Annotated in this window: 50 protein-coding genes and 1 rRNA gene (2 of these 51 running past the window's edge); 25 read left to right on the top strand and 26 right to left on the bottom strand. The window is 70.5% G+C overall.

Annotation, left to right across the window (positions count from 1 at the left end):
- Window positions 1–178, top strand: partial view of a tRNA1(Val) (adenine(37)-N6)-methyltransferase gene (locus tag WME89_RS13655; RefSeq protein WP_438009616.1) — the 3' portion only. It extends 761 nt beyond the left edge of the window; only the last 178 of its 939 coding nucleotides appear in the window; its start codon lies off the left edge, out of view; its stop codon occupies window positions 176–178.
- Between the two features lie 103 nt (window positions 179–281).
- The gene (locus WME89_RS13650; RefSeq protein ID WP_438009615.1) at window positions 282–1,133 is read left to right on the top strand and encodes a PhzF family phenazine biosynthesis protein; all 852 of its coding nucleotides are present in this window, start codon (window positions 282–284) and stop codon (window positions 1,131–1,133) included.
- A gap of 112 nt (window positions 1,134–1,245) precedes the next feature.
- On the opposite strand, the gene WME89_RS13645 is transcribed toward WME89_RS13650, so the two are convergent.
- Complete coding sequence (locus WME89_RS13645; protein ID WP_438011930.1) at window positions 1,246–1,980, bottom strand: SDR family oxidoreductase; 735 nt, start codon at window positions 1,978–1,980, stop codon at window positions 1,246–1,248.
- 322 nt (window positions 1,981–2,302) lie between these two features.
- Window positions 2,303–3,037, bottom strand: coding sequence for a hypothetical protein (locus WME89_RS13640; RefSeq protein ID WP_438009614.1), 735 nt, complete (start codon window positions 3,035–3,037; stop codon window positions 2,303–2,305).
- 72 nt (window positions 3,038–3,109) lie between these two features.
- Between WME89_RS13640 and WME89_RS13635 the strand changes: the two genes are divergently transcribed.
- The 4 genes from WME89_RS13635 (at window position 3,110) to WME89_RS13620 (ending at window position 7,846) form a co-directional block, all read left to right on the top strand.
- Window positions 3,110–3,547, top strand: coding sequence for a nucleotide triphosphate diphosphatase NUDT15 (locus tag WME89_RS13635; RefSeq protein WP_438009613.1), 438 nt, complete (start codon window positions 3,110–3,112; stop codon window positions 3,545–3,547).
- 89 nt (window positions 3,548–3,636) lie between these two features.
- Complete coding sequence (locus WME89_RS13630; protein WP_438009612.1) at window positions 3,637–4,548, top strand: metal-dependent hydrolase; 912 nt, start codon at window positions 3,637–3,639, stop codon at window positions 4,546–4,548.
- Window positions 4,549–4,998: 450 nt separating this feature from the next.
- The gene (locus WME89_RS13625) at window positions 4,999–6,495 is read left to right on the top strand and encodes a protein kinase domain-containing protein (protein ID WP_438009611.1); all 1,497 of its coding nucleotides are present in this window, start codon (window positions 4,999–5,001) and stop codon (window positions 6,493–6,495) included.
- 109 nt (window positions 6,496–6,604) lie between these two features.
- A complete protein-coding gene (locus tag WME89_RS13620; protein WP_438009610.1) occupies window positions 6,605–7,846 on the top strand; it encodes an ATP-binding protein in 1,242 nt (413 codons plus the stop codon).
- Between the two features lie 100 nt (window positions 7,847–7,946).
- Here WME89_RS13620 and WME89_RS13615 read toward each other — a convergent pair whose 3' ends face one another.
- Window positions 7,947–9,551, bottom strand: a complete 1,605-nt coding sequence (locus tag WME89_RS13615; protein ID WP_438009609.1) for a glycoside hydrolase family 43 protein — start codon at window positions 9,549–9,551, stop codon at window positions 7,947–7,949.
- A 753-nt stretch (window positions 9,552–10,304) separates the two neighbouring features.
- Between WME89_RS13615 and WME89_RS13610 the strand changes: the two genes are divergently transcribed.
- Window positions 10,305–13,673, top strand: coding sequence for a beta-propeller domain-containing protein (locus WME89_RS13610; RefSeq protein ID WP_438009608.1), 3,369 nt, complete (start codon window positions 10,305–10,307; stop codon window positions 13,671–13,673).
- A gap of 104 nt (window positions 13,674–13,777) precedes the next feature.
- On the opposite strand, the gene WME89_RS13605 is transcribed toward WME89_RS13610, so the two are convergent.
- Together WME89_RS13605 and WME89_RS13600 are read right to left on the bottom strand one after the other, a co-directional pair.
- Complete coding sequence (locus WME89_RS13605; protein WP_438009607.1) at window positions 13,778–14,689, bottom strand: hypothetical protein; 912 nt, start codon at window positions 14,687–14,689, stop codon at window positions 13,778–13,780.
- Window positions 14,689–15,483: a hypothetical protein gene (locus tag WME89_RS13600; protein ID WP_438009606.1), complete on the bottom strand. Its 795-nt coding sequence runs from the start codon at window positions 15,481–15,483 to the stop codon at window positions 14,689–14,691. The genes WME89_RS13605 and WME89_RS13600 overlap by 1 nt, the downstream gene beginning before the upstream one ends.
- A 283-nt stretch (window positions 15,484–15,766) precedes the next feature.
- Here WME89_RS13600 and WME89_RS13595 point away from each other — a divergent pair, with 283 nt between their 5' ends.
- Together WME89_RS13595 and WME89_RS13590 are read left to right on the top strand one after the other, a co-directional pair.
- The gene (locus WME89_RS13595; protein WP_438009605.1) at window positions 15,767–17,077 is read left to right on the top strand and encodes a hypothetical protein; all 1,311 of its coding nucleotides are present in this window, start codon (window positions 15,767–15,769) and stop codon (window positions 17,075–17,077) included.
- Window positions 17,078–17,430: 353 nt separating this feature from the next.
- On the top strand, window positions 17,431–17,910 hold the full coding sequence (locus tag WME89_RS13590) for a DUF2383 domain-containing protein (RefSeq protein ID WP_438009604.1): 480 nt from the start codon (window positions 17,431–17,433) through the stop codon (window positions 17,908–17,910).
- 30 nt (window positions 17,911–17,940) lie between these two features.
- Here the strand turns inward: WME89_RS13590 and WME89_RS13585 are convergent, their stop codons facing one another.
- From WME89_RS13585 to WME89_RS13575, 3 genes are all read right to left on the bottom strand, one after another.
- Complete coding sequence (locus WME89_RS13585) at window positions 17,941–19,311, bottom strand: hypothetical protein (protein WP_438009603.1); 1,371 nt, start codon at window positions 19,309–19,311, stop codon at window positions 17,941–17,943.
- 165 nt (window positions 19,312–19,476) lie between these two features.
- A complete protein-coding gene (locus WME89_RS13580; RefSeq protein WP_438009602.1) occupies window positions 19,477–20,046 on the bottom strand; it encodes a DUF6691 family protein in 570 nt (189 codons plus the stop codon).
- Window positions 20,043–20,477: a YeeE/YedE family protein gene (locus tag WME89_RS13575; RefSeq protein WP_438009601.1), complete on the bottom strand. Its 435-nt coding sequence runs from the start codon at window positions 20,475–20,477 to the stop codon at window positions 20,043–20,045. The genes WME89_RS13580 and WME89_RS13575 overlap by 4 nt, the downstream gene beginning before the upstream one ends.
- Between WME89_RS13575 and WME89_RS13570 the strand changes: the two genes are divergently transcribed.
- The 3 genes from WME89_RS13570 to WME89_RS13560 all read left to right on the top strand — a co-directional run bounded on the left by WME89_RS13570 (window position 20,476) and on the right by WME89_RS13560 (window position 25,877).
- Entirely contained in the window at window positions 20,476–20,859 is a 384-nt protein-coding gene (locus WME89_RS13570; RefSeq protein ID WP_438009600.1) for a hypothetical protein, read from the top strand. The two genes, WME89_RS13575 and WME89_RS13570, sit on opposite strands and share 2 nt — an antisense overlap.
- A gap of 135 nt (window positions 20,860–20,994) precedes the next feature.
- Window positions 20,995–22,797 carry a protein kinase domain-containing protein gene (locus tag WME89_RS13565; protein ID WP_438009599.1) on the top strand — a complete coding sequence of 601 codons (1,803 nt, stop codon included), beginning with the start codon at window positions 20,995–20,997 and terminating at the stop codon, window positions 22,795–22,797.
- Window positions 22,798–22,976: 179 nt separating this feature from the next.
- Complete coding sequence (locus WME89_RS13560) at window positions 22,977–25,877, top strand: TonB-dependent receptor domain-containing protein (protein ID WP_438009598.1); 2,901 nt, start codon at window positions 22,977–22,979, stop codon at window positions 25,875–25,877.
- A gap of 24 nt (window positions 25,878–25,901) precedes the next feature.
- Here WME89_RS13560 and WME89_RS13555 read toward each other — a convergent pair whose 3' ends face one another.
- A complete protein-coding gene (locus WME89_RS13555; protein WP_438009597.1) occupies window positions 25,902–26,042 on the bottom strand; it encodes a hypothetical protein in 141 nt (46 codons plus the stop codon).
- Between the two features lie 66 nt (window positions 26,043–26,108).
- Between WME89_RS13555 and WME89_RS13550 the strand changes: the two genes are divergently transcribed.
- Window positions 26,109–26,237 (top strand): hypothetical protein, encoded by a 129-nt coding sequence (locus WME89_RS13550; RefSeq protein WP_438009596.1) that lies wholly within the window; start codon window positions 26,109–26,111, stop codon window positions 26,235–26,237.
- Here the strand turns inward: WME89_RS13550 and WME89_RS13545 are convergent.
- The 9 genes from WME89_RS13545 to WME89_RS13505 all read right to left on the bottom strand — a co-directional run bounded on the left by WME89_RS13545 (window position 26,234) and on the right by WME89_RS13505 (window position 35,808).
- Window positions 26,234–27,610, bottom strand: coding sequence for a TldD/PmbA family protein (locus WME89_RS13545; protein WP_438009595.1), 1,377 nt, complete (start codon window positions 27,608–27,610; stop codon window positions 26,234–26,236). The two genes, WME89_RS13550 and WME89_RS13545, sit on opposite strands and share 4 nt — an antisense overlap.
- 35 nt (window positions 27,611–27,645) lie before the next feature.
- Window positions 27,646–29,085 (bottom strand): TldD/PmbA family protein, encoded by a 1,440-nt coding sequence (locus tag WME89_RS13540; RefSeq protein WP_438009594.1) that lies wholly within the window; start codon window positions 29,083–29,085, stop codon window positions 27,646–27,648.
- A 36-nt stretch (window positions 29,086–29,121) separates the two neighbouring features.
- Window positions 29,122–29,517 (bottom strand): hypothetical protein, encoded by a 396-nt coding sequence (locus WME89_RS13535; protein WP_438009593.1) that lies wholly within the window; start codon window positions 29,515–29,517, stop codon window positions 29,122–29,124.
- A 74-nt stretch (window positions 29,518–29,591) separates the two neighbouring features.
- Window positions 29,592–31,280, bottom strand: a complete 1,689-nt coding sequence (locus WME89_RS13530; RefSeq protein WP_438009592.1) for a hypothetical protein — start codon at window positions 31,278–31,280, stop codon at window positions 29,592–29,594.
- Window positions 31,281–31,353: 73 nt separating this feature from the next.
- On the bottom strand, window positions 31,354–32,016 hold the full coding sequence (locus tag WME89_RS13525; RefSeq protein ID WP_438009591.1) for a TfuA-related McrA-glycine thioamidation protein: 663 nt from the start codon (window positions 32,014–32,016) through the stop codon (window positions 31,354–31,356).
- A 6-nt stretch (window positions 32,017–32,022) separates the two neighbouring features.
- Window positions 32,023–33,324, bottom strand: coding sequence for a YcaO-like family protein (locus WME89_RS13520; protein ID WP_438009590.1), 1,302 nt, complete (start codon window positions 33,322–33,324; stop codon window positions 32,023–32,025).
- Between the two features lie 49 nt (window positions 33,325–33,373).
- Complete coding sequence (locus WME89_RS13515; RefSeq protein ID WP_438009589.1) at window positions 33,374–34,504, bottom strand: T3SS effector HopA1 family protein; 1,131 nt, start codon at window positions 34,502–34,504, stop codon at window positions 33,374–33,376.
- Entirely contained in the window at window positions 34,501–35,595 is a 1,095-nt protein-coding gene (locus WME89_RS13510) for a phosphotransferase family protein (RefSeq protein ID WP_438009588.1), read from the bottom strand. Before WME89_RS13510 ends, WME89_RS13515 begins: the two co-directional genes overlap by 4 nt.
- Window positions 35,596–35,679: 84 nt before the next feature.
- Window positions 35,680–35,808 carry a hypothetical protein gene (locus WME89_RS13505; RefSeq protein ID WP_438009587.1) on the bottom strand — a complete coding sequence of 43 codons (129 nt, stop codon included), beginning with the start codon at window positions 35,806–35,808 and terminating at the stop codon, window positions 35,680–35,682.
- Window positions 35,809–36,172: 364 nt separating this feature from the next.
- Between WME89_RS13505 and WME89_RS13500 the strand changes: the two genes are divergently transcribed.
- From WME89_RS13500 to WME89_RS13485, 4 genes are all read left to right on the top strand, one after another.
- Entirely contained in the window at window positions 36,173–36,343 is a 171-nt protein-coding gene (locus WME89_RS13500) for a hypothetical protein (protein WP_438009586.1), read from the top strand.
- Window positions 36,340–37,506: an ABC transporter permease gene (locus WME89_RS13495; protein ID WP_438009585.1), complete on the top strand. Its 1,167-nt coding sequence runs from the start codon at window positions 36,340–36,342 to the stop codon at window positions 37,504–37,506. Before WME89_RS13500 ends, WME89_RS13495 begins: the two co-directional genes overlap by 4 nt.
- A 20-nt stretch (window positions 37,507–37,526) precedes the next feature.
- The gene (locus WME89_RS13490; protein ID WP_438009584.1) at window positions 37,527–38,693 is read left to right on the top strand and encodes an ABC transporter permease; all 1,167 of its coding nucleotides are present in this window, start codon (window positions 37,527–37,529) and stop codon (window positions 38,691–38,693) included.
- A 275-nt stretch (window positions 38,694–38,968) separates the two neighbouring features.
- Window positions 38,969–39,937 carry a hypothetical protein gene (locus tag WME89_RS13485; protein WP_438009583.1) on the top strand — a complete coding sequence of 323 codons (969 nt, stop codon included), beginning with the start codon at window positions 38,969–38,971 and terminating at the stop codon, window positions 39,935–39,937.
- 171 nt (window positions 39,938–40,108) lie between these two features.
- Here WME89_RS13485 and WME89_RS13480 read toward each other — a convergent pair whose 3' ends face one another.
- Window positions 40,109–41,350: a methyltransferase gene (locus tag WME89_RS13480; protein ID WP_438009582.1), complete on the bottom strand. Its 1,242-nt coding sequence runs from the start codon at window positions 41,348–41,350 to the stop codon at window positions 40,109–40,111.
- Window positions 41,351–41,487: 137 nt separating this feature from the next.
- On the opposite strand from WME89_RS13480, the gene WME89_RS13475 reads away from it, so the two are divergent.
- From WME89_RS13475 to WME89_RS13465, 3 genes are all read left to right on the top strand, one after another.
- Window positions 41,488–41,784, top strand: coding sequence for a hypothetical protein (locus tag WME89_RS13475; protein ID WP_438009581.1), 297 nt, complete (start codon window positions 41,488–41,490; stop codon window positions 41,782–41,784).
- Window positions 41,785–41,848: 64 nt separating this feature from the next.
- Complete coding sequence (locus WME89_RS13470; RefSeq protein WP_438009580.1) at window positions 41,849–42,685, top strand: hypothetical protein; 837 nt, start codon at window positions 41,849–41,851, stop codon at window positions 42,683–42,685.
- A gap of 202 nt (window positions 42,686–42,887) precedes the next feature.
- Window positions 42,888–44,207 carry an ATP-dependent 6-phosphofructokinase gene (locus WME89_RS13465; RefSeq protein WP_438009579.1) on the top strand — a complete coding sequence of 440 codons (1,320 nt, stop codon included), beginning with the start codon at window positions 42,888–42,890 and terminating at the stop codon, window positions 44,205–44,207.
- A 74-nt stretch (window positions 44,208–44,281) separates the two neighbouring features.
- Here the strand turns inward: WME89_RS13465 and WME89_RS13460 are convergent, their stop codons facing one another.
- A complete protein-coding gene (locus tag WME89_RS13460) occupies window positions 44,282–45,103 on the bottom strand; it encodes a TetR/AcrR family transcriptional regulator (protein WP_438009578.1) in 822 nt (273 codons plus the stop codon).
- A gap of 92 nt (window positions 45,104–45,195) precedes the next feature.
- Here WME89_RS13460 and WME89_RS13455 point away from each other — a divergent pair, with 92 nt between their 5' ends.
- The 5 genes from WME89_RS13455 (at window position 45,196) to WME89_RS13435 (ending at window position 50,832) form a co-directional block, all read left to right on the top strand.
- On the top strand, window positions 45,196–46,308 hold the full coding sequence (locus WME89_RS13455) for an alpha/beta fold hydrolase (protein WP_438009577.1): 1,113 nt from the start codon (window positions 45,196–45,198) through the stop codon (window positions 46,306–46,308).
- A gap of 39 nt (window positions 46,309–46,347) precedes the next feature.
- On the top strand, window positions 46,348–46,779 hold the full coding sequence (locus WME89_RS13450) for a hypothetical protein (protein WP_438009576.1): 432 nt from the start codon (window positions 46,348–46,350) through the stop codon (window positions 46,777–46,779).
- 319 nt (window positions 46,780–47,098) lie between these two features.
- Entirely contained in the window at window positions 47,099–48,604 is a 1,506-nt protein-coding gene (locus tag WME89_RS13445; RefSeq protein ID WP_438009575.1) for a hypothetical protein, read from the top strand.
- Between the two features lie 7 nt (window positions 48,605–48,611).
- A complete protein-coding gene (locus tag WME89_RS13440; protein ID WP_438009574.1) occupies window positions 48,612–49,994 on the top strand; it encodes a hypothetical protein in 1,383 nt (460 codons plus the stop codon).
- Window positions 49,987–50,832, top strand: coding sequence for a class II glutamine amidotransferase (locus WME89_RS13435; protein WP_438009573.1), 846 nt, complete (start codon window positions 49,987–49,989; stop codon window positions 50,830–50,832). Before WME89_RS13440 ends, WME89_RS13435 begins: the two co-directional genes overlap by 8 nt.
- A gap of 52 nt (window positions 50,833–50,884) precedes the next feature.
- Here the strand turns inward: WME89_RS13435 and WME89_RS13430 are convergent, their stop codons facing one another.
- The 6 genes from WME89_RS13430 to WME89_RS13405 all read right to left on the bottom strand — a co-directional run.
- Window positions 50,885–51,259 (bottom strand): zf-TFIIB domain-containing protein, encoded by a 375-nt coding sequence (locus WME89_RS13430; protein WP_437667120.1) that lies wholly within the window; start codon window positions 51,257–51,259, stop codon window positions 50,885–50,887.
- Window positions 51,260–51,350: 91 nt separating this feature from the next.
- Window positions 51,351–52,130 carry an N-acyl homoserine lactonase family protein gene (locus tag WME89_RS13425; RefSeq protein WP_438009572.1) on the bottom strand — a complete coding sequence of 260 codons (780 nt, stop codon included), beginning with the start codon at window positions 52,128–52,130 and terminating at the stop codon, window positions 51,351–51,353.
- 67 nt (window positions 52,131–52,197) lie between these two features.
- Window positions 52,198–53,010 (bottom strand): DUF1206 domain-containing protein, encoded by an 813-nt coding sequence (locus WME89_RS13420; protein WP_438009571.1) that lies wholly within the window; start codon window positions 53,008–53,010, stop codon window positions 52,198–52,200.
- Window positions 53,011–53,301: 291 nt separating this feature from the next.
- Entirely contained in the window at window positions 53,302–55,125 is a 1,824-nt protein-coding gene (locus tag WME89_RS13415; RefSeq protein WP_438009570.1) for a hypothetical protein, read from the bottom strand.
- Window positions 55,122–55,364: a hypothetical protein gene (locus tag WME89_RS13410; protein WP_438009569.1), complete on the bottom strand. Its 243-nt coding sequence runs from the start codon at window positions 55,362–55,364 to the stop codon at window positions 55,122–55,124. The genes WME89_RS13415 and WME89_RS13410 overlap by 4 nt, the downstream gene beginning before the upstream one ends.
- Before the next feature lie 456 nt (window positions 55,365–55,820).
- Window positions 55,821–56,488 (bottom strand): 23S ribosomal RNA (locus WME89_RS13405) (it continues 2,341 nt past the right edge of the window).

Genomic DNA, 56,488 nt, shown 5'->3' with positions numbered 1-56,488 from the left:
GTGGCGCGATGTCGTCCCGAAGGAGGGCAAGGCGGCGCTGTTCTCGGTGTACGCCCTGCGCCGCGCCGCGGAGGCGGCGCCGCGCGCCGACGAGCCGCCGCTCGTGCTGCGCGGCGGGAACGGGCGCTTCACGGAGGAGCTCGACGCGCTCCGCCGGGCGATGGGAATACCTGTCTGACGCCTGCTCCGCGCACTACGGATCTCGTCAATCTCCAGCATACCCACCCTGGGCAGGCCGCTTGGGCGTGGACTGCGCAGCACGACCGCGGTAATCGTGCGCGATGAGCCTTCGGATCACCCAGGTAGATGCCTTCACCGGCAAGCCGTACCGCGGCAACCCGGCGGCCGTCTGCATCCTGCCCGAGGCGCGCCCCGCGGCGTGGATGCAGGCCGTGGCGCGCGAGATGAACCTCTCGGAGACGGCCTTCCTGGTCGGCCGCGGCGACGGCGGCCACGACCTCCGCTGGTTCACGCCGACGGTGGAGGTCGCGCTCTGCGGGCACGCCACGCTCGCGAGCGCCCACGTGCTCTGGGAGACAGGCCTGCTCGCGCCCGACGCGCAGGCCCGCTTCTCCACGCAGAGCGGCCTGCTCACCGCATCTCGCCGCGACGACGGGTGGATAGAGCTCGATTTCCCGGCGAAGCGCCAGGAGCGGGCGGAGCCGCCCCCGGGCCTCGAGCAGGCGCTCCGCGTGCAGCCGATCTACGTCGGCAGGTACGCGACCGACTACCTCGTCCTCGTCGGCTCGGAGGACGAGGTGCGCGCCGCCAGCCCCGACTTCGGCCTGCTCGCGACGGTGCCCGCGCGGGGCGTCACGATCACGAGCCGGAGCTCGTCCAGGGACTTCGACTTCGTCTCGCGCTTCTTCGCCCCCGCCTCGGGCGTCAACGAGGATCCGGTCACCGGCTCCGCCCATTGCTGCCTGACGCCGTTCTGGGCGGCGCGCCTCGGTAAGGCGGAGATGCTCGCCTATCAGGCCTCGGCGCGCGGCGGCGTGGTGCGCGTGCGCTTGCGCGGCGATCGCGTCGATCTGGGCGGCCAGGCCGTCACCATCCTGGAGGGCGAGCTCCGCGCCGAGCCGAACATCCGGGGCGAGGGCTCGCCCCCTTCCGACTGCCCACCTGCCCGCTAGTATCGCGCGTCAGAGAGCCCGCCAGAAAAACCGGTCGATGGCGCCTGGACCTCTTGCCCGCCGAGCGCAAATGCCCGGAAGCATCGTCGGGAGAGGCAGCCTCGCCCCGTCCTCAGCCCTGCGCCGTAGGCCACACGACGATGCTGCCGACATTGACCTCGGGCGGCTGCTCGATCGCGAAGGCGATGGCGCGGGCGATCGAGTCCGCCGGGATCGCGATGCCATCGGCGGTCGACCGGATCGCGCTCCGCGTTGCCTCGTCGGTGATCGTGTCCGCGAAGTCCGTCGCGATCATGCCGGGGGAGATCTCGGTGACGCGCAGGTTCGGCCCGGACTCCTGGCGCAGCGCCTCGGTGATCGTGCGGACCGCGTTCTTGGTGGCGGCGTAGACGCCCATGGTGGGCACGACCTTGAGGCCGGCGACGGAGACGACATTGACGATGTGGCCGCTCTTCTGCCGACCGAAGACGGGCAGCGCGGCGGCAATGCCGTGAAGAACGCCCTTGAGGTTCACGTCGATCATCGCGTCCCAATCATCGACGTGCAGCGCGTCGAAGCGCGAGATCGGGGCGATGCCCGCGTTGTTGACGAGGACGTCGAGCCGTCCGAACCGGTCGCAGGCGAGGTCCACCAGCGCCTGGAGGTCCGCTCGCCTGGTGACGTCGGTGATTCGATGGATCGCACGCCCCCCGGCCGCCTCGATCTCTCCCGCGACCGCCGCGATCTCCGCTTCGCGCCGGGCGCCGATCACGACCCGCGCGCCGCGCGAGGCCAGGAGAATCGCTGTGGCCCGGCCAATCCCTCTGCCGCCGCCCGTGATCGCGACGACCTTGCCCTCGATGGTCATGTGATGCCTCCTCGGTTGGGTTCGAACAAGGCTAGTCGGGCGAGACCGGTCGTTCCATGATTGTCCGGCCATGATTTTGTCGCGATCGTCCAGAGAGACGCTGGATCCCCTTTCCGATGTGCTGTCGGCCCTGGGCGTGCGCAGCGTCAGGTCCACGCGGCTCGAGGCGTCGGGCGACTGGGCGCTCGCCTTTGCCGGCAAGGCGAGGCTGAAGTTCGTCGCCCTCATCAGCGCCAGGGAGGCGTTTCGACCTGCCCTCTACACGGAGATCGGCGCCAGGAGGGCAGCCAGGGTCGGACTCCTGGCGGGCGGAACCAGACCGTCAGCTCGGCTGCGACACGAGCGGCAGGGGCATGGTCTGCGCCTGGAAGAGCGGCCGTCCTTCGCGCGACCCGAGCGCGCCCTTCGCCGCAGGGCCCGACGCCGCGCGCGGACGAGCGGGGCGAGCGGGCTTGTCGCGGGGCTCGGGCGCGATGGCGGGCGCGGGCGCCGGCGCCGCCTCGGCGGGCAGGCGCTCGACCGGAGCCTCCCACGCGTTCCGGGTCCCGCCGGCCTCGTTGGCCTGGAAGAATACGGCGCGGAGCGCCCTCCCCTCCACGTCTGTCTCGACCGCCATCATCCAGAACCACGGGCCCCCCGGCTCGACCTCTTGCCCCATGAACGAGAACGCGGTCTGGCGCGGCTCCGAGCGGCGGTTGTGCTCGGACCGGGCCGCCTCCAGGTGCCGCTGCGAGGGCTTGTCGGCCGGGCCGCGGTACACGCGCACCGCCACCCCCTCGATGTGCGGCATCAGGTAAAGCCCGTCGCGGTAGACCGAGAGCCAGGGGTGCTTGCCGCTCTCCGAGAGCCGGCAGAGCGCGTGGCCGAACCGCTCGTGCGCCTTGCAGCCGATTCCCCAGCTCGTATCGCCCTCTTCGCGGTTCGCCTCGCTGAACGCCTTGTTGCGGACGTCGACCGCCGTCTGCGCCAGAAGGACGAGCCGGCTCTGGTGAAGGACGGGATTCAGCTCCCAGGGCAAGGTCGGCTCCATCGGGACTGGCACGGTACGCGCGTTCACTCGAAAGTCAATCGGTTCGCTGTGCTAGAGGGCGCTCTCGCGCGCGCTCGTGCCGCGCGCCGGAGGTGTTCTGTGGGAGAGGCGATCGTCGGGGTGAGCGCCGCGGAGCGGCCGCAGGTGGGCGTGGGCGTCATGCTGGTGCGCGAGGGCCGCGTGCTGCTCGCGCGGCGGCGCGGCAGCCACGGCGACGGCAGCTACTCCTGGTGCGGGGGCCACCTCGAGCTCGGCGAGTCGTTCGAGGACTGCGCGATCCGCGAGGTGCGCGAGGAGAGCGGCCTTGTGGTCGAGAAGCTCTCCTTCCTGTGCCTCAGCAACATCCTCGCCTACGGCAAGCACTACGTGGACATCCAGCTCCTCGCCGAGGAGTTCAAGGGCGAGCCCGAGGAGCGCGAGCCCCACAAGATCGCCGGCTGGGCCTGGTACCCGCTCGACGCGCTCCCCGAGCCCCTGTTCCGCCCGGTGGAGCTGGCCATCGCGAGCTACCGCAGCGGCCGACGCTACAACCCGTGACCCCGCTGTCTCCCGCCCCTTCGGCCCGCCCGGCCCGGCGCCGCCGCCCTCCCGGGGCGCTATTGACTTCGGTTCAATAGGTGGTATGCATGGGCCCGGCGCTCGTGCCCCGGGCGGCGCTGTGGCGCGCGGGGATGGTCTCCTCCATGGCCGCGGCCGACACCGGAGGACACGCCGGGACGAAGGAGAGCACGATGGTCACCGAGCAGTCGTCCATCAGACCGCGCAAGCCGCCCGTGCCTTTCGAGCAGGGGCTCACGCGCCACTGGCTCGGCGGGGCGGCGGTGCCGACCCACATCGTCAACGCGGTCAACCTGCTGTTCCCCGCGGGCGAGCGCTTCTTCATCCGGAGCGTCGCGCGCTACGCCGACCGGGTCGACGACCCGTCGCTGCGCGCCCAGATGAAGGCGTTCTTCGGGCAGGAGGGCCACCACGCGAAGGCGCACGAGCGGTTCTTCGATCTGCTGCGCGGGCAGGGCTACGAGATCGACAGGTTCCTCCGCGCGTACGAGCGGGTCGCCTACGACGGGATCGAGCGGCTCTGCTCTCCCGAGCTGCGGCTCGCGGTCACCGCGGCGCTCGAGCACTACACCGCGATCATGGCGGAGGACGCCCTCCAGGCCGGGACGCTCGACCTGGCCCACCCGACGGCGCGGGCGCTCCTGCTCTGGCACGCCGCCGAGGAGATCGAGCACAAGACCGTGGCCTTCGACGTGCTGAAGGTGGTCAACCCGAGCTACACCCTCCGCCTCCTCGGCTTCGCGGTCGCCACGATCACGCTCTCGATGTTCTGGCTCGCCGCCCTGCTCGTGCTGCTCGCCCAGGAGCGCCGCCGCCCCGCCGAGCCGGGAGACCGCCTCCCCTTCCCCAGGCGCCGGTCGGTCCTGAAGGACGTATTCCTCCGCGGGATCCTCGAGTATGTGCGCCGCGACTTCCACCCTTCCCAGAACGACAACACCCATCTCGCGCGGGCGTACCTCGCCGGGATCGGCGTCGCCTGAGCGTCGGAGCGCGTCGGAGCGCGTCGGAGCGCGTCGGAGCGCGCTGGAGCGACGCCATGCGCGCCCACGAGCACAGGCACGCGATCGACGGGGCGGGCCTCAGCGCAGGGCTCGTCATCGCGCCGGGCGCGCGCCAGATGCCTCGGCTGCTTTGCGCCCGCGAGCCGCTGCTGCCGAGGCTGCCGCGGCTGGAGCCGCCGCTCGCTCGAGGCGCCTGACCATGCTGGCGAGCGCAGCGCTGCCCGCTGGACCAGGCGCGCTGAGCAGCGCGGTGTCCCGACACAATCTCGACATCGTGCTTGACGCCGCCCGGACGCGCCCCCAGCAGAACCCGTAGACCGTGGCGCTCCCGCAACACGTCCTCCGGCAGTCGCGTGCACAGCGCTTCGCAGCTGCGACACGTGTCGCTCTTCATTGATAGGCATGAGCAGGGCACGTATCATGCGCTCCATGGCAGACGCGGCGGGCGGCCCGCCTGGCTTCAGATCCGGAAGCGAGAACGGCGGCGATCCTCCGCCGACGCCGCTCGTGCCCGACGTCGCGGATACGCTGCAGGGCGTGGACACGGTGGTGCGCGACCGGTCCCCCGTGCGGGCCGAGCCGCCGGTGGAGCAGCACACCGACGGCTCGACGCTCAGCGACGAGGACCTGGCGCTGGCCGCCACGCGCTCGAGCATGCACGACGGCGCAGGCCATGTTCAGGTGCCACCCGACGGCACTTTACTGGGCGGCGTCTATCGCATCCTCGGGCGTCTTGGAGAAGGCGCGATGGGCGTCATCCTGCTCGCCCGTGACGAGCAGCTCCAGCGGGACGTCGCCATCAAGCTGCTGCGCCCGGAGCAGCTCGACAACGCGCAGATGCAGGCCCGGCTGCTCGCGGAGGCGCGGGCGATGGCGCGGGTCCATCACCCGAACGTCGTCGAGATCTACGCCTTCGGCGAGTACGTGAACGCGCCGTACTTCGTCATGCAGTACGTGCCCGGCGTCACGCTCGACAGCTACATCCACAGCAAGGGCGGCCGGCTCGGCCTCGACGAGGCGCTGAGCATCCTCGACCAGGCCTGCCTCGGCGTGTCGGCGATCCACGCCTCGGGCATCGCCCACCGCGACGTCAAGCCGAGCAACATCCTCGTCGGCCACGCCCTCCGCGTGGTGGTGGCCGATCTCGGCCTCGCGAAGCGGATCCCCCGCGGCGACCGGATCGAGCTCGCGTTCTCGGGCACCCCGGCGTACCTGGCGCCCGAGGTGGCGCTGGGCCGGCAGCTCGACCCCGCGCTGCTGCCGCGGATCGACGTCTATGCGCTCGGGGTGGTGGCGTACTACCTGCTCGCCGGCCGGCTGCCTTTCCAGAGCACGAGCACCGTCGATCTGGTGATGCAGCACGCTTATCAGCCGCCGATCCCGCCGAGCGAGCTCTGCCCGGATCTCCCATCGTCCTTCGACGCGCCGGTGCTCGCGGCGCTGGCCAAGGAGCCCGACCAGCGCACGGTGAGCGCCGAGGCGCTGCGCGAGGCGCTCCTCGACGCGCGCAGCGGCATGCCGGCGTACGCGAGCTCGACGCGCGTCATGGTCGCCGACGACAGCCCGCATTTCCGCGCTTTCCTCGTGAGCGTCCTCGCGCAGGCGCTGCCGGGCGCGCACATCGAGACAGCCCCCGACGGCACGGCGGCGCTCGCCGCGATCGAGGCGAACCCCCCGTCGCTCGGCGTGTTCGACCTTGACATGCCGGGCCTCGACGGCATCGCGCTCACGGCGGCAGTAAGGAAGCTCCCAAAGGGAGATTTTCCGATCATCGTGGCGACCGGGACGGGCGGCGCGGCCGACTGGCAGTGCCTGTCGCGGCTCGGCGCCTCGGCGTTCCTCGTCAAGCCGTTCGACGCCGGGCAGCTCATCACCCTGGCGCGCGCGTTCGTGGGCGTCGCGGATGAGCAGAAGCGCCGGCAATGATTACTAGAACGACGACCACGACCGCGGCGCTGGATGGAACGGCGCAGCGCGGCGTGCGCCGGCGCGAGCGCGCCGGGGCCCCGCGGGGTCGGCGGCGTCGAGGCTCCTGATGAACGACAGCGAGATCAAGGTCCTGCTGGTGGATGACGATGAGGTGGATCACCTCGTCACGCGCCGGCTCCTTCGCGACATTTCCCGGACCCGCTACGACGTGACGTGGCTGAGCACGTCGGACGAGGCGATCGATGCGCTGCTCGCCGGCGGCTACGACGTTTGCCTCCTCGACTTCCGGCTCGACGCCCGCACCGGGCTCGAGGTGGTGCACGAGGCGAACCACGTCGGCTGCTCGATCCCCATCATCATGCTGACGGGCGTCGGCGACGAGGCGATCGACATGGCCGCGATGTCCGCGGGCGCGGCGGATTACCTGGTGAAGGGGCGGTTCGACGCGCAGATCCTCGAGCGCACGATCCGCTACGCCATCGAGCACAAGAGGAGCCAGCTCAAGCTCAAGCAGTACGCCGACACGCTGGAGGAGAGCAACCGGCAGCTCCTCCAGATGCACGAGGAGCTCGCGGCGAAGAACGCCCAGCTGGTCCGGCTGAACGAGGAGAAGAACCGCTTCGTCGGCATGGCGGCCCACGACCTCAGGAACCCGCTCGGCGTCATCCTGGGCTACAGCGACTTCATGCTGATGACGCACCGGCGCGGCGAGCCGTCGTCGCTGCTCCGCGAGGGCGGCGTCGAGATCATCGAGATGATCAGGAGCTCGAGCAAGTTCATGCTCTCGCTCATCAACGACCTGCTCGACGTGTCGATGATCGAGCTCGGCAAGCTGAACCTCGACCGGAAGAGCACGGATATCGTCCAGCTCGTCGAGTCGAACGTGGCGCTCAACATGGTGCTGGCGGGGCAGAAGAGCATGAAGCTCGTCGTGGAGAGCGACGAGAGCGTCCCGCGGGTCGACGTGGACGTGCACAAGCTGGAGCAGGTGCTCAACAACCTCATCAGCAACGCCATCCACTACTCCCCTCCGGGCACGACGATCCGCGTGCGGGTCCAGAGCGCCAGCGCGCCGGCCGGCTTCGACGGGTCGGGCCGCGAGGTGCTCGTCTCGGTGCAGGACGAGGGGCCCGGCATCGCGCCGGAGGACGTCGGCAAGCTGTTCCGCCCTTTCGGTCGGGCGCGGACGGTCAGCACCGGCGGAGAGCGCTCCACCGGCCTCGGGCTCGCCATCGCGCAGCGCATCGTCGAGGGGCACGGCGGGCGTATCTGGGTCGAGAGCGTGCTCTCGAAGGGCGCGACGTTCTTCGTGGCGCTCCCTGTCTCGCAGAACACCGACGCGGCCTGAAGGGAAGCGCGGGAAGCGCCGGGCGCCGGCCGGAGCCGGCGGCCGCGCTCAGCTTCCCTGCGGGAGCTCGGCGTCAGCCGGCCGGAGCCGGCGGACGCGCTCAGCGCCCCTGCGGGAGCTCGGCGTAATCGAGGTAATCGAAGTCGGCAGGCAGGCTCTTGCCGGTGAGGTCGTGAGCGCACAGCGCGGCGAAGGCGCCGGTGAAGCCGAGCCCGAGCGAGGGGCCCTCGTCCGACAGGATCGACGCGTCCAGCACCGTCCCGAGCGGGTCGAAGCGCTCGCCGTCCCGCGAGTACGAGAACTGGAGGTCCTTGCCGGAGAGCTCGAAGCGGAGGTGGAGGCGGGGGGACGTGAAGGCGAGCGGGCGCGCGAGCCAGGTCAGCTTCCCGTGCTCGCTGCCGAGGAGCGCGAGCGAGCGCCCGACGCGCTCGTCGTGGCTGAGCAGCGCGTAGAAGAAGTTCTCGTCGCTGTACATGCACATGAGCCCCGCCATCTGCTGGAACGAGGTCGGCTGGAACTCGAGGCAGGTCTCGACGCGGCAGCGGAGCGACTGGATGCGGCGCCCGACGACGCTCTGCCGGTGCAGCGATTGCGGCGACTCGCGGCCGTGGACGCGCAGGTAGCCGGGCCGCTCGCGCAGCGACACCCAGCTCTCGTCGGGCACGTCGCGCAGCGTCTGGTACGCGACGCCGAGCGCCTCCCTGTCGAAGTGGTCCCGCACGGGCGGCTCCTCGAAGGGGTGGTCCGGCAGCCGGGGCGCCTGCACGCGGACGGCGGGCGAGCGGGGGCCCTCGGTCCCGTCGAGCGCGAGCCACCCGTCGTCGGTCCAGCGCACCCGCTGCAGCGCCGTCTCGCGGCCGAGGATGCAGCGGCGCGCGTTCGGGAGCGGCCTCCCGACCAGGTGGGCGATGTACCACTCCCCGGTCGTCGTCTCGACGAGGCTGCCGTGCCCGGCCTTCTGCAGCTCGAGGCTCGGGTCGAGACGGGAGGTCAGGAGCGGGGTGCCCGGGGCGACCTCATAAGGACCCTCGATGCGGCGGGAGCGCGCCAGCGTCGCGGCGTGGTCGTAGACGGTGCCGCCCTCGGCGACGAGCAGGTAGTAGTAGTCCCCGCGCCGGTAGAGGTGCGGCCCCTCGACGAGGCCGAGGCCGCTGCCGGAGAAGATCCAGCGGCGCTCCCCGACGAGCCGGCGCCGCTCGAGGTCGAGCTCCTGCAGCACGATGCCGGGGAACTGGTCGTTCCCGGGGCGATGGTCCCACACCATGTTGACGAGCCACGCCTTGCCGTCCTCGTCGTGGAACAGCGAGGGATCGAAGCCGCCGCGGTTCAGCTCGGCGGGCTCGGACCAGGGCCCCTCGATGCGGCTCGCGGTGACGTAGTAGTTGTGCGCGTCGACGAAGCCGTGACCCCAGGTCTTGACGTCGGTGAAGACCAGGTAGAACACGCCGTTCGCGTGGGTGAGGCAAGGCGCCCAGATGCCCCCGGAGCGCGGATTGCCGAGCAGGTCGAGCTGGGAGCGTCGGTCCAGGACATGGCCGATGGGCCTCCAGTGGCGGAGGTCGCGGCTGTGATGGAGCCGCACGCCCGGGAACCACTCGAAGGTGGAGGTGGCAAGGTAGTAGTCCTCGCCCACCCGGAGGATGGAGGGGTCTGGATGAAAGCCCCGAAGGACAGGGTTCTCGATGAAGGTCGTCTGGTTGGTCATCGCTGCCGCCGCGGTTCCCGGAAGTGAAGTCGAGTGCTGCTCGTCTGGAGTCGGACGTTGCGCGGAGGCCACGCCGGGTCGCTCGGGCTCTCGTGCGCCGGGGCATCTTGCAGCGGAGGGGCTGGCGAGCGCAACGAAACAGGGCAGGCCGGGGCAGGAACGCCCGGCGCGTCGATGAGCCCGGAGGGGCGCTCGGGCGCCGCATGCGCGCGACATGGCGGCGCGCGGGCGCGGGTCCACGCGCGTGGGCGCGGTCAGCCGTCCGGCTCGGGAGCGGAGCGCGGCGTCATTCCGCGTGTGACCAGCGCGTCACAGAGACGCAACGACAGGCGACGTCGCGCCGCCCCGCGCGTCGCGGCACTTCGCATCAGACGGAAGCGAGCGCTGCGGGCGCTGTCGTGTGGGCAGGTGGCTCCCGTGTGAGCAACCGGCGCCGCGCTCCGCCCCGGCGCCACGGTATGTCGCGCGAAGAACCGCTTTCCCCTCCCTTCCTTCAGCGCATTCCACATTGAGCAGGGCATCCAGAAGGTGGATAATCCGGCCGTTGCAACTTCGCGGTCCATGGTAGCGCGATACCGCGAGGACCGACCCGATCGCTGGATGCGCCGTGCCGGACGCACCCTCGACCGATCGCCGGAAGCTAGCGGCGCCGCCGCCTCTGGACCGGGCCGTTCAGACCGCGGCTGAACCGTGTAGGACACATCGATGTGCGCAAGCTCCGTACCTCGAGCGAGGTACCAGGGAGGAGTAGTAGTGGCGAATAGAGCTCGTTTCAGAGGCGTGCTGTCGGCGCAGGCCAGCGTGATGGCCGCGCTCCTCGTGCTGTCTGGAGGACAGGGGTGCGGGGGCGACGAGAACAAACCCGATCCCCAGGAGCAAACCCCGCCGGACGAAGGTAACGAGAACCCACAGCCCGATCCGGACCCTGATCCCGATCCCGACCCTGATCCCGATCCGGACCCTGATCCCGATCCCGACCCTGATCCCGATCCGGACCCCGATCCCGAGACGCCAGCGGGGCCCACCGAGTTCGTGTCGGCCGACGATCCCTTCACCGAGGGGTACCTCGGCGAAGAGGAGGAGGAGGAAGAAGAAGAGGAAGAGGAGGAGGAAGAAGAAGAGGAAGAGGCCGGCCGCGACGTCGAGGAGGGCGACATCTACCGCGTCCTCGGCGGCGGGCAGCTCCTCAACCTCAACACCTACCGCGGCCTGCAGGTCATCGACATCGCGGACCCGACGCACCCGAAGTTCCTCGGCCAGCTGCAGATCGCCGGCACCCCGGTCGAGATGTACGTCGTCGGCGATCGCGCGGTCGTGCTCCTCAACGACTGGGCCGGCTACCAGCTCAAGGCCGACGGCCTCACCGTGGAGCGGCGGACGGGCGGCAACCTCCTGTTCATCGACATCGCCGACCGCACCGCGCCGAAGCTCCTGTCGCAGGTCCCCGTGACGGGCCGCATCATCACGAGCCGCCTCGCGCGCGGCGCCACCGCGAGCTCGCTCTACATCGCCTCGAACGGCTCGGAGCTCGTCGAGTACACCCCCGGCGGGTGGCATTGGGTCAACAAGACGATCGTCAAGAGCTTCGATGTCACCCCCGCGGCGCTGGTCGAGCGCAGCGAGATCGAGCTCGGCGACACCGTGACCGCCATCCACGCCGAGGCGGACGTGCTCCTCGTGGCACGCAACAACTACGGCTGGTCCGGCGAGCCGAGCGACATCTCCGTCATCGACATCTCGAGCAGCGACGGGTCCATGGTGGAGCGCGGCAGCGTCACCGCGAGGAGCTACGTGCGCTCGCAGTTCCACATGGACTTCCGCGACGACACGCTGCGCGTCTTCTCCGGCCCGCGGTGGTCCGACGGGACGTCGGCGAGCTACCTCGAGACGTGGAACGCGGCCGACCCCGACAACCTCGTGCCGGTCGACAGCGAGGACTTCGGCGCCGGGCAGTCGCTCTACGGCGCCATCTTCATGGATGACCGGGCGTTCGCGGTGACCTACCGGAACCAGGACCCGTTCCACGCCTTCTCCATCGATCCGAGCGGGAACGTCGAGGAAAAGAGCGAGTTCGTCGTGTCCGGGTGGAACAACTTCTTCCGCCCCGTGCTCGACGCGACCCGCATCATCGGGATCGGCGTCGACGATCAGAACGGCCGCCAGCTCTCGGCCAGCCTCTACGACATCACCGACCTGAATAACCCGACGCCCCTCGTGGCGCGCGCCACGGTCGACAGCGCCACCACCGGCTGGAGCTGGTCCGAGGCGGACTGGGACCACCGCGCATTCACCGTGCTCGACGAGGCCGTGGACGTGGTGGCGCCGACCGGAGAGGCCGAGACCGGCCTCGTGCTGCTCCCGTTCTCGGCGGGCCGGTACGTGGACGGCTACTATCGGCCGTTCGCCGGCGTGCAGATCTTCACCTTCTCGGACACGACGCTGACCCGCCGCGGCTTGATGGAGCACGGGACCCCCGTGCGCCGCACGTTCCGCGCGGGCGACGAGGCCACGGCGAACGTGTCCGACGAGGAGCTCACCCTCTACGATCAGGACGCGCTCGACACGACCGAGAAGCTCGGGCGGCTCGAGCTCGCCCCTGATTACGTGAAGGTCCTCGCGTTCGGCGATTACCGCGTGCGCATGAAGGTGCCTTACGACCTCTACTGGAACCCGCCGGCGAACCGGATGATCAAGGCCGAGGTCGTCCCGACCACGGGGATCGCCCAGCTCGCGGAGCCGGTGGCCACCTTCGACCTGCCGATCAACGCCGAGTTCCATCAGGTGGGCGACCTGCTCGTGTCGCTGACCACCACCTTCGAGAACTGGGTCGGCAAGGTGACCCACGTCGAGGTGATCGACATGTCCGATCCGACCGCGCCGCGGCGCGCGGGCACGCTCGACACGGGCGATCTCCCCACGACGGGCACCTACTACGGCGACGCAAGGTCGTTCCCGACCGTGCACGCCGGGCGCGACGCCCTCGCCTTCCTGCGCGTCATCGGCCACACCGAGGATCTCGGGGTCGGCTGGACGTGCCAGACGCGCCCGGCGACCTCCTCGAACTGCATGGGGCAGGAGGGTTGCGCGTACGTGGCCGGCGAGCGGCTGTGCCGCCATATCGGCAGCGACGACTACTGCAGCGGCGGGTTCGCCGAGTGCACCGACCACGTCGACGCGGACACGACGTGCACCCCGATCGAGGTCCCCCAGGGGGCTGACATCCCGGGGGTCACCTCGACGTACTGCTACGAGTACGTCCCGCGCCGGAGCTGGGCGCAGGTCGAGGTCAACGTGGTCGACCTCTCCGACCCGGACCACCCCACCTTGACGCAGCCCCTCGCGCTTCCGTACGACAACGAGGCCGTCGACGTCCTCAACGACGACGGGGAGCTCTACTTCAACATCAAGCGCTCGGTCGGCGCGCCGGACGACCCGCGCCCGCACACGCAGTACTTCCTCACGCACCTCGACCTGACCGACCCGTCGGCGCCCGCGCTCGATCCGGGGATCAACGTGCCCGGCGAGGTCCTCGCGATCCAGGGCGGCTCGATCTTCGCGAACGACAGGGTGTGGGGCGATCAGTACATCGAGACGGCGATCGCGCGGCTCGAGCTGCACGAGGGGCTCGCGTACCTGCAGGAGTACCAGCGGTTCCCGAACCGCCGGGTTCACGCGATATCCATCGACGAGCGTGGGCTGCCCGTCGTGACCCACAGCCTCATCTGGCGGCCGACCAACAGCTGGTGGTACTCGGAATCGGATCCCAACTACAAGCTGACCACGCTCTCGCCCCTGGCCGAGGGGGAGACGCCGCCTCCGCCGCCGGAGAACGAGAACCCGACGCCCCCCGAGTTCGACATGCTCTCCACCGTCCGCATCGCGCCGTGGGCGTCGCTGCGCGGCACCACCGACCTGCGCGCGCTCTTCGAGGTGCCGGGCGGCGTGCTGGCGATCTCCCTCGAGCAGCCCGAGGCGCCGAAGGCGCAGGCGTTCTTCCCCACCTGGGGCTGGCCCGAGCGGTTCGTGGCGAGCGGGGAAGAGGTCCTCTTCGCCTCCGGCCGCTTCGGCATTCACCAGCTCGATCGCGAGACCGTCAACCTCGTCCCCTACCTGGGCGAGTGATCTGACGACGAGGCGAGCCGGCCGGCGCGCTCGGCGCCGCGCCGGCTCGCCAGCCGCCGGAGCCGCCTTGCGGGACGAGCGGTCCCGCCGGCGCGGCCGGGCGATCAGAACCCGATCATGAACATGTGAGCGCGCACCTCGGCGCCGAGGCGGAGGTCGGCGATCTCGGCGGCGAGCGGGTCGCCGCCGTCGCCCACGCCCTTGCGGACGAGCAGCCGCGCCTCGACGCCTGCCCCGGCCCAGTGGCTGAAGAAGTGCGCGCCCGCGCCGACGTGGGCCCCGAGCAGGGCATCGGGCGTCCTCGCGAGCTGCGTGACCGGCGCCCAGAGGTCGAGCCCCGCGCGCGCGAAGCCGTAAGACCCCGTGAGGCTCCCCTTGCCCGACGCGAACGCGTAGGTCGCCCCGGGGTGAAAGCCGAGGGTCGTGAAGTCGAGAGGGCCATGGTCCATGCGGAGGATCGAGGGGTCGAGCGCGATGCCCCACTGCCTGCGGACCCGCACGCGCACGGCCGGACAGCCGCCTATGTGCGCCGGCGATCCCCGGCCGGTCCACACGCCGAGACATCCGCCGATGATGCCGAGCTCGATGCGGGGGAACGTGACCGGCAGCGGCCCGACCCACGGGGTCACCGGAGAGGGGGTCTGGAGGTATGGATCGGGCCTCGCGCGCTCCTCGGCGAGGAAGCCCGCCTCGAGCTGCGCGCGCGCCCTGACCTCGGCCTCGAGGCGTAGGCGCGCCTCCCATTGATAGTAGGCCTCCCATTCCAGGCGGGCTTGCGCCTCGAGGCGAGCGCGCGCCTCGGCCTCGGCGCGGGCCTGGGCCTCGAGGTCCACGGCCGGCGGCTGAACCCGCACGGGGGGCGGATCGATCCGCACCGTGCCGCCGATGCACCAGGGCGGAACACAGGGGTTCGACTGGGCCGAGGCCGCGGACGCGCATGCGAGGACAAGGAGCGCGATCGCGAACGCGACGAGGCGGCTGGCGAGGCGGCGGGGGAGCGGGCTGCGCGGGCGCATCAGAAATCCCAGAACCCCGCGCTCGGGCCGAAAATGACCTCCCACCCGGCGTGCGGCCCCTTCAGGCCGGACACCTCGCCGCCGAGGCCGCCCCGCACGAGCCCGCGCGCTTCCACGAACCACCCCACGAACCCGCCGCGCCCGATGCGGGCAACGCGGAACTGGGCCCCGAGGCCGACGTGGCCGCCGAGCATCACCGCCGGCGGACGGGCGCCTTCATCGAACGGGAGCGTCACGTCGAACCCGGAACGCAGGTAGACGTCGACGCGCTCTCGCCGTCCCCAGATGAGGACCACCGAGGGCTCGAGCGTCACGGCGGAAGTGCGCTCGCCCTCCGGGATGTCGATCGAGTCGTATGCGGCGGCGATCTCGAACGCGAGCGGCTCGCCCGGGCGCAGCCGCGCGCCGAGGCCGACGGCTTGCTGCGTGTACTCGACCCCGGCGACCGCTCCGAACCACCTTCCGGCGGCGAACACCTCGAGCAGCGGCAGCCGGAGCCGGACCGGGTTCGGCTCGCGCTCCACGCCGCGCTGGATCCACGCGCGGCGGCGCTCGTCCTCGACCTGCCGCGCCGCGGCCGCGCGCGCCTCGGGCTCGAGGCGCGGGCGGGCCTCTGCCTCGAGCCGGGCGCGCGTCGCGAGCTCGAGCTGCGGCGTGAGAGGGGGCGGCCGCAGGGGCGCCGCCGGCGCGGGGGGCGGACACGTCCCCGGAAAGCACGGGATCTGCGCGAGGAGGGCGCGCGGCGCGAGGAAGGCCGACACGAGCGCGAGCGCGGCAGGGAGGCGGGGGATCATGGATGCGCGAGGTCGACTCCTCAGGGGCCCGGCGTCGCAGGCGGCTCGCGCCGGGCCGTGCGTCCCGGCGGGAGCACGCATGTTCACAGATTCCCGTCCGCGTTCAAGGAAGCGATGGCGCGGCAGCACGGCGACGACGGCTGCCGGCGGCCTCGCGCCGCGGCGCGGGAGGCGCGGGCGGCGCGAGGGGAGGCGCGACGGGCGCGCGAGGGGAGCCCGCCGCGCGCGAGATACGGAGAGATCCGGTTTCGCGGAGCGCCGGACAACGCTATGGACGAGCCCCATGGTCGAGCAGAGCACAGCGGAAAACGAGGGCGGGCAGCCGGAACGCGCGGAGCCCGTCGAGGAGCGCGCGCCGGACCAGAGGGCGCCGGAGGCCGCCGGAGAGGCGGCGGGCGGCGGCGGCGGCGCGGAGGCCTCGACCGGCGGCGGCGCGGGGGCTGCGGCCGGCGATGCGGGCGCAGCGACCGCGGAAGCGGCAGCGGCCGCCGCTGTGGCGATGGGTGACGCAGCGACCGCAGCGGCAGCGCCCGCTGGCGCGGCGACCGCAGCGGCAGCGCCCGCTGCCGCGCGGCCGCGACGGGTCATCGACATGCGCCGACCGCGACCGCCGGCGCCCGCGCAGGAGACCCCGGCGCGACGGCCAGCGAGCCCGGGGGAGCGCGGGCCTGGCGCCCGTGGAGCGGGCGAGCGCGGGGCGAGCGGCGACAGAGCGCGCGAGCGCGGGGCGAGCGACGGCGGAGCTGCCGAGCGCCGCCCCACGGACAGGACCAGGGCGCCGCGGGATGGGGCGGCCCAGCACGAGCGGGCAGGCGCCGAGGGTGCCGCTGGCGCCGCGCACCCCCGTTCGACCGCGCCGGGGGCCGCCTCGCGCGAGCGCCGCGTGCCCGCCGAGGCGAAGCCCGCGCGGAGCGACGCAGCACGGGCCGCCGCGCCCGCCGGGGCGAAGCCCGCGCGGAGCGACGCAGCACGGGCCGCCGCGCCCGCCGAGGCGAAGCCCGCCCGCGCCGCCGGAGCGCCCGGCGCTTCCCAGAAGGCGTCCCGGCAGCCGGAGCGCGCCGGGGCGCGAGGCGCGACGCCGGTCGCGCCGCCGCCCGCGGCCCCCGAGGCGACAGCGGCTCCCGAGCCGCGCCCGAAGGCGGCGTGGGTGCCTCCCCCCGCCGCCGCCTTCCCGCGAAAGAAGAAGCCGGCGCTCACCGCCAAGGAGGCGATGAAGGCCAAGGTGCAGGCGCGGTCTGGCAACAAGGCAGCAGCGAAGCCCGCAGCGGACGCGGCGGCGGAGCGCTCGAAGAGCCACGCCGCCGAGGCTGCCCGCGAGGAGCGTGGGGCGTCCGCCTCCTCCACCGGCGGCGGTGCCGCGACAAGGCCGCGAGACGCGGCCGCCAGATCCCGCGACGCCGCCGCGAAGCCCCGCGACGCCGCGACGAGGCCGCGCAGCGCCGCAGCCAGGAAGCGTGACGCCGCCGCGGCAGCGCCCGGCGACGCCGCGCCCAGGTCCGCACGCCGCGACCAGGAGCAGGCGGCCGCGGACGAGCCCGCCAAGAAGCCCGGGCTGCTCCGCCGGCTGCTGAACCTGTTCCGGCGATCCGGATAGCCGCGTCGCGATCATCCCCTCGACAAGTCGGCTCGGGAGCTGGCGACTCCCCTCGAACACCCGAGGCATCCCCTCGAATTCTTCGGAAATTCACGGGGAGGCGGGGAGGCGGGGAGAGAAATCTTCAAATACTCCCTGTCTCCCCGCCTCCCCGTTCAATTTCCTCGCTGAAAAGGGCTGCAAACGAGGAAATCTCAGCTCGAACATCCGACTTCTTCCGCCCCGCACAAAACAACTCCGACTCCCGCTCACGGCACCAAGCTGCCTCCGGGCCGCGGCGCGAGCGCAGATTCAGGAATCGCCCAGTAGGCCCCCTCGACTGCATGCTTCATCCTGCCGGCGGAGGCGCCCGCATGAACAAGACTGCAGTGAGCAAGCTGAACGATCTCATCCAGCTAGACGCCGACGCGGTGCTCGCATACCAGCAGGCGCTCGACGCCTGCGAGGTCTCCGAGATCCGCCGGAAGCTCAAGGGCTTCCAGGACGATCACCAGCAGCACATCAACGATCTCGCCGAGCTCGTCCGCGCAGGCGGCGAGGAGCCCAGGATCAAGCGCGACCTCAAGGGGTTCCTGATCGAGGGCTTCACCGCGATCGCGAGCCGGGGCGACCGCAGCGCGCTCCTCTCGATGCTCGGCAATGAAGAGCTCTCGAATCACATGTACGAAGCTGCGCTCAAGACGGATCTCCCGGACGAGGCGCGCGCCGTCGTGGAGCGCAACCGCGGAGACGAGGCGCGGCACCTCGCGTGGATCAAGGAAGCGATCGCCGAGCGCCTCTGGGAGACCAAGGAGGGCGCGGCCGCCGTCGAGCAGGAAGAGCGCCGCAAGTAGCGCGGCGCCCGGCGCCCCCCTCGCGCGCCCTCAGAGCAGGCGCACCCGGATCGCGTGCGGATCTGCCCGCTCCACGCCGCCCGCGTCCTTGTTGGTGATCGGCGTGATCGACTTGAGCTTGCCGCTGTCCCCGGCCTGGATCAGCTGGATGACGCCGACGCCGGGCGTGGTGCCCGTCGAGGCGTGCGGATCGCCGCTCAGCGGCGTCGGGCCGCGCAGGGTCACGAAGGCGCGGTTGCCCGACGGCGAGATGTCCATGAGATCGGGCGCTGGATCGCTGGCGTAAGGCTCCTTCAGATCGACGGTGCCCACGTGCGCGCTGGTCGCGACGTCGAAGACCTCGGCCACGCCGCGGATCCGGTCCAGCGCCCACACGTTGCGGCCGTGCTTCGTCAGCACCATGCCGTGGGCGTCGCGGTCCGGGGAAGCGTCGGTGAACACCACCTCGGGCAGCGGGGTATTCGGCGCGTTGGTCGCCGCGTACCCGGTGAGCGGGAACCGGTACACGTCGAACTGGTCGAGGTTCGCCGCCGTCCCTCCGCCGGAGTCGATGAACATCGAGCCTCCGGCCTCGATGCCGCCGCAGCCGTTCCCGTGCACCGTGGCGACGTCGTACTCGCCCACGATGCCTATCGGCGTCGCCGCGGGGTCGACGACGAACAGGCCGCCTCCGCGCAGCGTGATGAAGCCGTGGGCGCCCGTGGCGTCGATGATCGGGCAGATGGGCGCGTTGTCGGGCCGGATGTGCGGGAACTGGCACGGATCGCCGCTGGGCGCGACGCACCTGGCCAGGTCGAGGGTCGCGCCCGGGTCCCACGCGAAGGAGCCCGCGGCGTAGTCCGTCGCGATCCGCTCGAGCAGCTTGCCGTTCTGGTTGGCCACCAGGATGTACGAGTCGTCCGGCGCCGGCACCGCGGCGTGGGCCTGCCGCGCCCCGTCCGCGCCCGCCGAGGTGCGGAGGCACGCGACAGGGGCGCGCGTGGCGGCGTCGAAGATCGCGACGTGGCCGCTGGCCACGAACGACAGCACCGCGTGCGTGCGCGCCGCATTGAAGAAGAGCATGTGCGGCCGCACCGGATTGGCGCCGGTCTGCCCGAGGCACAGCGCCGCGGTCGCGCCGCCGAGATCGAGGACCTCCGCAGGGACCTGCCTGATCCCGGAGCCGCTCACCAGGCTCAGTCCATTGTAAATGTACACCGTGCCACCGTACGTCAGCCCGTTCGTGTTGGACTGATCGACGGCCCAGACCTCGAAGGGCTGCTCATCGCTGGCCGCCTCGGTCCCGGCCTCGATGTCGGCCTCGCTGGCCGCGAGCCCGGTGGAGCCGACCGGCTCGACACAGGCGGGTAGCAGACACAGGCCGACCGTCGCCCCCAGAAGGGGGCCGAATGACATCTTCATGGCTCGCTCTCCCGGCGTGGGTTGGAGGCCGAAGCCTCTCGTCCAGCAGCCTGCGGATGACCGTGACTGGGCACCACGCGAATGAGTATCGAGCATTACATGGCATACCTGGACGCCGCAAGGGCTACCTACATGGTGCGCACGGCGCTGCCGCGGTCGTAACTGCTAGTCGCCTTCCCGCTTCCCTTCCCGCTCGCCCTCGCTCCTCGCGGCGGGGCCGAGCGCCGACGCGTCGCTCGGTCCCGCCGTCGCCATCGCCATGGACGCTCGCGCGCTCGCCCTCGCGGTGCCCGTGGTGAGGTGCTCGATCGCCATGCCGGCCGCCATGGCCGCGGCGAAGGCGAGGACGGCGTGCGAGCCGGTCGCGAGCGAGACGAGCGCCGGCCCGGGGCAGTACCCGGCGAGCCCCCAGCCGACGCCGAACAGCGCGGCGCCAGCGAAGAGGCGGGCGTCGAGGTCGGTGCGGGTCGGCACGACGAGGTGGTCGGCGAGGAGCGGAAAGCGCGGCGCACGGGCGGGTTCGCCGCGCGCCGCCGCGCCCTGCCGCCGGCGAAGGGCGCGGTAGGCGAGGAAGTGCACCGAGATCGCGCCCGCCATCACGAACGCGAGGCTCGGGTCCCAGTCGCCGGCGACGTCGAGGAAGCCGATCACCCTGGACGGCTGGGTCATGCCGGAGACGCCGAGCCCCACCGCGAACAGCGCGCCGGCGAGGAGCGCGAGCGCGTTCTGCCTCATCGCGCCGCTCCGATCGCATGCAGGCTGACGTAAACGGTGATGGCCGCGGTCACCATGAACGTCATCGTGGCGCAGAGCGAGCGCACCGACAGGCGGCTGAGCCCGCAGACGCCATGGCCGCTCGTGCACCCGCTGCCGAGCCGCGCGCCGTAGCCGACGAGCAGCCCCGCGACGACCACGAGGCCCAGCGACCCGCCGCCCTCGCCGGCGGGGAAAGCGCCGGGGTACGCCGCGGCGAGCGCGAGGCCGCCGAGGAGGAGGCCGGCCAGGAAGGCCGCGCGCCAGGCCGTCTCTCCGGGCCTCCGAAACAGGAGCCCTCCGAGCACGTCGCTGACGCCGGCGACTCTCCCGTTGAAGAGGAGGAGCAGGGACGCGCTGAGGCCGATGAGGGCGCCGCCGACGAGCGGGCCTGTCGCGAACGATTCGTGCATGATGAGACCTCTCGGGGTGACGGCCCGGCAGCTTAGCAACCCGCGGCGAGGTCCATCCACGACCATCCAGAAGGAAACACAGCGCTGCTCACGGGCCCCGGCGTCGACTCCACCGCTCCGGCTCCACGCCGCGCCGGGACAGGCCAAGATCCAGATCTTCGCCAGCGCGGCGCGCGCCCGCGTCGAGATCGAGAATCAAGGCGCGTGCGCCGAGATCCCGGCGGGAGGAAGCCCGGAGTGGACCGTGCGGTGGTATCTTTGCGCGCTGGCTGCCGCGGCCGTGGCCGAGCCGGGGGATGCCGGGATCGCGGCGCTCGTCGCGCAACCCGTGAAGTGGGCGGGCGGCCGCCACAACCCGCCTGGCGCGCGCGCTGCGCGCTGACAGCGCGGGTGGGGTTGAGAGCGGGCGTATCGCACACGGCGCTGGCGCGGATGTGGTCGGGGGCGAGATTGTGCCGGATGCCGGGGGGTGCTGGTGTATACTCATCGGTCGATGGCCCAAGCAGGCTGGGAGGCGGTGGAACCGGCTTCGTGGCGCAGGATTCCGCGGGTCGGGGACGTCATCGGCGGCAAGTACCGCGTCGAGCGGGTGCTCGGGCGCGGCGGCATGGGCCTCGTCGTCTCGGCGCACCACGTCTCCCTTCGCCACCGGGTCGCTCTGAAGTTCCTGCTCCCGGAGGGGCGCACCACCCCTGACGCCGTCGAGCGCTTCTTCCGGGAGGCGCAGGCCGCGGCGGCCATCACCAGCGAGCACACAGCGCGCGTCATCGATGTCGGCTCTCCCGACGAGGAGCTGCCGTACTTCGTGATGGAGTACCTGAATGGCATCGACCTCGAGGCGCTCCTGGAGACGCGGGGCCCGCTGCCCGTCGAGCAGGCGGTGAGCCACGTGATCGAGGCCTGCGACGCGCTCGCCGAGGCGCACGCGCTCGGGATCGTCCACCGCGACCTCAAGCCCGGCAACCTCTTCCTCGCGAGCCGCAAGGACGGATCGACCCTGATCAAGGTGCTCGATTTCGGCATCTCGAAGGCGTCCGACGCGGGCGTCTTCGGCGCGAACGCCAAGCTCACCGCGTCGTCCGTGGTGCTCGGCTCTCCCCGCTACATGTCGCCCGAGCACATCCGCAGCACCCGGACGGTGGACGCCCGCAGCGACATCTGGGCGCTCGGCATGACGCTCTACCAGCTCCTGACAGGGCGGCTGCCGTTCGAGACCGAGTCCGTGTCGGCGCTCTTCGTGAGCATCGTGACGGACCCTCCCGTCCCCCCGCGCGCGCACCGGCCCGAGATCCCGGTCGAGCTCGAGTGCGTCATCCTGATGTGCCTGGAGAAGGACCCGGCCCGCCGCCCCCAGACGGTCGCCGAGCTGGTCACGCTGCTCGAGCCGCTGGGGTCGGAGCCCGCGCGCCGGAAGGTGGCCCGCATCCTGCGCAGGGCCATGGGGAACGAGACCCTGGACGGGCTCCCGGCGCCGGACCGCCCGAGGGCCGTCGACGAGGAAGCCGAGACCCTGAGCGGACCGCGCGAGGCCGCGCCGGCGTCCCGGTGCATGGCGATCGAGCGGGCGAGCGAGCGGGCGAGCTGGCCCACGCCGTCGTCGCCGCCCACGCCCTCGTCGCCGCCCACGCAGCCGTCCCCGGCCGACGCTTCGCCGACGACGGCGCGGTCGCCGGAGTCGCCGCCGTGGCCGTCGCGGGCCTCGTTGCCGCCCGTGCAGGTGTCCGCTGCCGAGGCGCTGCCGGCGACGGCGTCCGCGGCCTCGACGCCGTCGACAAGGGCGTCCGCTGTCGAGGTGCTGCCGGCGACGGCAGCGCGCCCGGACGCGGCGCCGGCATCCTCGCCCGCGCCGCGCGAGAGCGGCCCCGCAGCGGACGCGCGCCGGCGGCCCGCGCGGCGGCGCGCTGTCGCGCCCGTGGTGGCGCTCGTCGCGATCCTCGGGGGCGCGGCGGCGCTCGCGTGGCTGGGGCGCGCGGCGGCGCCGGTCGCTGGCGCTCCGCCCGCCGGCGAGGCGGCCGCGCCGGCCCCGGACGGGCCTGCCGCGCCCGCGCGCGAGGATCCCGGGCCCTCGTTCTTCCCGCCGTCCGTGGCCGTCATGCCCCCCGCGGCCGCCGCGGCGAGCGGGTTCGCTGCGGCCGGCGCCGCGCTCGCCCCGCTGGGCTCCGCAAGGACGCCGCGGCCGCGCGCGGTGCTCGCGCCGTCGGCCCTGCCGGCGGTCAGCGTCGAGCCCGCGGCCAGCGTCGAGCCCGCGGCCAGCGGCGAGCCAGCGGCCAGCGGCGGACCGGCGCCGGCGAGATCGGCGCGCCTGCGTGAGCACCGCTAGAGTACCGATCAGCTTGAAACGCCCGGAAATGAAGAGATTTGAACCACAGAGGCACAGAGGACACAGAGGACCAACAAAAAAACTCTGTGCCCTCTGTGCCCTCTGTGCCTCTGTGGTTCGTTTTCTCGGGGTTTCAACCTTTTCGGTGTCCTGACGGCATGCGTCGAGCGCCCTCGAGTATGCGCGCAGGCCGGCCCCCGCGCGCTCGCCGGTGGAGGCTCGCCGCGCTCCCCCTCCTCGTGAGCGCGCTGCTCCACGCCCCCGCCGCCCGCGCCGACGGCGAGGGCCAGGCCGACGAGGCCGATCTCCACTTCGAGATGGGCCGCGATCTCTACAAGAAGGGGCAGTTCCACGCCGCCCTCGAGCACTTCCTCGCGTCCAACCGGCTCGTGCCGAACCGCAACGTGGTCTTCAACATCGCGCTCACGTACGAGGAGCTCGGCCGCTTCGCGGACGCGCACAGGTACTACGACGACGCGCTCGAGGGCGAGGCCGACGCGCAGGTCGTCGCCGAGGTCCAGGCCGCGCTCGCGCGCGTCGCCCCGCACGTGGCCGTCGTGCAGATCGTCACGTCGCCGCCGGGGGCCAGGATCTACGTCGATCGCAAGGACCTCGGCGTGCGCGGCATGGCGCCGCGCCGGCTCGCCCTCGCCGAGGGGCGCTACCGGATCCTCGTCGAGCTCGCGGGCTACGAGCCCGTGGCGGTGGACGCGCTCGACGTGAAGCTCGGGGAGGCCAAGGAGGTGCTCCTCGTGCTCCGGCGCATCGTCGGCACGGTGCGGGTGGGCGTGCGCGGCGCGAGCGAGGCCACCGTGCACGTCGACAGCGAGGGCGCGCCGCCCGCCTGCACGGCCCCCTGCGACCTCGACCTGCCGCCGGGCCGCCACGTGCTCTATTTCGCGCGCTCGGGCTACCAGGCGGCGCCGCAGCAGCTGAACGTCACCGCGCACGAGACGGTCCCGGTCACGGCGGCGCTCAGCCCGCTCACGGGCTCGATCCTCGTGCGCGCGGGCGAGCCCGACGCGCTCGTCGAGATCGACGGCCGGCCCATGGGCTTCACGCCGTCGGTGATCCAGGGCGTCCCCGTGGGCCGCCGCCGCGTCCGCGTCAGCCTGCGGGGCTTCGCCCCGGTCGAGCGGACGCTCGACGTGGCGGCCGGCCAGCAGGCGGCGCTGCTCGACCTCACGCTGGAGCCGCTCCGGGAGGTGTCGTCGGCCTCGCGCGTGCTCGAGCGCATGGAGGACGCGCCGGCCTCGGTCAGCGTCATCGACCAGCAGGAGCTGCGCGCCTTCGGGTACCCGACCATCGCCGAGGCGCTGCGCGGCACGCGCGGCGTCTACCTCTCGAACGACCACGTGGTCTACTCGGCCGGGATCCGCGGGCTCGGCGAGCCGCTCGACTACGGCAACCGGCTCCTCGTCCTCTCGGACGGCCACTCGACGAACGACAACGTCCTGAACGCCTCGTTCGTGGGCTCGGACGCGCGCGACGACCTCCACGACGTCGATCACATCGAGGTCGTCCGCGGCCCGGGCTCGCTGCTCTACGGCACGGGCGCCCTCTCCGGCATCGTCAACCTCGTCCCGCGCGGGCGGGACGAGCCCACCGGCGCGCACGTCACGGCCGGCACCTACTACGACAGCGTGGGCCACGCGCGCGCGGGGTTCCACTACAACGCCGGCAAGGAAGCGGGCGTGCGGGCGAGCGTCACCGCGGCCCGCTCCGACGGGTTCGATGTCCCTGTCGCGCTGCGGGAGCCCGGGGACGGCCCGCGCGTGCGGGTCGCCGAGCACACCGAGGCCTTCCGGGCCGGCGGCGCCCACGGGCGCGCCTGGTACGGGCCGCTCACGGCGCAGTGGATGTACCACACGCGCGAGCAGGTCGTTCCGACCGGCTACGTGGGCACGCAGCTGAACGACCCCCGGACGAGGTACGAGGACACGCACATGATGGCCGAGGTGCGGTTCGAGCCGCGGCTCGCGCCCGACCTCCAGCTGATGGTGCGCGGCCACGTGAACCGCTTCGTCTGGCACGGCCGCTACGCGTTCGACGAGCTGATCTCCGAGAACCAGTACGGCACCTGGCTCGGCGTCGAGGCGAGGGCCGCGTGGACGCCGCTCCGCTGGCTGAGGCTCACCGGGGGCGGCGAGGTCCAGACGCACCCCGAGGCGACGCTGCACAACGTCCGCGACGACCCTGCCGCCGTGATCCTGGACAAGCGCGCGAGCTACAGCTTCGCGGCCGGCTACCTCATCGCCGACGGCTCGCCCGCCTCGTGGCTGCGCCTGTCGGCCGGCGCGCGCGTGGACGCCTACAGCGAGTTCGAGCCGATCGTGGTCCCGCGCGCGGCGATCATCGTCCGGCCCGCGCCCGGGGGGGTCCTGAAGATCATGGGCGGGCGCGCCTTCCGCGCCCCGAGCATCTCCGAGCAGTACTACAAGGACGACGAGACGCAGGTGGCCGCCGTCGACCCCCAGCGGCGCCTCAGGCTCTCCCCGGAGTCGATCCTCTCGGGCGAGGTCGAGTACTCGCAGCGCCTCGGCGACGAGTGGGTCGCGCTCGGCGCGATCCACGCGAGCCGCGTCTCGGCCATCATCTCCTTCGTGGAGGACAGCCCCGGGGTGGTGCGGTACGAGAACAGCAGGTCGGCGGCGACCGTGGCCGGGGGCGACCTCGAGCTGCGCCGCGAGTGGCGGCAGGGCTGGATGCTGTCGGCGAACTACGGCTACCAGCGCGCACAGCGCGCCGGCGGCGAGCGGCTCATCAACGTCCCGGAGCACCTCGCGTCGTTCCGCGGCGTGATCCCGGTGGTGGACAGGCTCCTCTCTGCCGGCTTGCGGCTCAACCTGGAGGCCCCGCGGCAGATCCCTCGCGGCGGGGGCGACGCGACGGGGACGGCGATCGTCGCGGATCTCACGATCTCCGGGGAGAGCCGCCGCTTCCATACCCGCTACGTGTTCGGCCTCTACAACGCGATCGACGCGCGTTACGACTACCCGGTCGCCGAGACCTACCGCTCGTCCACGAGCCGCCAGAACGGCCGGACCTTCCTCGGCGAGATCACGGTCAGCTATCCGTAGCCGGATATCCGTAGCCGGACTCCCTCACGGCGCGGCGGCGCGGCGGCGCGGCGGCGCGGCGGGCCGCACCTCGAGCCCGCGGCCCCGGAGCAGCGAGAGCAGCGCGCGCCGCCGCTCGCAGCGGCGCGCGCTTCGCCGCACCACCGAGCTCGCGGCTGAGCTCATCAGGCTGCTTGCCGGGCGGCTGCCGCACCGGCGCCTCCTCGTCGTCGGCGATGCGGCCTGTGCCACGTGCTGGTCAGCACCGACGTGACGATCGCGCCCGAGGACATCATCGAGCACCACGCCAAGCGCTGGTCGATCGAGACCACCTTCCAGGAGGCCCAAGGCAAGCTCGGCTCGTGCCCAAGTCGAGACTAGCGCCCCGCCACCGTCATCCGCGACACGTGCAGCGACGGGCACATGTTGGCCGCGCGGCGGTCGATATCGCTGCCGACGCCGCCGATCCGCTGCAGCAGCTCGTCGAAGTTGGCCGACACGGTGATCTCACTCACTGGAAGCGTCAGCTCGCCATTTTCGATGAGAAAGCCGCTGGCTCCGCGCGAGAAGTCGCCGGTCACCGGGTTGAAGCCGAGCCCCTTCATGTCGGTGACGTAGAGGCCGCGGACCACGTCGCGGCGCAGCGCTTCGGGGGATTGCGAGCCAGGCAGCAGGATGAAGTTCGAACTCATCACCTTGGGCGCCCCGCCGACCGCGCGGCTCGCGCTCGCGGTGCTGCGCCGGCCGAGCTTGCGCGCCGCGTACGTGTCGCAGAGGAAGGTCCGCAGCACCCCGTGCTCGACCACCACGTTGCGCCGCGACGGCAGCCCGTCCCCATCGAAGGCGTGCGAGCCGGGGCCGCCCTCGATCAGGGGATCATCGACGATGTTGATCAGCGGCGAGGCGATGAGCGTGTTTTCGCGCTCGCACAAGTAGCTCTGCTTGCGGTAGATGGCCCCGCCGGAGATGACCGAAAACAGCGCCCCAATCAGGCCGCGCGCGGCTTCCGGGTCGAAGATCACCGGCATCTCGGCGGTGGCGATCTTCACCGGGCCGAGCTTGCGCACGGCGCGCCGCGCCGCCTCGCGGCCGACCTCCTCCGCGGGGAGCATGCGGCTGACGAAGCGGTCTGCCGTCCAGTAGTGGCCGTTGCGCTTCTTGCCGCCCTCGTCATCGCAGATGGCCTCGACGTTCAGCGACTGGTTGGTGCCGCGGCTGGCGCCGGCGAAACCAAGGCCGTTCCGGTCGACGCAGGCATAGGCATAGGCCCCGGCCGAGCGGCTGTAGGTGGCCCCCTCGGAGTTGGTGATCTTGTCGGAATAGGTGAGGGCCGCCGCCTCGGCGCGGCAGGCCCGGTCCAGCGCGTCGGCGGCGGTGACGAGCAGGGCGTCATCGTCCCACAGGTACAGCTCGGGCAGCGGATCGCGGGCCAGCTCGTCGCGGTCGGGCAGGGTATTCAGCTCGTCGGGCTCGCTCAGCCGGCACATGGCCACCGAGTCGGCGATGAAGTCGCGGAGCGCCGCCGCCGAGAAGTCCGAGGTGTACGTCAGCCCGGCGCGGCGGCTCGTGAAGAGGCGCAGCCCCAGGCGCTTGTTGCCAGCCTCGTGGATCAACTCGGGCTTGCCGTTGCGGACCTTGACCTTCAGCTCGACGCGGTTCTGGGCGATGACCTCGGCGGCGTCGGCGCCGGCGGCGATCGCCTGGGCAGCTACTTCTTGCACGAGCTGCTTCAGGGCTTCACGTTTGTCGTTCATGAGGCGTGTCCCATCAAAGGCATGAGGAAGGTTCGTCAGGTCTTGGTGCCGCCAACGGTGATCGCGGCGAGCTTCACGGTCGGGGTGCCAACGCCGACAGGCAAGTTCTGCCCGCGCTTGCCGCAGTTCCAGATGCCATCCGAGAGCTGGAAGTCGTTCCCCAGCATGGTCACCCGGGTCAGGACGTCCGGCCCGTTGCCGATGAGGTTCACCCCCTTGAGCGGAGCCGTGAGCCGGCCATCCTCGATGAGGTAGCTCTCCGATAGGGAGAAGACGAAGTCGCCGGGGCCGATATCCACCTGGCCGCCGGAGAAGCGCTTGGCATAAATGCCGCGCTTCACCGAGCGCAGGATCTCGTCCGGGTCGTGGGGCCCCGGCTGCAGGTAGGTGTTGGTCATGCGCGGCATCGGAGCGTGGCTGAACGACTCGCGCCGCCCGTTGCCCGACGGTTGCTGGCCGAGCTGCCGCGCCGAGAGCCAGTCCTGCATGTACCCGCGCAGCAGCCCGCCCTCGATCAGGACATTCACCTGACCGGGGTAGCCCTCGTCATCGACATTGATGGCGCCGCGGCTGTGGCCGATGGTCCCGTCGTCCACCACGGTGCACAGCTCGGAGGCCACGCGCTGCCCCATCCGCCCCGAGTAGTTCGACGTCTGCTTGCGGATGAAGTCTGCCTCCAGGCCGTGCCCCACCGCCTCGTGGAGCAGGATGCCCGAGTCTCCGGGCGCGAGCACGACCTGCATCTCGCCGGCCGGCACCTCGCGCGCATCCAGCATCGCCATCGCCGAGCGGGCCGCCTCGGTGGCGTGGAACTCCGGCGGCTTCCGAGCGAAATACTCCATGCCGAACCGCCCGCCGCCGCCGCTCGATCCGGTCTTCTTCTTCCTCCGGGGGACGTCCTCGGCCACCACGCTCACGGCGAAGCGCAGGAGCGGCTTGATATCGTGACACATGCGCCCGTCCGCGGTGAAGAGCAGCACGTGGCGCAGCTCCTCGGCCAAGCTGCACTGGACCTTGACGATGCGGCTGTCGTACGCCCGCGCGCACCGGTCGGCGCGGTGCAGGAGGTCCAGCTTGGCCTCGGGCAGGCCCTCGATGCTGGGCTCCGCGACAGGGTAGAAGGAGGGCACCGGGACCTGGCGGATCGACTGGGGGGGTGGGCTCGCCGTGCTCGCCGCGATCTGCCCTGCGGTGCGGGCGGCCTCGGCCATCGCCTCCTCGGTCAGCTCCTCGCAGTACGCGTAGCCCGTGGCGTGCTCGTACAGCACGCGCACGCCCAGGCCCAGGCTGATGCCGCGGCCGACCGCCTTCAGCTTTCCTTCCTCGTACACGTAGTGGGACGCGACCCGGTATTCGAAGTAGAGATCGGCGTAGTCTCCGCCGCGGGACAGGGCCACGCCGAGCAGGCGCCTGGCGATCTCGCCATCGATGGGGGTGGCGCCCTCGGGCGAAAAGGGGGCGATTAGCTTTGTCATGGTTTCAGCGCTTCAGGTTCGCAGCGGCCTCCGGGACTACTGTATACGCGCCGGAGCGCCCTCTGTCTTTGCACCCTGCTCTCTCCACACATATTCCCTGAACATGATCTCAGAGAGCAAGGCAATCGAGAACGCAGCCCAGAAACCCGCCCCATACCACATGAAGAAGGTCACGGCCATCCACTGCCCAGTGTACATCGGATGGGCGATCCGTCGATAGGGGCCATGCTCGATGAGCTTCGACGGAAGCGGCGCTGGCCCGATCTTGGCCCCCTGCGGGTTGAGCTTGGCTGCCCATACGGCGATGCCTAGACCCAGAAATCCCGGAATCAATAGTAATTGTTTCTCTCCGGGCGCCTCATGTGCACCAGTGAGCCAGCAAACCAAGACAACCATCGACAGGGTCGCTAGCACTCTGAAGATCGTCAGCATAGTTCGATTCATTGGCTACCTCTCTCGCCGAATATCATGACTTGTTATCGCGGCTCCAATGGCATCTCTCATCGTCAGATCGGGCACGGCGCGGCCGGCGGGTGCATCGGAGCTCCGCCGCCGGGCTCGAGGTCGCGCCGCGCCTCCACGGCGCGGATGAACTTCGCCTCGTCGTCGACGGTGATGCCGATGCATGTAACCTTCCGACTTCGACGGAACATCCCCTCGGCCTCCACAGGTCTGCGCAGACGAATGAGCAGCTCAGGTGCCCCCATCGCGGTGCACCGGACATAGCCCGAACGCCGATCTGGCTCGCCTGAGGCCGGGAGACGCTCGATGGCCTCCACGTCCTTCAGCGAGACCCGGACCTCCGCCCGCAGGCCGACCCGGACGAGCAGCATGCCGCGAACGACGAGAACTCGGCGCAGGCGCAGCGCCTGATAGTCGCCGAACAACCAGACGATCCCGTAGACGCTCAGCGCCAAGAGCACATTGGACGCGACCGCGCTCGTGTCGTGGAGGATCAGGTGAACGGCCGCGAGCTCCCCGAGCGCGAGCAAGAGGAGCACGCCGAGGACCGCGCCGTAGCCGCTCTTGCGGTGAACGGTGAACGCCTCGCCGGAAGCGGGAGCGGAGGGCGCGAGCCAAAAGAAAAAGAACGCACAGGCGAGGAGCGAGAGCTCGCGAGCCAGCAAGTCTGCAGCGGTCGTGCTCCGAAGGGAGCTCCTGAGCCCCTCGCGGAGCCGATCGAAGACATCGTCGGAGGTGCTCTCGTGCTCGCCCTCGAACGCGACGCCGAAACCCGAGAGCGCACGCTGGAAAGCGGGCCAGTCATCGACGGAGATACCGAGACTCTGACCCTGCCTGGTCGTCCCATAAGGCCCCTCGAGCCGCGTCGGCTCCTTGAGCTCGACGAGCATCCGTGGCCGTCCGAAGAGCACCAGGTTGACGTAACCAGGTGTGCCACGCGGGGGCGCCGCGCTCAGACAGCGCACCGCGGCGATACTGGAGAGCGGGATGCGCGCGCTCCGTCGCAGACCCGCCCTGACCCGAAGCGCGTCGCGGTCGAGGAGCATGGGGCGGACCGCTGTCGCCCGGTGATCGGCCACGATCCACAGCATCGCGTAGAGGCCGGCCACCATGAGGGCCCACTTGACAGGAGGGTAGAAGCCGGAGAGCAGGACGTGGACGATCGTCGTCTCGATGGCGATCACCATCAAGAGCACCGGGAGCGCCACACCATAGCCGGCCTCCCGTCGATAGGGGTGGAGCGTCTGCCCGGGCGCGGCGACCGGGCGCGCGCGCCAGGAGAACAGCGCATGGTAGAGCAGCGACACCTCGGTGGCGACGATGTCGGAGAGGCGACTATTGCCCGCGGCGGCGCGCACGGCTGCGAGGGTCCGCTCGTGAAAATCGCCATCGGCGCCCGCGGTCCGGAAGCTCCGCCTCGCGCGGAGCACCACGTAGACGACCCAGCCCGCGACGAGGATCTCGAGAGGGACCGAAAGCGCCGCTGCCAGCCGCAGGTAAGGGAGGACGACGGCTGGTCGAACGAGGAAGGCACCGAGCGCCGTGAGGAGCACCGAACCCATGAAGATCGGGATCACCGAAAGCACGGGCCACCGCCGGTACACGAGCAGGAGACAGAGAACCAGGACGACCGAGGTGACCCCGAGCAGCGCCGTGAGGATGCCCCCGTCTGGCCCTGAGAGGAGCTCCCCTAGCCCGGCCTCCGCGCTCGGCAAGGCGCGTTCAACAGGCATCGCTCACCTCTAGGTCGAGAGGGGCGCCGAGCCCGAGCATCGGCGCCCATCCCCCACGGCGGGGAGCTCGCGCTCAGAGCGTTGCCGCGATCCGCTTGACATCGTGGAGCAATTGAATTGCATCGTTCCGCTTCGCGTCGGGCGCGCGCTCCTGAAGGTACTGGTGCAGATCGGCGAGCTCTCGCTCGGGCATCCGACCGGCCGCGAGCTTCAGCATCATAGGGTAGCTGCGCTCGGGGAAGTACACGTCCTTGATGAGCTTGATCAATGTGCTCTCACTCTCCGCGCTGATGACGCCTTCCTTGACAGCGCTCTCGAGCGCGACTCGGATATTGACCATCGGCACGGAGTAGGCGCGCCCATCGTCCCCGTCGAAGACCATCGCGACCTCGTCGTCGGCATCGATCTCGCCGGTCTTGTACATCTCGTAGATCCTCCCCACCCCGATCATGCCGAAGGGGTAGAGCTCCGCGGCGCGCAGCGCCCCCATGCTGGAGGAGCCGAGCATGACGACCCCCGCCTCGATCGCGGGGAGCATCTCCTTCGGGGAGATGGCGAAGCTCTGGAAGAACTTACCGTCAATGACACCGACGATCTTGGGAGGCGACTGCATCAGCGCGTCGATGTCGCCGCGCCGGATGGGGGGGCGATAATCGGCGTCTAGGATCTGCCGCGCGTCATGGACAGCAAGGCTGGGACCGACATAAATGACGATCTGATCAGTGGATACCGGCATGGAAGTTTACCTCTTGCGCAGGCTCGATGCGCGGTGTGCGTTCCAGTGCTTCGCGCCTCGCTTTCCGACGCGACCGTGATCGGCGGCCCAGGATTCGAGGCCTGGCACGATCACGCGCGTCACGGGGATGCCGATCTCGGGGTTGGTCACGTCGACCTCGATGGCCAGGTTGAGATCGCATGCACGAAGGCCGTCGAGCATCGCTTTGATGTCGTCCAGGGTGTCCTCGGTCTGGAGCGAGGGGATATCTGCGAACGACCTCTTGTTGCTCGTCTCCATGTGGAGCCAGTTCTTCCGGTTGATGCGCGACACCCGCTTGGCGTGCGACATGTATTTCGATGTCTTCTCCTCGGCGCTGGTCATGTCCTCGCGGACCCCCTGGATGTCGACGACCCGGCTCTGCGCGGCCTCGGTCAGCGCGCGCAGCGCGGCGACCCGGCGATCCTGGTGCGCCCCTACGCCGATATGGGCGCGCGGAAAATCCGGCGAGACCTCCTCCGAGACCGTGACCACCATGGTCGGGACACCGATGTCCGAGGTGATATCCCTCAAGGTCGGCGGCAACCCAGCGGCGACGTACATGTCACAAACCTGCCGCACCTCACCGTCGAGGGTGCTCGGATCGATGACTGGATAGCGATCGCCGTCATCCGAGAAGGGTTGCTCGTCCTTGCCCCCCCACTCGAGGCGGGGGAGCCCAGCTTTCGCTCGCTCCGCCTCGAACCGAGCGCGCGGCAACCAGTGTGCCAATATGGTGGCGATCGTCCATGCGTCACGCTCGATGACCTCGCAGAGCGCCTGTGCGATCGCCTCCTCGTAGGTGTTGCCGGACGCGAGCCCGTTCGTCGTACAGATCAAGTAGGCTCGGACGGCCTGGTCAGCGGCGTGGATGCTGTTGTAGCCTGCGAGATCCGCCGGCACGAGGATCTCTTCCCCCGTGAACAGATCGTGCCCCTCGGTCCAGAGGATCTCCTTGTCCTTCGTATACGTCGGGTGCATGACGATCCCGGCCGCCTCCGGGTCGAGCGCCCGACGCTGCTTCGAGATGGAGTTGTACGAGGTGCGAATGAACGGCCGCTCGAAGGTGAGGCCCGCGTGACGCTCGAACGCCTCCATGATAGCGCCCACCTTGGCGCCGATGTGCGTCGCGCCCTTGCCGTTGTACACGGACAGCATGTCCCGGGATTTGGGGACGACCGAGCTCCAGACAGGGATACCGAGGCGGTCCAACCCGGTGATGTCTGAAATCCTCGTTATACCGACGGCCCTCATGAGCGGCTGCACTCGCGCCAGCGTCTCCTCGGGCATGACTATTCTGTGGAATCCTGGTCGTTTTGGTGAACTCTTTAGTCGCATTTCATTCCCCATCTGACGTGGCGGACGCAGCGGACGATGCTCCCGCTCGGAGGCGGCCCGATGGCCCGACGTCATCGAGCGGAGCATACACGCCGGCCGAACGAGGGTTGAGGTAAGGGCGCGAGGAATCGATGCCAGTGGCATCAAGCTCCCGCAGGATGTACAGGAGGCGGATCGAGGCGTCCTCGACCCCATCGCGAAACGCGCGCACGAGCCCCCGCGCGACGATGACGCAACGGTGCTGACCGAAGCTGGTTCGTACCGGCCCCTCCGAGGGTGGCTCTTCCGCGACGCCCACGCCGGAGGCGATAGGACACGCGAACGCCGGGACCCGTTCACCCAGATCAGGGCGCAGCGCGTCCACGACGTCCTTGAGCATCCCGCGCGCGCGCGGGTACTCGTCGCGCAGCATGAAAGCGACAGCCGCGTCCGGGCGCGTGTATGCAAGGGGATTGTTGAGCACCTTCACGGAGAACTTCGTCAGGGCGGCGCCCATTCCGCCCGTGAGCGCCGCGATGAGCGCGGGCGCCCCCTGGGGGCGCACATCGAAATAGATCCGCAGGAGCTCCCGCTGGAGCTCGTGCGTGGCTGGCCCGCCGTCGCCCACCGCCATGTAGTATCCTGGGTAGGCATAGGGGCGGTCATTTGGGAAGCGGAGCGTGACCTCGTCGCCTGGGCCAAGGCGCGTTGGCTGCTCAACGATGTCTCCCTCGCGCGCCAGGAGCGAGATGCGGTTCTTTTCCACGACGACCGCGCCACGTTCTGTCCCGCGCACGCGCCAGCCGGGATCGGCATACCCCTTCCCTCGGTTCGCCGTCCGGAGCGATGCGCCAAACTCCGCGTCCTCGCGCAGCACGATAGGGCTCGGCGTGAGGCCCTTGCGCCGCGCGTTCCTTGTCTCGCTCGGATCTCCGAGATAGTAATACGCGTAAATGAAATTCGATAAGCCCTGCAGGACCGCCGGCCAGGACGGCGAAGCGGGAGGTGGGAGCAGCTCATGGCTCAGGTCGAGAGCGGGGAGCACCGTCGCGTCGGGGACGTGAGCATAATCGCTCTCGCTCGTCACCGACACCTCCGCCGCGATACGGCGGAGGACCTGGTGGTAAGGGCTCGCATCGCAAAGTGCCATCATGAGAGCTGTCCTATGACGATGGCCTTCGACTTCTCGGGGGTACCGATCAGCGCGCGGCCCACCTGCAGGCAATAGGAGGCGCTGCTCGGCAGCATGCCCATGACCTCGAGGGTCGCGATCGCTCGGTAGAGCAGGAACAACCCTGCGAACTGGACGATCTTGGTCAGGCATCCGTTCGGCCCTTCCAGCGCCCGTCCTGAAGCCGCCGCGTAACAGGACACGAATGCGCTCGACGCGCGGCGGACCTCCGCAAAGGGGACGGCGGCGTTGCGCACCCACGATGCGAAATCCTTCTCCTTGCTCGGCTGAATGGAGGCGACCCAGTGATACAAGAACTGTCCGACCAGACAGCCAACATCCCAGAGCGGATCGCCCCAACCACCGAGCTCCCAGTCGATGAACGTCAGCTTCGGCGCTTGCGCGGAGCGGGCGTCGACCATGATATTGTCGTCCTTGAAATCGCCGTGAATGAGGCACTCCGGGTGCCAGGCGTCGCGCAGCGACCGCAGCGGCCCGTTGATCTCCTGCGCCGCGGCGAGGAACCCCGGAAAGCCTATCCCGACGGCGTGCGCGAAATTCGTGGGTGAGAGCCCCCCATAGGTCGGGGTGGGGTTCTCCACGTGCTTGGGGCACGCCCCCTCTGCGGCGAGGCCCGAAGCCTTCGAGGTCGCATGCAGCCTCGACAGCCCCTCGGCCACCATGCGCACGAGGCTACCGTCCTCCGGAGGGCGCGCCATGCAGAGCTCTCGCATCGAGCGTTGGTGGGTGAGACCCGCCGTCACGGTCACGTTCGACGCCTCGTCATGGTGCAGGAGCGACGGCAGCAGATCACGCACGCCGCGCAGATCTTCGCGCCCCGAGATCAGCGTGAGCAGCATCCCCTCGCGCCGGTGGGGCATCGGTCTTTTCACGAACAGCGCCGAGCCGTCGTCGAGCTCCACCAAGGCGGCCATCGCGCGGTGGGACATCGGAGATATTTTCGTGATCCTGTGCGCGCCGAGGAGCCCTCGCGAGTCGAGCCAGCACGCGAGCTCTGTCTCACTCCAGAAGGGGAGCCCGCCCTGAAGCCCATGACCGGGTTGCTCGCTCATCCATCCGTCCTAGTCACGCGTGAGAGCACAGCGCCGTCACAGCGCCGAGCGCTATGACGGCGCCATATCACCTTCGACTATCGATCAGAGGAACGTCGCCGCGAGGAGAGCGACGAGCGACCCCTGAGCCTCAGGGCTGAAGTTGTTGTTCATGTAGCTCTCGAGCGCCTCCGGGGAGACGTCCTCCCCGAACAGATCGATCTCTTGGCCCACGGAACAGCTCTGCTCTTGCTCGTTATCAATCATGTAGTCCCCTTGCCGGTATCGTTAAAAAAGAATCTCACCGGCATGCCAAGGCCAGCAGGTCCTGGAAAGGATGTCAAGACGCAGTCGTGCTCATAGGCCGCGAGCTATTCGTCCTGGGCGGATGCCATCGCCGCCGGTCCTTCCGACGTCTACTATGGACGGCGCCCCGTCGTGGGTCGATTGCCGCGGGGATGGGGAGGGGACGTCCGGAGGAATGGTCACCGCGCTCCGCTGGCGGAAAGAAGTTTACAGCGAAGGGCGATGGGGCACTGCCGAGGGCCGTCCGGTCGGGGTACCGACTAGCTGCTCCACGCGCCGCGCCGATCGTGGTATGGGGTCGCTCGCCGTGACAGATCAGCTCAGCGCCGATCGAGCTTCTCGTCGCATCGTGGGGAAGCTCGAGCAGGAGTTGAAGGACGCCATCCTCATGGTCACCCGCGACCGGAAGGCGGCCGAGCGGGCAATGGTGCTCCGTCCACTCGACAAGGAGAGCCGCCTATGAACCTGGTCTCCATCGCAGCACGCAATGCGTTGCGTAACCGATTTCGAACCCTGCTCACCATCCTCGGCACCGCGGTGGCCGTGCTCGCGTTCGTGCTCCTGCGCACGGTCCTCACCGCGTGGAATGTCGCGATCGAGCACGCAGCCAAGGACCGGATCGCGACGCGACATACGGTGTCGTTGCTCATGAGCCTCCCGAAGCGCTACGCCGAGCTGGTGAAGGAGGTGCCCGGCATTCCCTCGGTCAGCTACGCGACGTTGTTCGCCGGCAAGGATCCGCGCGACCCGAACAACGTATTCGCCTCCATGGCGGTCGACTCGAGCACCTTCTTCGAGCTGTACGACGAGATGGTCGTCACGCCGGTCGACATGGCGCGCTGGCGGTCCGATCGCACCGGGGCGATCCTCGGCGATGTGCTCGCGAGGAAGCTCGGCGTCAACGTCGGCGACAGGATCAACCTGGTCGGCACCATCTATCCCGGGGACTGGCAGTTCACCGTCTCGGGCATCTACCAGGCCACGCGCAAGTCGATCGACCGCTCCCAGTTCATCTTCCACTGGGACTACCTGAACGACTCTCTCCCGGACCTGCAGCGAGAGCAGATCGGCTGGGTGATGGCGAGGATCGATGACCCCGAGCGGAGCGCGGAGATCTGTGCCGCCGTCGACAGGCTCTTCGCGGACAAGGACATCCAGACCGTGACCACGAGCGAGCGAGCGTTCAACCTGTCCTTCATGGCGATGCTCTCCGCGATCCTCACCGGGCTCAAGGCCGCCTCCGTTCTCATCCTGGTCACCATGCTGATGATACTCGGCAACACCATCGCGATGGGCGTCCGCGAGCGGACACGGGAATACGGGGTGCTTCGCGCGCTCGGTTTTCAGCCGCGACACATCTGGACCTTCATCCTCGGCGAGGCGCTCACGATGGGGGTGCTCGCGGGGATCCTGGGCCTCGCCGTGTCCTACCCCGTCGTCGAGATCGGGATGGGCCGCTGGCTGGAGGAGAACATGGGCGCGATGTTCCCCTACTTCCGCATCGATCCGACCACGATGGTCGCGGCGGTGCTCCTCGCGTCCGCGCTCTCCGTGACCGCGGCGCTCATCCCCGCCTACCGAGCCTCGAAGTTTTCGGTGGCTGATTCGCTCCGTCGCGTGACCTGACGTCGAGGCAGCCAGAAGCCATGATCCCCATCTCCTATAACCTCCGTAGCCTCGCCGTGCGCCGGACCACCACGATAGGAAGCGCGATCGGCCTCGGCCTCGTGGTGTTCGTCTTCGCCTCCTCGATGATGCTCGCGAACAGCATTCGGCGCACCCTGGGCCGCTCGGCGCGAGACGACGTGGCGATGGTGCTCCGCAAGGGGTCCCGCTCCGAGCTGCCGAGCGGTATCGAGGAGCAGAAGGTCGCTGCCGTCCTGAGCAGCCCCGAGGTCGCGAAGCGCCCGGACAACACGCCCGATGGTGTAGGAGAGGCGGTCGCGGTCATCCTCCTCGGGAAGCTGGGCGCCGAGGGAATTTCCAACGTGCAGGTCCGCGGGGTGCCGGACGACGCGCTGGCCTTCCGCTCCACCGCGAAGATCGTCGAGGGGAGGCCGGCGCAGCCGGGCACCGACGAGGTCATCGTCGGGAAGGCCATCGCCGGGCGCTTCCAGGGGCTCCGCGTGGGCGACACCTTCGACTTGCGGAAGAACCGACCGGTCAGGGTGGTCGGCGTCTTCGAGGACGGTGGCTCCTCGTACGAATCCGAGGTCTGGGCCGATCTGCACACGGTGAGCGCAGCGTTCGGCAAACAGGGTACCGTCTCCTCGATCCGGGTCAGGCTGATCTCGGCCAACACGCTCGACTCCTTCGCCGCCAACATCGGTCAGGACCGGCAGCTCGGCCTCGTGGTGATGCGCGAAAGCGAGTACTACGAGAAGCAGTCGGAGGTGACGAGCCTCTTCGTCACTGCCATGGGCACGCTGATCGCGGTGCTCACATCGCTCGGCGCGATCATCGGCGCGATCATCACGATGTACGCGTCGGTCGCCAACAGACAGAGGGAGATCGGCACGCTGCGAGCGCTCGGCTTCTCCCGGCGGAGCATCCTTCTCTCGTTCCTGATCGAGTCGAGCCTGCTCGCGCTGCTGGGTGGGCTGTTAGGGGTCGTCGCCTCCCTGTCGATGGGCTTCGTGCGGTTCTCGATCGTGAACTTCGCCACGTTCGCGGAGATCGTATTCACGGCCGAGCCGACGCTCGGGATCCTCGTGCGCTCGCTGCTCCTGTCCGTCGGAATGGGGCTCCTCGGAGGCCTCTTCCCGGCGGTGCGGGCGGCGCGGATGAGCCCGATCGAGGCGATGAGAGGCTGACCGGAGCGCGACCCTATCGCCGGCGGCCTGGTCTGCATTTCCATCAAGCCCGAGAAGAAGTGGGACCATGCCAGCATCCGGCTCGGTCTCCTCGAGAGTCACGGATTGGACACGATGGACGTAACACGATGCTCGATGCTCGATGCTCGATAGCCTCGGCGGCGAGCCGCTTCGCGACGAGCTGGCCTCCGCGCATGCGCGCTACGGCGAGGTGCTCGGGCGCCAATGAAGCGGTTGACACGGGCGAGAGTTCTCGTATCCTGTACGCTGCCGCCATGGAAGCCATCACCATTCCCGAGAGACCCAAAAATCCAACGCCTCTCGCTGCTCGCATCGGCATGCGCATCGTGGCTTCCCCGTTTTCGAAGGTCCTCGGGACGGCGCTCGATAGAGTCCTGGGCGCCAAGGAGATCGAGTCGGATCGAAGCGCGGTCGCTCGCACTGCGACGCTGACGCCGCGCGCGCTCGCAGCCCTCTTCTCCAACCGCATCTGCGCCATTCACATCCCGCAGTTCGTGAGCAGAGAAGCGTGCGACACGCTCTCGAACAATATCTTGAAACAGGATCTCGTGAACTGGAATGTCCGCGATCCCAAAAAGGTATACAAGAAGAGCGACGTCGACACCCTCGGAGTGCCGTTCAACGTGGCAGCTCGCAGCCAGGAGGAATGGACGGATTATTTTACATCCGCCGTATCTGGCCCTGAGGTGATGCGCGCGCTTGCGGCACCGCATCCATTTCCGATCGATTCGTTCCGCGATCTGATCAACAAGCATTGGAAGCACGGCCTCAAGCTGAAGGAGTACAAAGGGCATCCAATGAGGCCCTCGCTCATCCGCGTGATGCACGACAACGCCGAAATGCGGGAGCGTCCGCTCAACTGCCACGCTGACAGCGCACCTCTGCTGAGCAGTCAACAGGGCGTTTTTTCGGTCAATATCTACCTCAAGAAGCCCACGAGAGGCGGCGACCTCTATATCTGGAATCCTCGCCTCTCGCTGGTGAGGCATTGGAGTCTCATCAGCAATTTCTTCCTGGCGCCTAGCTACATGGACGAGGAGCTGCAAACCTACGTCCAGGGGCTCCTTCCTCCTCCCATCCGTCTGAGTATCGAAGCTGGCGATCTTGTGATGCTCAATACGGGGCGACCGCATGCGGTGACGACGATGCAGGGCGGCCCTCGGGTTTCGATCCAGGCGTTCCTCAAGTACAAGCGGCAAAGCCCGGTCCTGATGTGGGCGTGACCCGCTCAGCGCTCCTGCCCGACGCTCGCGCATGCCGAGCCCGCGGTGCAGGTCGAGCCGCCCCCGTTCCTTTCGAAGCAGCGGCTCCTCTGGCGACCTCTGCCGATCTCGCCATCAAGGACCTCGGTCGAGGCGCGGCGGCGCGGCGGGCCGATACTCCGCCGCGCCGCCTCAGCCGCCGAGCCCTCCCGGCCGCGCGCTCGCGAAGATGGCGATGTTCCGCGGCGTCACCTCGGGCGCGAAGACGACGGCCGCCTCCACCTCATGGCCCCGCTCGCCGAGGGCCATCGCCCGGTCCAGCGCGACCGCGACCTCCGTCAGCCGGGCCAGGAGGTACCGCGGCAGCGTGAGCCGGCGCATCCGCCCGAACGCCGCCCGCGCCGCCGCCTCGCGCGCGTGGAGCTCGGCCTCGGTCGCCGGGGCCAGGCCCCGCAGCGCGAGCGCCCGCGCCGCGAGCTCGCGCAGCCCGCCGTGCGCGCGCCGCCGGTTGATCCCGCGCATCTCCTCGCCCTGGGCCACCTCGAGCCCGCGGCCCCGGAGCAGCGAGAGCAGCGCATGCCGCCGCTCGCGCGCGGCGAGCTCCTCGTCCAGGCTCGCCTCGACCCCGGCGCGGCGCGCCGTGAGGTTGGTGAGGCCGAGCGCCTCGCGCCGCAGGACGAGCCCCGCCGCCCTGCCCGCGGCCGAGAGCGGGGCGCGGGCCGGCGCGCCGATCTTCTGCAGGCAGCACGAGACGAGCGCGAGATCGCAGGGCGCCTCCGCCGCCGCCACCACCATGCGGTCCCCGAGCTCCCCGCAGGCGTGCAGGCCGACGGACAGGTCGTCCGGGGCGAACGCGAGCGCCTCCTCGCAGGCGTCGAACGCGACGAAGCGCGCCCGGCCCCCCGCGGCCAGCGCGGAGGCGGTCGCGACGCGATCGGGCTCGCGCTCCAGGCCGACAGCGTCGCGCTCGAAGCGCGCGGCGGCCAGGCGGGTGAAGTGCCCGTGCCCCGCGCCCACGTCCACGAGCCGGCGGGCGCGAGCGGCCATCGGCGCCACGGCGCCGAGCAGGGCCTCGAGCTGGAGCCGCTTGCGCGCGGGCACCGCCTTGAGCTCGTCGAGGGACGCCGGCGCCAGCGGCTGGACCGGCCGCCGCGGCAACCTCGCGGCCTCGTCCGCGGCGCGCGCGAGGGCCTTCAGGCTCGGCGGCGCGCCGTCGAGCCCGTCGATGCACGGCGCGAGCCCCTCGGCCTCGCAGCGGGCGAGATCCCCGTCGGCGAGCGAGAGGAGGAACCCCGTCCAGCCCCGCGCCTCGCACCAGGCCGGCGGCGCGCCCTCGTCGACGCGCGCCTCGACGATGTCGAGCGCCGGCACGAGCACCTCGAGGGCGCGCTCGAGGCGCTGGGCGACGGACGGAGGCCGTGTCGACGGGAGCATGCGGGGCCGGAGCAGGGAGCAGCACTACCGGATCGGCGCGGCGCACGGAAGGCGGCCTGATCGCTGGCGGCGCTCGCGGGCGGCGCGCTGGCCGGCGGGGGGCTTGCGGCCGGGCACCCCCGCTCCATGAGAGGCCCATGGATAACCAGAACAAGAAGGGCACCGAGGGCAAGGACCAGCAGCACGTCGACGAGCGCACGCAGCGGCGCGCGGGCGAGGCGCAGCACGGCGGCAAGAGCTCGCAGGAGAGCGCCGAGGCGTACCAGAAGGGCGAGAACCCCGGCGGGACGCACCAGGGCGGCGACACCGAGGGCGCCGTGGGCGCGACGCACGGCCACGGCGATCTCGGCGGCAAAGGCGCCACCGGCGGCGACGAGGGCGAGGGCCGGCCGAACCCCTACGAGGACATCGGCGTGAAGAAGGGGCGGGACTGACCCCCGATCCTTCCGTGCTCCGGCCCAGGGAAGAGGGCGCGCATGGTAGCGTACTCAAGACATCATGCGGCTGCTCGCCTTCGCGCTCCTCTCCCTCTGGACGTGCGGTTGCGCTCCGGCGCTCTCCACCTTCCAGCCAGCCCACGTGGCCGACAAGGGCCATGTGCAGGCCGAGCTCGGGCTCGACGTCTCGGTCCCGACCGGCGCGATCGCGTCGGTCGTGGACGCCGGCGTCGTGCTGGCGAACATCGCGGAGTCGCGGGAGCTGACGGAGGGCGAGCGGCAAACGCTCTTCGAGGCGGGCGGCGCGCTCGCCCTGAACCCGCCGTCGGTCACGCCGCACATCGGGGTCGGCTACACGGCGCTCGACCGCTGGGAGCTCAACCTCCGTTACACCGGCAGCGCGTTTCGCCTGGGCACCCGGTATCAGCTCCTGAAGCGCGACAAGCACGGCGTCGACCTGACGGCCGGCGCCGGGGTCGGGCGCTACGTGATCGATCTGCCTGTCGGGAGCATCCTTGGCCTGGTCGAGCTCGAGGACTTCACGCGATGGCAGATCGATCTGCCGATCCAGATCGGGACGGCGGGCACATGGTACCGGGTCTGGGGCGGCCCTCGGCTCATGTTCACGACGTTCGACACAGCGCTCGTCGTGGATCTGCCCGCCTTCACCGGCTACCCGGGCGAGCGCGAGCTCGCGTCGTTCTCCGGCACCGGGCTCTACGTGGGCGGCCAGGCGGGCGTCGCCCTCGGCTACAAGCACGTGTTCCTCGGCTTCGAGCTGACGCTCGCGGAGATCTTCTCGAGCGGTGAGCTCGCCGTGCTCGGAGAGCGGGCGGTCGCCGTCGATCTCGACAGCTTCATCATCTACCCGTCGATAGGGCTGATGCTCGAGTTCTAGCGCGGTCTCCGGCCGCGCCTGGGCGAACGCTCCGGCTCGGGAGGCCGCCGGCGTCGACGCGCGGCGCCGGGCGCGACCGCCAGCGCGATACGACACCTTCTCGCTCCCGAAAAGCCGACGAAACCGGCGCCGCGAGACAATGGCGGGGCCCCGCGGCGGCTCGCGCCGCAGGGTGGTGCTCTCACCCCCGGAGGCATTCCACGTGGTGACCCCAGCCGATCTCGCCATCAAGGATCTCGGCCCCTGCCGGTACCCCTCGCCCGTCGCCGAGAAGCTCGGCGAGAAGGCCACGGTGTACGTCGGGGAGGCCGACAAGGTGCTGTTCGACGATCGCCTGTCCACCGTCCTCGCGGGCGCCTCCGGCCCGCGGCCGCCGGCGTTCGAGCTGGCCGGGCCGCGCAACCGCGTCTTCTGGGATCCGCGGGAGATGCGCGCCGGCATCGTGACGTGCGGCGGCCTGTGCCCCGGCGTGAACAACGTCATCCGCGGGCTCGTGCTCACGCTCGCGCACAGCTACGGCGTCCAGCACGTCTTCGGCTTTCGTTACGGCTACGAGGGGCTGGCCGCGCGCTTCGGGCATGCCCCGATGCGCCTCGACCCCCCCAATGTCGAGGAGATCCACCGCATGGGCGGCACCGTCCTCGGCACCTCCCGCGGCAACCAGGACCCGCACCAGATGGTGGACACGCTCGAGTCCCTCGGCATCAACGTGCTCTTCGTCGTCGGCGGAGACGGCACCATCCGCGGCGCGATGTCGCTCGTCAGGGCCATCGAGGAGCGCCGCCTGCCGATCGGCGTCATCGGCGTGCCCAAGACCATCGACAACGACATCCACTTCATCGACCGCAGCTTCGGCTTCGAGAGCGCCTTTGCCGCCGCCGTGGACGTCATCCGCAGCGCGCACGTGGAGGCCTCGGGGGCGAAGAACGGCATCGGCCTGGTCAAGCTGATGGGCCGGCACTCGGGCTTCATCGCCTGCACGGCGGCGCTCGCGTCGGCGGACGTCGACGTGGTCCTCATCCCCGAGGTCCGCGCCGAGCTCGACGGCCCGTGCGGGCTGCTCGCGCACCTCGAGCGGCGGCTGGCCCGCCACGGCAACGCCGTCGTCGTCGTGGCCGAGGGAGCCCTGCAGGAGCACTGCTCCCCGAGCGCGGAGCCGATGGCGACCGACCTCAGCGGCAACGTCAAGCTGAAGGACATCGGCCTCGTCCTGCGGGATCGCATCAACGCGTATTTCCGGGCGCGCGGGGTCGAGGCGACGCTGAAGTACCTCGACCCGAGCTATCATATCCGCAGCGTCCCGGCGTCCCCGTCGGACAGCGTGTATTGCTGGAACATGGCCCGGAACGCGGCCCACGCCGCGATGGCGGGCAACACCGAGATGCTCATCGGCCGGTGGCACGGCCGCTTCGTCCACGTGCCCATGTCGCTCGCGGTCCGCATGCGCAAGCAGGTGGAGCCGACGGACGACCTGTGGATGGCCGTCGTGGAGGCCACGGGACAGCCGCTCTCGTTCTCCTAGCCCGGTCCCCCGGCCGCGCGGGAGGGCGCGCGCCGCCCCCGGCGGAAGCACGCCCGGCGCCCCGCTGCGCGCCGTCACGCGGACCGCGCCGCGCGCGCCGCGATGAGCACCCCGATGCCGTCCAGCACGCAGCGCAGACCGAACTCCAGCCCGTCGCCCTCGGGCGGCCCGAAGGCGCCCGAGGACATGGCCTCTCTCACCGCCGGGTAGCGGTCGCCGTGCTTCTGCACGAGCTCCACCAGGAAGGCCCCCCACGCCTCGTCCGTCACGCCGCCCTGTTGCCGCCGGGACCTCTCCACCGCGTGGTGCGCCGCGGTCCGGACGTGGCCGAGGACGACGAGGAACGCGTCGAGCCGCTCCCCCGGGGCGAGGCCGGTTCCGGAGAGCGCGCCGAGCGCCGAATCCAGCCAGCCCAGCTCGTTCGGCCCCATGAGCCGGGGGTGTCCGGTGGCTCCCAGCGCCCAGGGGTGCCGGTGGAAGGCCGCCCACACATGCCGGGCCCACGCCTCGATCTTCGGCCGCCACCCGCCTGCCACGCCGTCCAGGGCCGGCGGCTCACCGATCGCCGTGTCGATCATGAGGTCGACCAGCTCGGCCTTGCCCGGCACGTAGCGGTACAGCGCCATCGTCGTGAAGCCGAACTCGCTCGCGACCCGCTGCATCGAGACGGCCGCGAGCCCCTCGGCGTCCGCGATCCCGATCGCGGCCCGCACGATGCGCTCGACGCTGAGGCCAGGCTTGGGCCCGCGGCTCGGCCGCTCCCGCTCCCCCCAGAGCAGCTCGGCGCTGCGCGCCCCGTCCCCGGGCGGGGCGTCGCCGTTCGCTTCCCTCCCCGCCCCCGCGCGCGCGACCGCCGCGCGGTCCCGCGGTCTTCCCTGACGCCTCTTGACGGCCATCCCGGAACTGCTTATCCCATAAACTAAATGGTATACGACATAAACAGTTTGCCCTTCGGGGCGGCGACCGAGACGGCGATCGAGGCGGCGACATGATCCCCGCCCTCCTGGCCGGCGTGGCCGGTCTCCTCGCAGCGCCGGCGCTCGGCGGGCTGGCCTACCGCGCGGCGCGCCAGCGCCGGATCGCCAGGGCGCTGGAGATCCACGCCCCGAACGGGATCGTCGAGGACCGGTTCGTCCGGATCGGCGGCATCGACCAGTGGATCGGGATCCGGGGCGAGGACCGGGACAACCCGGTGCTGCTCGTGCTGCACGGCGGCCCGGGCTCGCCGTACTCGATGTTCACGCCGATCCTCCGGCCGTGGGAGCGGCACTTCACGGTGGTCCAGTGGGACCGGCGCGGCGTGGGCAAGACCCTGGGACGCAACGGCAAGGCGGGCAGCGGGGAGATGACCTTCGGCCGCATGGTCGACGACGGGATCGAGGTCGCCGAGCTCCTGCGCGCGCACCTCGGGCAGGACAGGGTGGTCCTGCTGGCCAGCTCGATGGGCACGCTGGTGGGCGTGCCCATGGTCCAGCGCCGGCCCGACCTGTTCTCGGCCTATGTCGGCACTGACCAGAACGTGAACATGGCGCGCAGCGAGGTCCTTTCCTACGAGCTGACGCTCGCGCGGCTGCGCGCGGCGGGCAACGCCGGGGGAGTCGCGGCGCTCGAGGCGATCGGCGCCGATCCGTCGCGCTGGGATGTGCGCGGCTGGAACGCGAAGCAGCGGTGGGTCATGAGGACCGATCCGATGGTGCGCGACCTGGACCGGAGGCTGTTGCTCCCGCTGATCCTCTCCTCGCCGACCTACACGCTCCGCGACATCGTTCACGTCGTCGCCGGCCTCGAGTTCGCCGCGGCCCGGCTGTTCGACGAGTCCATGACCTTCGACGCCCGGCGGCTGGGCACCCGCTTCGAGGTGCCGTTCTTCCTCTTCCAGGGCGAGGCCGACGTGTACACCATGACCTCGCTCGCCGAGGAGTACTTCGCCGAGGTCGAGGCGCCGCACAAGGCGTTCGCGCTCATCAGGGACGCAGGGCACTTCGCCGCGTTCACCCGGCCGGAGCAGTTCCTCACCGAGCTGCTCACCCACGTGCGCCCGCTGGTCACCGCGGCGGCCGCGCCAGGCCAGCAGTACGCGCGGGCGGACAATCCGCTGTAGAGCTCCGTCTCCGACACTCCCCGTGCCATGATGGCCGCCATGAACACCTCGTCGCTCTCGCGCTCGCTCGCGCTCGTCACCCTCTCCTGCCTCGCCAGCTGTCACAACGAAGCCCCGGCGCAGGCCCCGGCGCAGTCCACGCCCACCGCGGTCACGTCCGCGACCCCGACGGACCCAGGGACCGCCGCCGGAGACGGCAGCGGCGCCGCGTCCGGTCCCCGGTGCGAGACGGACGCCGACTGCGTCGTGTCGTGCGCCCGCACCGAGGACTGCTGCGACCAGCTCTGCCCGCCGTGCGACCAGGCGTTCCACCGCGACGCGCTCGCGGCGCTCCAGCAGTGGCGCGCCCAGAGCTGCGCCGCCGTGAGCTGCCCCGTCGCGAAGTGCATGGCGCCGAAGGAGGACTCGGTCGCCCGCTGCGCGTCGGGGCAGTGCCTCGTCCAGCGCGTCCCGCGCGCCCCCGAGCAGTGAGCCGCCCGCGCGGGGTGGAAGCCGCCCCGCGGTGAAACCCGGGCGACCTCGCCTGGGCGCAGCTCACGCTGCGTTTTGCCACACGCCGCAACCGCGCCACACCGGTCGAGCTCGACGGGCGCTCGGCGCCGCGCGACCAGGAACAAACCACCTCTGCAGCACGCCCATCGCCGGGCTCGCCCACCCTGGCCCTGTGTTTGCAACACCTGAATCCCGGCAGAAAGATTCACGATCCCGGCGGCGCGCCTGCTCCAGCCCACGGCTGGAACCCGTATTGAACGACGGATCAGCTCTCGCCGAGATCGCCGCGGGAGGTCCCTTGGGCATCGAGATCCAGCAAGATCATTTCAAGACCGTGGATTACGGCCTGTTCAAAGCGCGCCTCCAGCAGAACCTCACGGCCCTGGAGATGGTGCTCAGCAGGCCGGGGTTCGGCCTGGGGGACACGACGATCGGCACCGAGCTCGAGTTGTTCCTCGTCGACCGCGAGGCGCGCCCCGTGCCGCTCGGGCCGGAGATCGCCCGCGCGGCGGCGAGCCCGATGATCACACCGGAGATGGGCGCGTTCGACATCGAGCTCAGCACGCAGGCGGTGCCGCTCGCCGGCCGGCCGTTCTCCGCCCTGCGCGAGCAGATGCGCGCGACCGCCGCGTCGATCCGCCAGCGCGCCGAGGCGCGGGGCGCGCGCGTGGTCCCGGTCAGCATCCTGCCGACCTTCCGCCGGCAGGACTTCAGCCCCGCGACGATCACGAACCTGCCCCGCTACCGCGCGCTCGCCGCGGGGCTCTGCCGGCTGCGCAAGGCGCCGTTCCATATCCGCATCGACGGCGCCGAGCCGCTGGAGCTGATGTCGGACGACCCCGCGATGGAGGCGGCGAACACCGCCTTTCAAGTCCACCTCCGGGCGAACCCCGACGAGTTCGCGCGGCTGTTCAACGCGGCCATGATGATGACGGCGCCCGTGCTCGCGGCGTCCGGCAACTCTCCCATCTTCCTCGGTCACCGGCTGTGGCACGAGACGCGGGTCGCCGTGTTCAAGCAGGCCGGCGACGACCGCCCGCCGGACCCGGACACCGACTGGAAGAAGCCGGCCCGCATCGGCTTCGGCACCGGCTGGGTGCGCGAGGGCGCGGCGGAGCTGTTCATGGAGAGCGTCGCGCTGCACGAGCCCATCCTCCCCGTGTGCAGCGACGAGGACGACCTCGCCTGCGCGCGGGCCGGCGGCGTGCCCCAGCTCCACGAGCTCCGCCTGCACCACGGCACGGTCTGGAACTGGAACCGACCGGTGTACGACCCGGCCGGCGGCGGCCACCTGCGGATCGAGCTGCGCGCCTTGCCGTCCGGCCCCACCCTCGACGACATGCTCGCGAACGGGAGCTTCCTCCTCGGGGGCATCCTCGCCCTCGCGCCCTCCGTCACGGAGCTCCTGCCTTCGTTCCCCTTCAGCCTCGCCGCCAGGAACTTCTACCACGCCGCGCAGTACGGCCTCGACGCCGAGCTGGTCTGGCCGACGGGGCCGGGGGCCGCGCCGAAGGGCATCCGCGCGCGCGATCTCCTCCTGTCGCTGCTGCCGCAGGTCGAGGAAGGGCTCGCGACCGCGGGCGTTGACGCGGCAGAGGCGCGCCGGTTCCTGGAGGTCTTCGAGCGGCGTGTCGCGAAGGGCGTCACCGGGGCCGTATGGCAGCTCCGCGCGCTGGAGGCGATGGAGGCGCGCGGCGCGCCGCGAGAAGAGGCGCTCAGGATGATGCTGGAGCGGTACATGGCCGAGGTCGACTCCGGAAAACCCGTGCACGCCTGGACGATCCCCGGCGTCGCCGCGACGTGAGGGCGTCATGACGTGGAACGCGACAACGGCCCTCGCGGAGCAGCTCGACAGAGGGCTCTCCGCGCCGGGAGCGATCGACGCGGCGCGGTTCGCGTCGTTCCTCGAGGTCCAGAAGAAGCTCGGGCTCGTGCACGGCGCGCGCGCGCTGTGCCGCCACCTGCGGCCCTACCTCATCTCGGAGCAGGACTACGCCGCTGTCGCCCGCGCCGCCGAGCGGATCGCCGCCGCGCTCGAGCGCGTCGCGCGGCGCGCCCTCACCGACGCTGCCCTGGCCGAGGAGCTGGGGCTCTCCGCGGACGAGCGCGCCCTCGCGGCCGTGGATCCCGGCGGGGGGCCGTTCCTCACGGTCGGGCGCCTCGACATGATGGTGACCGAGGGCGGCTTTCAATTCATCGAGCTCAACGCCGACTCTCCGGCGGGCATCACCGATCAGCTCCTCGTCGAGCAGACGCTGATGGAGCTGCCCCACATGGCGCCTTTGCGCGGCCGGGCGGGCCTGCGCACGCCCGCGCCGCACCGCGGGCTGATCCGCGCCCTGCTCGAGGGGTACGCCGCGTGGGGCGGGCGCGCGCCGCGGCCCACGATAGCCATCGTCGACTGGGCCACCGTCGACACGTCGGCCGAGTTCAAGGTGCTGTCCGCCCTGCTCTCGGCCGACGGGCACCGGACGCGGATCCTCGATCCGGACGAGCTCGAGTACGACGGGGCCCGCCTCTCCGCCGGCGGGGAGCCGATCGACCTCGTCTACCGGCGGGTGATCTCGCAGGAGCTCATCGAGCGGCGCGGCGTCGATCATCCCCTGGTCCGCGCCTACCGCGACCGCGCGGCGTACGTGGCGAACTCGCTCCGCACGAAGCCGCTCAACAAGAAGGCCGCCTTCGCGGTCCTCAGCGATCCTGCGTTCTCTGGCCTCTTCTCGCCCGAGCAGCGGGCCGCCATCGCAGCGCACATCCCCTGGACGCGCCGGGTGAGGCCAGGCCGGACCGCGTGGAAGGGCCGCGAGGTGGATCTCGTCGAGCTCATCCTCGGCGAGCAGGAGAGCTTCGTGCTGAAGCCGAACGACGAGTACGGCGGCAAGGGCGTGCTGCTCGGGTGGCAGACGCCCCCCGCCGCGTGGAGGGAGGCTGTCCGCGGCGCCGGCGAGCAGCTCGCGATCGTGCAGGAGCGCAGCCGCTCGCGCACCGCGCGCATGCCGACGTTCCGCGACGGGATCGTGCAGGAGGAGGTCTATTTCGACCTGTGCCCCTTCGTCTTCGCTGGCCGCATGGAGGGCGCGATGGTGCGGCTGTCGGCCTCCGCGGTGAGCAACGTCTCCGCGGGCGGCGGGGTCACCGGGCTCTTGATCGTTGACGATGCGCGCGCGCCGCGGGAGGATACACGCCATGTGTGAGCTCCTTGGCATGGTCTCGAACGTGCCGACGGACATCGTGTTCTCGTTCACGGGGCTCGCGCTGCGCGGGGGGCAGACAGGCCCGCACGCCGACGGCTGGGGCGTCTCGCTGTACGACGGGCTGTTCGCGCGGACGTTCCTCGAGCCTCACCCGGCCTTCTCGAGCCCCCTCGCCCGGTTCATCCGCGAGAACCCGATCCACACGGCGCTCTCCATCGCCCACGTGCGCAAGATGACGCGCGGTGGAGCGGCCATGAAGAACACGCATCCTTTCATGCGGGTGCTCCACCGGCGACACATCGTGTTCGCGCACAACGGCACCCTGCCCACGGTCAGGGATCGAAAGCTCCACATCGAGACGCCCATCGGTGACACCGACAGCGAGCATGCCTTCTGCGTCATCCTCGAGGAGCTCCGGAGCGCCTATGGCGCGCAGTACCCGACCGACGGGCGGGAGCTGGGGAAGACGCTGTACGAGCTCGGGAACGAGCTCGGCAGCGATGGAGTCTTCAACTTCCTCTTCGCGGACGGCGAGCACCTCTTCGCCCGTTGCGGCGACAACCTCTCCTGCATCATCCGCCACGCCCCCTTCGGCGAGGCGACCCTCGTGGACGCGGACCTCAAGGTGAACTTCAACGACGTCCACGGCATGGGCCCCGACGCGCGCATGGCCGTCGTGGCCACCGAGCCGCTCACGCGCGACGAGCTCTGGAGCAAGGCGACCCCCGGCACGCTGTGGGTCTTCCGCGCGGGCGAGCTCCTGGCGACGTTCGCCGACGCCTCCGCGCGCGGCTCGCTCGCCGAGCAGGGCATCGCCGAGCAGGGCCAGCCCTGCTGAGCTGCGCTGGCCGGAGAGGGGCCGTCTCCGCGGCGCCGGCCGGCGGCTCGCTTCAGCTGCGCGGCCGGACGAAGAGGCTCCGGAAGAAGTCGCCGATCGTGTGCTCCTTGTAGTCGCGGAACTCGCCGGCGTCGAAGTAGACGCCGCCGCACACGCTACAGGTCTCGTACCAGATGTGCGCCTGCTGCGGGTCGACCATGCGCACCATCGGCGTCGTGCAGCGCGGACACGGCACCTTCCGGATCTCGTTGTTCTTCCGCCCCACCGCGGGATCGCCCGTGTCGATCTGCTGGGAGCCCTCCATCGCCTTGAGCGACTCCTTCTCGCGGCTGTCGAACCAGATGCCGCCGCAGGCGGTGCATCGGTCGACGTCGATCCCGCCGTAGGTGATGATCTCCATCGAGGCGGTGCATTTCGGGCAGTTCACGTAGGGCTCCAGCGCGGCCGGCGCCGCGATCTGGGGCGAGGCTACCAGAGGAGCCGGATGCCGTGAAGGGCGGAGCGGCCGGCGGCGCAGCTCATGCGTAGGACTCCGGCGCGAGCCGCACCTTCTGGATGAGCTGCGGATCGTGGCCGAGGAGGAGCTCCGCGCCGCGCTCTCGCGCGATCTGCTTGAGCCGGCGGATGCTGGCGAGCGCGGCCTCGTCGTCGACGCTCTCGCCGGGGAGCACCTCGTCGGTGAAGTTCTCCGCGAGGTCGCCCGCGTCGCCCACGAGCACGAGGCTGCCGGTCTCCTCCAGCGCGACGACCACCGACTGGTGGCCGGGCGTGTGGCCGCGCGTCAGCACGACCTCGAGGCCGGGCATCGCCTCCCAGTCGCCCTCGACGAGGTCCCAGCGCAGGTCGGGCAGGTCGTAGTCGCGCTCGAACCAGGCGGGCCCGTGGTCCGGGCTGAACGCGTACGCGTGCTCCGCCCGCTGCACCGAGATGCGCGCGTGGCGGAACATCCCGAGGTTCCCCGCGTGGTCGAGGTGCATGTGCGTCAGGATGACGTGACGCACGTCCTCTGGCCCCACCCCGATCTGCTCGAGCTGGTGGGCGAGCTCGTGCTCGGGGAGGATGACCGGCGGGCGGATCCCGCGCTTCGTGTAGTGCTCCTCGCGCAGCGCTGGGTCGTGGACGAGCGCGCTGTTCAGCCCCGCGTCGACGAGCACGTGCCCCCGCGCCGTCTCGAGCAGGTAAGCCGAGACCGGCTCGGCGAGGATGAAGCGCCCCCCGCGGTCGCGCGTCGAGACCGTCTTCTCCAGGATCTCGAAGCCGCAGAGCAGCACATGGAGCCTGGAGACTTCGGTGCTCATCGCGCGGCCTCTCCTCGTCTCCTCGTCTCCTCGTCTCCTCATCTCCTCATCTCTGATTCCGGCGGAGCTACGCCGCGGGGTGTGCCAGATTCGAGTACTTCGTGCAAAAGAACATGTACACGCCGTAGGCGCACAGGCCGGCCGCGACGAGCACGAGCAGCGCCGTCCCGAAGGGCGACTCGGCGACGGTCGAGAGCGCCTCGCGGACCCCCTTCGACTGGCCGGGATCGTGGGCGATCCCGGCCTTGATCAGCGCCACGCCGATGATGCTGAAGACGACGCCGCGGGAGACGAGCCCGACGCGCGCCATGCGGAACACCCAGGTGCGCTCGGGCGGGCTCATGGCCTGCGTGCTGAGGTCCCTCGCGAAGCGCGACTTCATCGCCTTGCGGAACTGCTGGACGGCGACGCCGATCACCACGAGCCCCGCGATGCCGACCAGGACGCCCCCGAACGGCTGCTCCATCAGCTTGCCGACCCAGGTGCGCGACCCGTCGCCCCCGCCGCTGCTGCGGCCGAGCGCGAGCTGGAACGCGGTGAGCGCGAGCCCCGCCGAGATGACGCCGCTCACGGCCCAGCCAACGCGCTCGGCCGTGCCCTTCGCGTCCTTGCCGACGTGGCCCGGGTCCTTGAGGGCGAGGACCTCGCGCCACAGCGCGTACCCGAGGAGGCCGATCCCCACGATGAACAGCAGCGCTTGCCCGAAGGGTTGCTCGCCGAGGACCCCGACCGCCTCGCGCCCGCCGGCCGTCCGCCCGCCGCCGCCGAAGGCAGCCTGGAGCGACAGCGCGCCGATGAGCACGTAGACGAGGCCCTTGGCAGCAAACCCGAACCTGGCCAGGGTGCGCACCCAGCCGTTGTTTTCAGGCTGAGTGAACATTTCTCTCTGTACCGGAATTCCCATGGTTTTCAGCTCTCCTGGGAACTCGCTTGTGCAGCGGACATGCCACCGATCGAGCGCGGCGCATCGGGCGCATCGGGCGCATGGCGCGGCTCGAGCGCTCGAGGTCTGGGGCGCGCCGCCACGCCTCGCCTCAAGACTGCCTCACCGGCGGGCGCCGCGCGTCGGCCGCGGCGCGAGGCAGCGCCGATCGCCTCGTCGCTGAGGGTCAGTGGCGCGCACGTCCGAAGGCCAGCAGACAGCCTGTCATCGACCGCGCGCCGCGGAGCGTCAGTTCGAGCTCGACTTCGTGCTCGTCCTGTCCTTCACGATCTGCTGCAGCTGCTCGAAGTACCGGCTGTCGCGGCGGATGGCGATGCCGAAATCCAGCGTCCCGAGCTTCTTCTTGGAGTAGCTGACGTAACGGGACATCTCGGGGTGGGCCTCGAGGTCCTGGGTCATCTTCACGTAATGGGGGTGTGGCATGTAGATGAGATCGGGCTTGTAGGCCTCGAAGAACCTGTCCGCCGAGAACGGCTCGAGCGCGAAGCGCCGGTCGTTGAGGCCAGCCATGTCGAGGATCGTCTTGTCGAGGTTCATCGCGCCGAGCATCCCGACCTCGGTCGTGGCGATGACGAGGTCGTCGGGGAGCGTCGAGACGCGATCGATCGCGAACCAGTACTTCTGCGGTCCCGAGGTGCTGCCGTGCTTGACGACGTCGAAGTGTCCGAGCCGGTTCGCCGCGACGGCGCCCGCGAGGTCCTTGCCGGCCGTGGCGAGCGGCGTGGAGAGGTGCAGCCAGAGGATCGCCAGCGCGGCGACGGCGGCGACGGGCAGGGCGGCCGGCGCGGGCTGGCCGAGGGAGTCGGAGAGCGTCCGCGCGAGCCGGACGGCGCTCCGGCAAGCGAGGTAGATGAGGCCTGGCAGCGGCGCGTAATAGAACCTCTGCGAAAACCCCATGATCGGGACGACGAACAGCCACGAGTAGGCGAGGCACACGAGCGTCGCGGCGAGGACCCCCCTGTCGAACGCCGAGGAGGCTGCCCACCACGCCGCCCACCACGCCCGACGACCTGTCCTCTGCCCCTCCTCCGCGGGCGTGACGGGGGCCGCCTGACGCGCGCCGAGGCCCACGAGCACGTCGAGCGCGATGACGGCGAAGAGCGGCCAGAAGAAGTCGAGCCAGTCGAGGAGATCGATGGTCGGCCGGCCGCGGTAGGCGCGGAGGATCCCTGATCCGTAGAGGTTCGTCGACTTGGCGTAGAAGGGGAGCGGGACGGGCGAGCCGAAGTACAGCCTGGCGGCACCGAGATGAAGGGCGAGGATGCCCGCCGTCGCGGCGAGGGCAGCGAGCCCGAAGCGCCGGCGGGCCCGGTCGCGCTCGAGCGCGACGAGCGCGAGCGGGACGAGGACGGCGTACGCCGTGAGCTCCGGCCGCACCGAGAAGGCGAGCCCGCCGAAGGCGCCGAGCGCCGCCCCGCCGGCGACCCGGGCCTCGCCGAGCACCCGCTGCGCGAGGAGCAGGTACGCGGTGAGGAAGCAGAGGCCGAACGAAGTGTCCATGCCGCTCACGAAGTGGTCGGTCAGCGTCGAGCGGGCGACGCAGAACGCGACGAGGGCGAAGCAGGACAGGCGCGCGCCCTTGCCGTCGCCGGCCGCGCGCAGGACGAGCAGGACGAGCAGGACGAGCAGCACCGGGCCGCAGACGAAGCTCTGCAGCATCGCGGCGAGGCTCGTGTTGCCGCCGGTGATGAGGTGGAACGGCACGGCGGCGACGACGAAGGCGAGCGAGGTGAGCCCGTAGGCCGGCGGCCCCTGCGGGTTCCACGAGATACCGTGCCCGGCGACGATGTTGTGCGCGTAGCGCTGGAACATGTACGCGTCGTCCCAGAGCGTGCTCACGTCGAAGTGCGCCGCCGTCTTGCAGGCCATCAGCGCGAGGCAGAGCGCCATCGTGATCCAGAAGCAGGCCGAGGCGAGCCTGCGCACCGCCGCACGCGGCGGCGAGGGGAGGCGCTCCACCAGGTCTGCTGCCGCGCCCTGCCCTGCCGCTGAGTCGGCGGAGAGCTCGGCTCGTTCGCCCCCGGGCAACGTGGTTTCCAGATGCGCTGTCATCGTGCCAGGAGCGCCTGTCCCGCTCCTCCGTGGAGCGCGCGGCGCGCGGCCACCCGCGTCGCCTCGGGCTCGTCCCAGCCATCGGCGGGCAGGTGCTCGCCGTGGGCCCAGAGGACCGCTGTCGCCGGAAGGTTCGCGCCACCGAGGCGAGCCGCGTACGGAGGCTCGAGGCGCTCGGATCCCTCACGCGGCTCGACGCGCTGCGCCGTCCGCGTGCGCCACTTCGTCAGAGGCAGCATGCGGCGAACATAGCCACAACCGCAGCGCGCCGTACATCTGGAACCGGCGTGGTAAAGCTGCGCAGCCGAGGTCCCCGGGGGCGGGGCCGTCTGGAGCCCAGCACCGCCCCGTCGAGGGTCGCCTCGTGCTTCCGTTCCGCGAGCCGCTGGGTCCCGCTGCGCGGGCGCCTTCGCCGGCCTGGCGGCATCGGAACGGGGCAGCCGTGAGCGAGCCTATCGCAGGCCCCGGCGGAGGGTGCCCTTCGCGCGGGGTGACGAGCCCCCTCCGCGGGGGCCGGCCGCCTCGGATCCCCGGTAGAACTCCGAAAACCCCGAGTTTTCCAGGCTCGGAGCACAAACGAAAAAAGCCCGCATGACGTTCGCCATGCAGGCTTTAGAATCTTGAAGCGTCGTCTCGCTGCGACACGCTGCTCACACCCGAGCTCCGGGCGCGATGCTCGTCACGTTCCATGGAGTATGGTCAAGCCGCACGACCTATTAGTACCGGTTAGCTCCTCCGATTGCTCGGCTTCCACACCCGGCCTATCAACCTCGTGGTCTACGAGGGGTCTTTAGGGGCCTTGCGGCCCGGGACACCTAGTCTTGAGGCCGGCTTCCCGCTTAGATGCTTTCAGCGGTTATCCGTTCCGTACATGGCTACCCGGCTATGCCCTTGGCAGGACAACCGGAGCACCAGAGGTACGTCCACCCAGGTCCTCTCGTACTATGGGCAGCTCCTCTCAAGTGTCCTACGCCCACGGCAGATAGGGACCAAACTGTCTCACGACGTTTTAAACCCAGCTCGCGTACCGCTTTAATCGGCGAACAGCCGAACCCTTGGGACCTGCTCCAGCCCCAGGATGCGATGGGCCGACATCGAGGTGCCAAACCGCGCCGCCGATATGAACTCTCAGGCGCGATCAGCCTGTTATCCCCAGAGTACCTTTTATCCGATGAGCGATGGCCCTTCCATACAGAACCACCGGATCACTAACGCCTGCTTTCGCACCTGTTCGACCTGTCGGTCTCACAGTTAAGCTCCCTTGTGCGTTTGCACTCTACGCCTGGTTTCCAATCAGGCTGAGGGAACCTTCGCACGCCTCCGTTACTTTTTAGGAGGCGACCGCCCCAGTCAAACTGCCCAC

The sequence above is a fragment of the Sorangium sp. So ce321 genome, assembly GCF_051530195.1.
Classification (GTDB): domain Bacteria; phylum Myxococcota_A; class Polyangia; order Polyangiales; family Polyangiaceae; genus Sorangium.
Note: the sequence above shows the minus strand (reverse complement) of the source record. Positions and strands in the feature narration are given on the sequence as shown.

Coding starts and splice junctions, on each gene's coding strand:
- WME89_RS13450 (WP_438009576.1), top strand. CDS start 46,348: ATGAACACCTCGTCGCTCTCGCGCTCGCTCGCGCTCGTCACCCTCTCC.
- WME89_RS13650 (WP_438009615.1), top strand. CDS start 282: ATGAGCCTTCGGATCACCCAGGTAGATGCCTTCACCGGCAAGCCGTAC.
- WME89_RS13490 (WP_438009584.1), top strand. CDS start 37,527: ATGATCCCCATCTCCTATAACCTCCGTAGCCTCGCCGTGCGCCGGACC.
- WME89_RS13525 (WP_438009591.1), bottom strand. CDS start 32,016: ATGCCGGTATCCACTGATCAGATCGTCATTTATGTCGGTCCCAGCCTT.
- WME89_RS13510 (WP_438009588.1), bottom strand. CDS start 35,595: ATGAGCGAGCAACCCGGTCATGGGCTTCAGGGCGGGCTCCCCTTCTGG.
- WME89_RS13440 (WP_438009574.1), top strand. CDS start 48,612: ATGACGTGGAACGCGACAACGGCCCTCGCGGAGCAGCTCGACAGAGGG.
- WME89_RS13575 (WP_438009601.1), bottom strand. CDS start 20,477: ATGCACGAATCGTTCGCGACAGGCCCGCTCGTCGGCGGCGCCCTCATC.
- WME89_RS13600 (WP_438009606.1), bottom strand. CDS start 15,483: ATGATCCCCCGCCTCCCTGCCGCGCTCGCGCTCGTGTCGGCCTTCCTC.
- WME89_RS13585 (WP_438009603.1), bottom strand. CDS start 19,311: ATGAAGATGTCATTCGGCCCCCTTCTGGGGGCGACGGTCGGCCTGTGT.
- WME89_RS13605 (WP_438009607.1), bottom strand. CDS start 14,689: ATGCGCCCGCGCAGCCCGCTCCCCCGCCGCCTCGCCAGCCGCCTCGTC.
- WME89_RS13500 (WP_438009586.1), top strand. CDS start 36,173: ATGGGGTCGCTCGCCGTGACAGATCAGCTCAGCGCCGATCGAGCTTCT.
- WME89_RS13475 (WP_438009581.1), top strand. CDS start 41,488: ATGGATAACCAGAACAAGAAGGGCACCGAGGGCAAGGACCAGCAGCAC.
- WME89_RS13630 (WP_438009612.1), top strand. CDS start 3,637: ATGGGCCCGGCGCTCGTGCCCCGGGCGGCGCTGTGGCGCGCGGGGATG.
- WME89_RS13470 (WP_438009580.1), top strand. CDS start 41,849: ATGCGGCTGCTCGCCTTCGCGCTCCTCTCCCTCTGGACGTGCGGTTGC.
- WME89_RS13535 (WP_438009593.1), bottom strand. CDS start 29,517: ATGCTGACGATCTTCAGAGTGCTAGCGACCCTGTCGATGGTTGTCTTG.
- WME89_RS13545 (WP_438009595.1), bottom strand. CDS start 27,610: ATGAACGACAAACGTGAAGCCCTGAAGCAGCTCGTGCAAGAAGTAGCT.
- WME89_RS13480 (WP_438009582.1), bottom strand. CDS start 41,350: ATGCTCCCGTCGACACGGCCTCCGTCCGTCGCCCAGCGCCTCGAGCGC.
- WME89_RS13420 (WP_438009571.1), bottom strand. CDS start 53,010: ATGTTCACTCAGCCTGAAAACAACGGCTGGGTGCGCACCCTGGCCAGG.
- WME89_RS13415 (WP_438009570.1), bottom strand. CDS start 55,125: ATGACAGCGCATCTGGAAACCACGTTGCCCGGGGGCGAACGAGCCGAG.
- WME89_RS13495 (WP_438009585.1), top strand. CDS start 36,340: ATGAACCTGGTCTCCATCGCAGCACGCAATGCGTTGCGTAACCGATTT.
- WME89_RS13410 (WP_438009569.1), bottom strand. CDS start 55,364: ATGCTGCCTCTGACGAAGTGGCGCACGCGGACGGCGCAGCGCGTCGAG.
- WME89_RS13620 (WP_438009610.1), top strand. CDS start 6,605: ATGAACGACAGCGAGATCAAGGTCCTGCTGGTGGATGACGATGAGGTG.
- WME89_RS13435 (WP_438009573.1), top strand. CDS start 49,987: ATGTGTGAGCTCCTTGGCATGGTCTCGAACGTGCCGACGGACATCGTG.
- WME89_RS13520 (WP_438009590.1), bottom strand. CDS start 33,324: ATGCCCGAGGAGACGCTGGCGCGAGTGCAGCCGCTCATGAGGGCCGTC.
- WME89_RS13460 (WP_438009578.1), bottom strand. CDS start 45,103: ATGGCCGTCAAGAGGCGTCAGGGAAGACCGCGGGACCGCGCGGCGGTC.
- WME89_RS13595 (WP_438009605.1), top strand. CDS start 15,767: ATGGTCGAGCAGAGCACAGCGGAAAACGAGGGCGGGCAGCCGGAACGC.
- WME89_RS13645 (WP_438011930.1), bottom strand. CDS start 1,980: ATGACCATCGAGGGCAAGGTCGTCGCGATCACGGGCGGCGGCAGAGGG.
- WME89_RS13560 (WP_438009598.1), top strand. CDS start 22,977: ATGCGCGCAGGCCGGCCCCCGCGCGCTCGCCGGTGGAGGCTCGCCGCG.
- WME89_RS13555 (WP_438009597.1), bottom strand. CDS start 26,042: ATGAGCTCAGCCGCGAGCTCGGTGGTGCGGCGAAGCGCGCGCCGCTGC.
- WME89_RS13540 (WP_438009594.1), bottom strand. CDS start 29,085: ATGACAAAGCTAATCGCCCCCTTTTCGCCCGAGGGCGCCACCCCCATC.
- WME89_RS13615 (WP_438009609.1), bottom strand. CDS start 9,551: ATGACCAACCAGACGACCTTCATCGAGAACCCTGTCCTTCGGGGCTTT.
- WME89_RS13485 (WP_438009583.1), top strand. CDS start 38,969: ATGGAAGCCATCACCATTCCCGAGAGACCCAAAAATCCAACGCCTCTC.
- WME89_RS13580 (WP_438009602.1), bottom strand. CDS start 20,046: ATGAGGCAGAACGCGCTCGCGCTCCTCGCCGGCGCGCTGTTCGCGGTG.
- WME89_RS13455 (WP_438009577.1), top strand. CDS start 45,196: ATGATCCCCGCCCTCCTGGCCGGCGTGGCCGGTCTCCTCGCAGCGCCG.
- WME89_RS13590 (WP_438009604.1), top strand. CDS start 17,431: ATGAACAAGACTGCAGTGAGCAAGCTGAACGATCTCATCCAGCTAGAC.
- WME89_RS13515 (WP_438009589.1), bottom strand. CDS start 34,504: ATGATGGCACTTTGCGATGCGAGCCCTTACCACCAGGTCCTCCGCCGT.
- WME89_RS13570 (WP_438009600.1), top strand. CDS start 20,476: ATGATGAGACCTCTCGGGGTGACGGCCCGGCAGCTTAGCAACCCGCGG.
- WME89_RS13425 (WP_438009572.1), bottom strand. CDS start 52,130: ATGAGCACCGAAGTCTCCAGGCTCCATGTGCTGCTCTGCGGCTTCGAG.
- WME89_RS13625 (WP_438009611.1), top strand. CDS start 4,999: ATGGCAGACGCGGCGGGCGGCCCGCCTGGCTTCAGATCCGGAAGCGAG.
- WME89_RS13530 (WP_438009592.1), bottom strand. CDS start 31,280: ATGCCTGTTGAACGCGCCTTGCCGAGCGCGGAGGCCGGGCTAGGGGAG.